64 protein-coding genes (1 of these 64 only partly in view) are annotated in these 53835 nt (G+C 59.2%); 15 read left to right on the forward strand and 49 right to left on the reverse strand.

Going from position 1 to position 53835, the window contains the following annotated elements; translation table 11 throughout:
* Positions 1-135 precede the first annotated feature (135 nt).
* From rplQ to rpsJ, 28 genes are all read right to left on the reverse strand, one after another.
* Entirely contained in the window at positions 136-519 is a 384-nt protein-coding gene (rplQ, locus tag G5149_RS19240; RefSeq protein ID WP_005307999.1) for a 50S ribosomal protein L17, read from the reverse strand.
* 43 nt (positions 520-562) lie between these two features.
* Positions 563-1552: a DNA-directed RNA polymerase subunit alpha gene (locus G5149_RS19245; protein ID WP_005307997.1), complete on the reverse strand. Its 990-nt coding sequence runs from the start codon at positions 1550-1552 to the stop codon at positions 563-565.
* Between the two features lie 25 nt (positions 1553-1577).
* Positions 1578-2198 carry a 30S ribosomal protein S4 gene (gene rpsD / locus G5149_RS19250; RefSeq protein ID WP_005342696.1) on the reverse strand — a complete coding sequence of 207 codons (621 nt, stop codon included), beginning with the start codon at positions 2196-2198 and terminating at the stop codon, positions 1578-1580.
* Between the two features lie 40 nt (positions 2199-2238).
* Positions 2239-2628 (reverse strand): 30S ribosomal protein S11, encoded by a 390-nt coding sequence (rpsK, locus tag G5149_RS19255; RefSeq protein WP_005307993.1) that lies wholly within the window; start codon positions 2626-2628, stop codon positions 2239-2241.
* Between the two features lie 14 nt (positions 2629-2642).
* Positions 2643-2999 (reverse strand): 30S ribosomal protein S13, encoded by a 357-nt coding sequence (rpsM, locus tag G5149_RS19260; RefSeq protein WP_005307991.1) that lies wholly within the window; start codon positions 2997-2999, stop codon positions 2643-2645.
* A 139-nt stretch (positions 3000-3138) separates the two neighbouring features.
* The gene (gene rpmJ / locus G5149_RS19265) at positions 3139-3252 is read right to left on the reverse strand and encodes a 50S ribosomal protein L36 (protein WP_005319705.1); all 114 of its coding nucleotides are present in this window, start codon (positions 3250-3252) and stop codon (positions 3139-3141) included.
* 27 nt (positions 3253-3279) lie between these two features.
* A complete protein-coding gene (gene secY / locus G5149_RS19270; protein ID WP_005307989.1) occupies positions 3280-4608 on the reverse strand; it encodes a preprotein translocase subunit SecY in 1329 nt (442 codons plus the stop codon).
* Positions 4609-4616: 8 nt separating this feature from the next.
* Positions 4617-5054, reverse strand: coding sequence for a 50S ribosomal protein L15 (gene rplO / locus G5149_RS19275; RefSeq protein ID WP_005342691.1), 438 nt, complete (start codon positions 5052-5054; stop codon positions 4617-4619).
* Between the two features lie 2 nt (positions 5055-5056).
* The gene (rpmD, locus tag G5149_RS19280; protein WP_005307985.1) at positions 5057-5236 is read right to left on the reverse strand and encodes a 50S ribosomal protein L30; all 180 of its coding nucleotides are present in this window, start codon (positions 5234-5236) and stop codon (positions 5057-5059) included.
* A gap of 6 nt (positions 5237-5242) precedes the next feature.
* Complete coding sequence (gene rpsE / locus G5149_RS19285) at positions 5243-5743, reverse strand: 30S ribosomal protein S5 (protein ID WP_005342686.1); 501 nt, start codon at positions 5741-5743, stop codon at positions 5243-5245.
* 14 nt (positions 5744-5757) lie between these two features.
* Entirely contained in the window at positions 5758-6111 is a 354-nt protein-coding gene (gene rplR, locus G5149_RS19290) for a 50S ribosomal protein L18 (RefSeq protein ID WP_005340606.1), read from the reverse strand.
* Positions 6112-6120: 9 nt separating this feature from the next.
* Positions 6121-6654: a 50S ribosomal protein L6 gene (rplF, locus tag G5149_RS19295; protein WP_005307981.1), complete on the reverse strand. Its 534-nt coding sequence runs from the start codon at positions 6652-6654 to the stop codon at positions 6121-6123.
* Between the two features lie 13 nt (positions 6655-6667).
* Complete coding sequence (gene rpsH, locus G5149_RS19300; RefSeq protein ID WP_005307980.1) at positions 6668-7060, reverse strand: 30S ribosomal protein S8; 393 nt, start codon at positions 7058-7060, stop codon at positions 6668-6670.
* A 21-nt stretch (positions 7061-7081) separates the two neighbouring features.
* A complete protein-coding gene (rpsN, locus tag G5149_RS19305) occupies positions 7082-7387 on the reverse strand; it encodes a 30S ribosomal protein S14 (RefSeq protein WP_005340609.1) in 306 nt (101 codons plus the stop codon).
* 10 nt (positions 7388-7397) lie between these two features.
* The gene (gene rplE, locus G5149_RS19310) at positions 7398-7937 is read right to left on the reverse strand and encodes a 50S ribosomal protein L5 (protein ID WP_005331162.1); all 540 of its coding nucleotides are present in this window, start codon (positions 7935-7937) and stop codon (positions 7398-7400) included.
* 13 nt (positions 7938-7950) lie between these two features.
* Complete coding sequence (rplX, locus tag G5149_RS19315; RefSeq protein WP_005307977.1) at positions 7951-8268, reverse strand: 50S ribosomal protein L24; 318 nt, start codon at positions 8266-8268, stop codon at positions 7951-7953.
* Between the two features lie 11 nt (positions 8269-8279).
* Positions 8280-8648: a 50S ribosomal protein L14 gene (gene rplN / locus G5149_RS19320; RefSeq protein WP_005307975.1), complete on the reverse strand. Its 369-nt coding sequence runs from the start codon at positions 8646-8648 to the stop codon at positions 8280-8282.
* Between the two features lie 147 nt (positions 8649-8795).
* A complete protein-coding gene (rpsQ, locus tag G5149_RS19325) occupies positions 8796-9044 on the reverse strand; it encodes a 30S ribosomal protein S17 (RefSeq protein ID WP_005307966.1) in 249 nt (82 codons plus the stop codon).
* On the reverse strand, positions 9044-9235 hold the full coding sequence (rpmC, locus tag G5149_RS19330) for a 50S ribosomal protein L29 (protein ID WP_005307965.1): 192 nt from the start codon (positions 9233-9235) through the stop codon (positions 9044-9046). The genes rpsQ and rpmC overlap by 1 nt, the downstream gene beginning before the upstream one ends.
* A complete protein-coding gene (rplP, locus tag G5149_RS19335; protein ID WP_005340612.1) occupies positions 9235-9648 on the reverse strand; it encodes a 50S ribosomal protein L16 in 414 nt (137 codons plus the stop codon). The genes rpmC and rplP overlap by 1 nt, the downstream gene beginning before the upstream one ends.
* Positions 9649-9661: 13 nt before the next feature.
* Entirely contained in the window at positions 9662-10375 is a 714-nt protein-coding gene (rpsC, locus tag G5149_RS19340; protein ID WP_005307962.1) for a 30S ribosomal protein S3, read from the reverse strand.
* Positions 10376-10378: 3 nt separating this feature from the next.
* A complete protein-coding gene (gene rplV, locus G5149_RS19345; protein WP_005319741.1) occupies positions 10379-10723 on the reverse strand; it encodes a 50S ribosomal protein L22 in 345 nt (114 codons plus the stop codon).
* A 10-nt stretch (positions 10724-10733) separates the two neighbouring features.
* Positions 10734-11012 carry a 30S ribosomal protein S19 gene (gene rpsS / locus G5149_RS19350; protein ID WP_005307960.1) on the reverse strand — a complete coding sequence of 93 codons (279 nt, stop codon included), beginning with the start codon at positions 11010-11012 and terminating at the stop codon, positions 10734-10736.
* A 22-nt stretch (positions 11013-11034) separates the two neighbouring features.
* Entirely contained in the window at positions 11035-11856 is an 822-nt protein-coding gene (gene rplB / locus G5149_RS19355) for a 50S ribosomal protein L2 (protein WP_005342685.1), read from the reverse strand.
* Positions 11857-11871: 15 nt separating this feature from the next.
* The gene (rplW, locus tag G5149_RS19360) at positions 11872-12174 is read right to left on the reverse strand and encodes a 50S ribosomal protein L23 (protein WP_005307955.1); all 303 of its coding nucleotides are present in this window, start codon (positions 12172-12174) and stop codon (positions 11872-11874) included.
* Positions 12171-12776 carry a 50S ribosomal protein L4 gene (rplD, locus tag G5149_RS19365; RefSeq protein WP_005340616.1) on the reverse strand — a complete coding sequence of 202 codons (606 nt, stop codon included), beginning with the start codon at positions 12774-12776 and terminating at the stop codon, positions 12171-12173. The genes rplW and rplD overlap by 4 nt, the downstream gene beginning before the upstream one ends.
* A 17-nt stretch (positions 12777-12793) precedes the next feature.
* Positions 12794-13426 carry a 50S ribosomal protein L3 gene (gene rplC / locus G5149_RS19370; RefSeq protein ID WP_005340620.1) on the reverse strand — a complete coding sequence of 211 codons (633 nt, stop codon included), beginning with the start codon at positions 13424-13426 and terminating at the stop codon, positions 12794-12796.
* 22 nt (positions 13427-13448) lie between these two features.
* On the reverse strand, positions 13449-13760 hold the full coding sequence (gene rpsJ, locus G5149_RS19375) for a 30S ribosomal protein S10 (protein ID WP_005307944.1): 312 nt from the start codon (positions 13758-13760) through the stop codon (positions 13449-13451).
* Between the two features lie 356 nt (positions 13761-14116).
* Between rpsJ and G5149_RS19380 the strand changes: the two genes are divergently transcribed.
* Complete coding sequence (locus G5149_RS19380; RefSeq protein ID WP_199415583.1) at positions 14117-15031, forward strand: DMT family transporter; 915 nt, start codon at positions 14117-14119, stop codon at positions 15029-15031.
* A gap of 37 nt (positions 15032-15068) precedes the next feature.
* On the opposite strand, the gene envZ is transcribed toward G5149_RS19380, so the two are convergent.
* A complete protein-coding gene (gene envZ, locus G5149_RS19385) occupies positions 15069-16379 on the reverse strand; it encodes a two-component system sensor histidine kinase EnvZ (protein ID WP_199415582.1) in 1311 nt (436 codons plus the stop codon).
* Positions 16376-17098, reverse strand: a complete 723-nt coding sequence (gene ompR / locus G5149_RS19390; protein WP_005340625.1) for a two-component system response regulator OmpR — start codon at positions 17096-17098, stop codon at positions 16376-16378. The genes envZ and ompR overlap by 4 nt, the downstream gene beginning before the upstream one ends.
* Before the next feature lie 247 nt (positions 17099-17345).
* Between ompR and greB the strand changes: the two genes are divergently transcribed.
* On the forward strand, positions 17346-17819 hold the full coding sequence (gene greB / locus G5149_RS19395; protein ID WP_421213401.1) for a transcription elongation factor GreB: 474 nt from the start codon (positions 17346-17348) through the stop codon (positions 17817-17819).
* A 203-nt stretch (positions 17820-18022) separates the two neighbouring features.
* Positions 18023-20332: a Tex family protein gene (locus G5149_RS19400; RefSeq protein ID WP_421213403.1), complete on the forward strand. Its 2310-nt coding sequence runs from the start codon at positions 18023-18025 to the stop codon at positions 20330-20332.
* 70 nt (positions 20333-20402) lie between these two features.
* On the opposite strand, the gene G5149_RS19405 is transcribed toward G5149_RS19400, so the two are convergent.
* The 4 genes from G5149_RS19405 to bioH all read right to left on the reverse strand — a co-directional run bounded on the left by G5149_RS19405 (position 20403) and on the right by bioH (position 22605).
* On the reverse strand, positions 20403-20681 hold the full coding sequence (locus tag G5149_RS19405) for a hypothetical protein (RefSeq protein ID WP_005340630.1): 279 nt from the start codon (positions 20679-20681) through the stop codon (positions 20403-20405).
* A gap of 85 nt (positions 20682-20766) precedes the next feature.
* Positions 20767-21534, reverse strand: a complete 768-nt coding sequence (locus tag G5149_RS19410; RefSeq protein WP_421213404.1) for a putative metalloprotease CJM1_0395 family protein — start codon at positions 21532-21534, stop codon at positions 20767-20769.
* A gap of 1 nt (position 21535) precedes the next feature.
* Complete coding sequence (locus G5149_RS19415) at positions 21536-21769, reverse strand: flagellar basal body rod C-terminal domain-containing protein (protein ID WP_005340632.1); 234 nt, start codon at positions 21767-21769, stop codon at positions 21536-21538.
* 71 nt (positions 21770-21840) lie between these two features.
* Entirely contained in the window at positions 21841-22605 is a 765-nt protein-coding gene (gene bioH / locus G5149_RS19420; RefSeq protein WP_421213406.1) for a pimeloyl-ACP methyl ester esterase BioH, read from the reverse strand.
* 38 nt (positions 22606-22643) lie between these two features.
* Between bioH and G5149_RS19425 the strand changes: the two genes are divergently transcribed.
* Positions 22644-23372, forward strand: a complete 729-nt coding sequence (locus G5149_RS19425) for a ComF family protein (protein WP_421213408.1) — start codon at positions 22644-22646, stop codon at positions 23370-23372.
* A gap of 80 nt (positions 23373-23452) precedes the next feature.
* Positions 23453-24031 (forward strand): Fe-S biogenesis protein NfuA, encoded by a 579-nt coding sequence (gene nfuA / locus G5149_RS19430; RefSeq protein ID WP_005340636.1) that lies wholly within the window; start codon positions 23453-23455, stop codon positions 24029-24031.
* A 69-nt stretch (positions 24032-24100) separates the two neighbouring features.
* On the opposite strand, the gene gpsA is transcribed toward nfuA, so the two are convergent.
* The 3 genes from gpsA to G5149_RS19445 are packed head-to-tail and all read right to left on the reverse strand — an operon-like array spanning position 24101 to position 26060.
* Positions 24101-25105, reverse strand: a complete 1005-nt coding sequence (gene gpsA / locus G5149_RS19435; RefSeq protein WP_005356865.1) for an NAD(P)H-dependent glycerol-3-phosphate dehydrogenase — start codon at positions 25103-25105, stop codon at positions 24101-24103.
* 2 nt (positions 25106-25107) lie between these two features.
* Positions 25108-25578 carry a protein-export chaperone SecB gene (gene secB / locus G5149_RS19440; RefSeq protein WP_042054222.1) on the reverse strand — a complete coding sequence of 157 codons (471 nt, stop codon included), beginning with the start codon at positions 25576-25578 and terminating at the stop codon, positions 25108-25110.
* Positions 25579-25628: 50 nt separating this feature from the next.
* Positions 25629-26060 (reverse strand): rhodanese-like domain-containing protein, encoded by a 432-nt coding sequence (locus G5149_RS19445; RefSeq protein WP_005340640.1) that lies wholly within the window; start codon positions 26058-26060, stop codon positions 25629-25631.
* Between the two features lie 246 nt (positions 26061-26306).
* On the opposite strand from G5149_RS19445, the gene gpmM reads away from it, so the two are divergent.
* The gene (gene gpmM / locus G5149_RS19450) at positions 26307-27836 is read left to right on the forward strand and encodes a 2,3-bisphosphoglycerate-independent phosphoglycerate mutase (protein ID WP_005356867.1); all 1530 of its coding nucleotides are present in this window, start codon (positions 26307-26309) and stop codon (positions 27834-27836) included.
* Positions 27837-27845: 9 nt separating this feature from the next.
* A complete protein-coding gene (envC, locus tag G5149_RS19455; protein WP_421213409.1) occupies positions 27846-29198 on the forward strand; it encodes a murein hydrolase activator EnvC in 1353 nt (450 codons plus the stop codon).
* 133 nt (positions 29199-29331) lie between these two features.
* Here envC and G5149_RS19460 read toward each other — a convergent pair whose 3' ends face one another.
* Positions 29332-29982: a Qnr family pentapeptide repeat protein gene (locus G5149_RS19460; RefSeq protein ID WP_421213411.1), complete on the reverse strand. Its 651-nt coding sequence runs from the start codon at positions 29980-29982 to the stop codon at positions 29332-29334.
* 89 nt (positions 29983-30071) lie between these two features.
* Between G5149_RS19460 and G5149_RS19465 the strand changes: the two genes are divergently transcribed.
* The gene (locus G5149_RS19465) at positions 30072-31079 is read left to right on the forward strand and encodes a substrate-binding domain-containing protein (RefSeq protein WP_106844209.1); all 1008 of its coding nucleotides are present in this window, start codon (positions 30072-30074) and stop codon (positions 31077-31079) included.
* Positions 31080-31163: 84 nt separating this feature from the next.
* Here the strand turns inward: G5149_RS19465 and G5149_RS19470 are convergent, their stop codons facing one another.
* Genes G5149_RS19470 through G5149_RS19480 form a run of 3 tightly spaced genes read right to left on the reverse strand, consistent with a single transcriptional unit; the run spans position 31164 to position 34117 of the window.
* Positions 31164-31805, reverse strand: coding sequence for a bifunctional 4-hydroxy-2-oxoglutarate aldolase/2-dehydro-3-deoxy-phosphogluconate aldolase (locus G5149_RS19470; RefSeq protein ID WP_005342660.1), 642 nt, complete (start codon positions 31803-31805; stop codon positions 31164-31166).
* A gap of 9 nt (positions 31806-31814) precedes the next feature.
* Positions 31815-33611, reverse strand: a complete 1797-nt coding sequence (gene edd / locus G5149_RS19475; RefSeq protein ID WP_265776195.1) for a phosphogluconate dehydratase — start codon at positions 33609-33611, stop codon at positions 31815-31817.
* On the reverse strand, positions 33608-34117 hold the full coding sequence (locus tag G5149_RS19480) for a gluconokinase (RefSeq protein WP_005340649.1): 510 nt from the start codon (positions 34115-34117) through the stop codon (positions 33608-33610). The genes edd and G5149_RS19480 overlap by 4 nt, the downstream gene beginning before the upstream one ends.
* Positions 34118-34362: 245 nt before the next feature.
* Here G5149_RS19480 and gntU point away from each other — a divergent pair, with 245 nt between their 5' ends.
* The 4 genes from gntU to G5149_RS19500 all read left to right on the forward strand — a co-directional run bounded on the left by gntU (position 34363) and on the right by G5149_RS19500 (position 41723).
* A complete protein-coding gene (gntU, locus tag G5149_RS19485; protein ID WP_005355418.1) occupies positions 34363-35703 on the forward strand; it encodes a gluconate transporter in 1341 nt (446 codons plus the stop codon).
* A 150-nt stretch (positions 35704-35853) separates the two neighbouring features.
* Complete coding sequence (pssA, locus tag G5149_RS19490) at positions 35854-37203, forward strand: CDP-diacylglycerol--serine O-phosphatidyltransferase (RefSeq protein ID WP_421213412.1); 1350 nt, start codon at positions 35854-35856, stop codon at positions 37201-37203.
* 189 nt (positions 37204-37392) lie between these two features.
* Positions 37393-39462, forward strand: coding sequence for an ATP-dependent DNA helicase RecG (gene recG, locus G5149_RS19495; RefSeq protein WP_421213414.1), 2070 nt, complete (start codon positions 37393-37395; stop codon positions 39460-39462).
* A gap of 143 nt (positions 39463-39605) precedes the next feature.
* A complete protein-coding gene (locus G5149_RS19500) occupies positions 39606-41723 on the forward strand; it encodes an AsmA family protein (protein WP_216979708.1) in 2118 nt (705 codons plus the stop codon).
* Between the two features lie 54 nt (positions 41724-41777).
* Here G5149_RS19500 and G5149_RS19505 read toward each other — a convergent pair whose 3' ends face one another.
* Complete coding sequence (locus G5149_RS19505; protein ID WP_139477767.1) at positions 41778-42686, reverse strand: bifunctional GNAT family N-acetyltransferase/hotdog fold thioesterase; 909 nt, start codon at positions 42684-42686, stop codon at positions 41778-41780.
* Positions 42687-42737: 51 nt separating this feature from the next.
* Here G5149_RS19505 and G5149_RS19510 point away from each other — a divergent pair, with 51 nt between their 5' ends.
* Positions 42738-43418 (forward strand): spermidine synthase, encoded by a 681-nt coding sequence (locus G5149_RS19510; RefSeq protein ID WP_204382781.1) that lies wholly within the window; start codon positions 42738-42740, stop codon positions 43416-43418.
* On the opposite strand, the gene dtd is transcribed toward G5149_RS19510, so the two are convergent.
* From dtd to G5149_RS19535, 5 genes are all read right to left on the reverse strand, one after another.
* Positions 43407-43844, reverse strand: coding sequence for a D-aminoacyl-tRNA deacylase (gene dtd, locus G5149_RS19515; protein ID WP_337073732.1), 438 nt, complete (start codon positions 43842-43844; stop codon positions 43407-43409). The genes G5149_RS19510 and dtd overlap by 12 nt on opposite strands.
* 85 nt (positions 43845-43929) lie before the next feature.
* Positions 43930-44802, reverse strand: a complete 873-nt coding sequence (locus tag G5149_RS19520) for a virulence factor BrkB family protein (protein WP_005340664.1) — start codon at positions 44800-44802, stop codon at positions 43930-43932.
* Positions 44803-44978: 176 nt separating this feature from the next.
* Positions 44979-46220 (reverse strand): malic enzyme-like NAD(P)-binding protein, encoded by a 1242-nt coding sequence (locus G5149_RS19525; protein WP_421213417.1) that lies wholly within the window; start codon positions 46218-46220, stop codon positions 44979-44981.
* Between the two features lie 254 nt (positions 46221-46474).
* The gene (locus G5149_RS19530; RefSeq protein ID WP_100652317.1) at positions 46475-47701 is read right to left on the reverse strand and encodes an aromatic amino acid transporter; all 1227 of its coding nucleotides are present in this window, start codon (positions 47699-47701) and stop codon (positions 46475-46477) included.
* Positions 47702-47869: 168 nt separating this feature from the next.
* Positions 47870-49303 (reverse strand): DUF2867 domain-containing protein, encoded by a 1434-nt coding sequence (locus G5149_RS19535; RefSeq protein WP_337073734.1) that lies wholly within the window; start codon positions 49301-49303, stop codon positions 47870-47872.
* Between the two features lie 198 nt (positions 49304-49501).
* On the opposite strand from G5149_RS19535, the gene G5149_RS19540 reads away from it, so the two are divergent.
* A complete protein-coding gene (locus G5149_RS19540; RefSeq protein WP_337073735.1) occupies positions 49502-50575 on the forward strand; it encodes a hypothetical protein in 1074 nt (357 codons plus the stop codon).
* A 66-nt stretch (positions 50576-50641) separates the two neighbouring features.
* Here the strand turns inward: G5149_RS19540 and priA are convergent, their stop codons facing one another.
* Positions 50642-52849: a primosomal protein N' gene (gene priA / locus G5149_RS19545; protein ID WP_337073736.1), complete on the reverse strand. Its 2208-nt coding sequence runs from the start codon at positions 52847-52849 to the stop codon at positions 50642-50644.
* 147 nt (positions 52850-52996) lie between these two features.
* On the opposite strand from priA, the gene rpmE reads away from it, so the two are divergent.
* Positions 52997-53212 carry a 50S ribosomal protein L31 gene (gene rpmE / locus G5149_RS19550; protein ID WP_005340673.1) on the forward strand — a complete coding sequence of 72 codons (216 nt, stop codon included), beginning with the start codon at positions 52997-52999 and terminating at the stop codon, positions 53210-53212.
* Positions 53213-53312: 100 nt separating this feature from the next.
* Here rpmE and G5149_RS19555 read toward each other — a convergent pair whose 3' ends face one another.
* Positions 53313-53835, reverse strand: the 3' portion of a protein-coding gene (locus G5149_RS19555) for a chromophore lyase CpcT/CpeT (RefSeq protein ID WP_421213420.1). Its footprint extends 128 nt past the window's final position; 523 of the gene's 651 nt are visible here — the last part of the coding sequence; its start codon lies beyond the right edge, outside the window — the gene reads right to left on this strand; its stop codon occupies positions 53313-53315.

Here is a 53835-nt window from a genome sequence, read left to right on the forward strand (position 1 = left end):
GCAGTTGAGGCAGTTGAGGCAGTTGAGGCAGTTGAGGCAGTTGAGGCAGTTGAGGCAGTTGAGGCAGTTGAGGCAGTTGAGGCAGTATCAAAATCTCTTAAAAGAAAAGCCGGGACAAGCCCGGCTTTTTCTTTATCACTCAGCAGCTGCTTCAGCAGCGGCCGGGCGGTCTACCAGCTCAATATAAGCCATAGGGGCGTTGTCGCCAGCACGGAAACCGCATTTCAGAATGCGAGTATAACCGCCGGCGCGCTCCAGGTAGCGCGGGCCCAGTTCATTGAACAGCTTAGCCACGATCGCGTTATCGCGAGTGCGGGCAAATGCCAGACGACGATTAGCAACGCTATCAGTCTTGGCAAGGGTGATCAGCGGTTCAACTACACGACGCAGCTCTTTTGCCTTAGGCAGAGTCGTCTTGATGATCTCATGACGAACCAGGGAGCTGGCCATGTTGCGGAACATAGCCTGACGATGGCTGCTGTTCCGGTTCAGTTGACGACCACTCAAACGATGGCGCATGACCTTATCCTTCTAACTAAATCTGTGAAACCCGTAATCTGGATTACTCGTCAGCGATGCTGGCGGGCGGCCAGTTCTCAAGGCGCATGCCAAGAGACAGACCACGGGAGGCCAACACGTCCTTGATCTCAGTCAGGGACTTCTTACCGAGGTTAGGAGTTTTAAGCAACTCAACTTCGGTACGCTGTACCAGATCACCAATATAGTGGATAGCTTCTGCCTTCAGACAGTTCGCAGAACGAACTGTCAGCTCCAAATCATCGACAGGACGCAGCAGAATCGGATCAAACTCGGGTTTCTCTTCTTTCTTCTCGGGCACGCTGACATCGCGCAGATCCACGAAGGCTTCCAGTTGCTCAGCCAAGATAGTGGCAGAACGACGGATGGCTTCTTCAGGATCCAGAGTACCATTGGTCTCCATGTCGATAACCAGCTTGTCCAAGTCGGTACGCTGTTCCACACGTGCTGCCTCAACATTGTAGGCAATACGAACGATGGGGCTGAACGCAGAGTCCAGCAGCAGGCGACCAATAGGACGCTCTTCATCATCGTTGTGAACACGAGCAGAAGCAGGCACATAACCACGACCGCGCTGAACTTTCAGGCGCATGCTGATTTCAGCATTGGCACCAGTCAGGTGGCAGATTACGTGCTCCGGGTTTACGATCTCGACTTCATCACCGTGAGTGATATCACCTGCGGTAACGGGGCCTGTTCCAGACTTGGTCAGGGACAGAGTTACCTCGTCCTTGCCTTCCAGCTTCACAGCGATACCTTTCAGGTTGAGCAGGATTTCAAGAATGTCTTCCTGTACACCTTCTTTGCTGCTGTACTCATGCAGTACACCGTCAATTTCGACTTCAGTAACTGCACAACCGGGCATAGAAGACAGCAAAATACGACGCAGGGCGTTACCCAGCGTGTGACCAAAGCCACGCTCAAGTGGCTCAAGAGTCACTTTCGCATGAGTCGGGCTAACTTGCTCGATGTCAACTAGCCGCGGTTTAAGAAAATCTGTTACAGAACCCAGCATTGTGTCCTCTCTTTAGAAGCTAGCTTTACTTGGAGTAAAGCTCGACGATCAGCTGTTCGTTAATGTCGGCAGACAGGTCGGAACGCTCCGGCAGGCGCTTGAAGGCACCTTCCATTTTAGCGGCATCAACCTCTACCCAAGTCGGCTTCTCGCGCTGACCAGCAACCTCAAGGGCAGCTTTGATACGCGCTTGCTTCTTAGCCTTCTCACGAACGCAGATCACGTCCTCAGGGGAAACCTGGAAAGAAGGAATGTTCACAACGCGGCCGTTTACCATGATGGCCTTATGGCTCACCAGCTGACGAGATTCAGCGCGGGTAGCACCGAAGCCCATGCGGTATACGACGTTGTCCAGACGACCTTCCAGCAGCTGCAACAGGTTTTCACCGGTGTTACCCTTTTGACGGGCAGCGTCGCGGTAGTAGTTGCGGAACTGTTTTTCCAATACGCCGTAAATACGACGAACTTTTTGTTTCTCGCGCAGTTGTACACCGTAGTCGGACAGGCGGGGCTTACGAGCGCCGTGCTGACCAGGAGCGGTGTCAATCTTGCACTTAGAATCAATCGCGCGAACACCAGACTTCAGGAAGAGGTCTGTGCCCTCACGACGGCTAAGCTTAAGCTTAGGACCGATATATCTTGCCATCTTCTTTCTCCAACAATCCTAGACCAAGTAGCTACCAGCGTTACACGCGGCGCTTCTTGGGAGGACGACAACCGTTGTGCGGGATCGGAGTCACATCAGTAATGTTAGTGATGCGGAAACCAGCCGCGTTCAGGGCGCGGATGGAAGACTCACGACCGGGACCCGGACCTTTGACCATGACTTCCAGGTTCTTGACGCCATATTCTTTGGCCATCTCACCAGCGCGTTCAGCAGCTACCTGAGCAGCGAACGGGGTGGACTTACGAGAACCACGGAAACCGGAACCACCAGAAGTAGCCCAAGACAGAGCGTTGCCCTGACGGTCAGTAATGGTCACGATTGTGTTGTTGAAAGATGCATGAACGTGCGCAATACCGTCGCTCACTTGCTTTTTAACGCGCTTGCGAGCACGAGTCGGAGTTTTAGCCATTTTCTACCTTCCCGTTACTTCTTGATAGCCTTGCGCGGACCCTTACGGGTACGAGCGTTGGTCTTGGTACGTTGACCACGAACAGGCAGGCTACGACGGTGACGCAAACCACGGTAGCAACCCAGATCCATCAAACGCTTGATGTTCATGGAAATCTGACGACGCAGGTCACCTTCAACGGTGAATTTACCTACTTGTTCACGCAGACTCTCGATCTGAGCTTCGTCCAGGTCTTTAATTTTCACATTCTCAGCGATACCGGCTGCGGCACAGATGGCCTTGGAGCGGGTACGACCGACGCCATAAATAGCAGTCAAAGCGATGACTGCATGCTTATGGTCAGGAATGTTAATGCCAGCGATACGGGCCACTATTCACTCCTACATATAGTAGATTACGACCACCACAAAGCCCGTGAGCGGATACGTGGCGGTCAACCAATACACAACAAAAGTTGGCTGGCTATAGTAGCCAGCACAACTATTTGTTGCAAGTACTAACCGTAAAAAATTAGCCTTGGCGCTGTTTATGCTTTGGCTCGCTGCAAATCACACGCACCACACCGTGACGCTTGATGATTTTGCAGTTACGGCAGATTGCCTTAACGGAAGCACGAACTTTCATTGCTTAACTCCGTAACTACGCCGACCTTTAGCGGCCGTAGCCCTTCAGGTTGGCCTTCCTCAGGACGTCACCATATTGATGAGACATCATATGGGTTTGTACCTGAGCCATGAAGTCCATGATAACCACCACAATAATCAGCAGCGAAGTGCCACCGAAGTAGAACTGTACGTTCCAAGCAGTCATCAGGAACTGGGGTACCAGACAGATAAAGGTTATATAGAGCGCACCTGCCAATGTCAGGCGAGTCATAACCTTATCGATATAACGTGCTGTCTGCTCGCCCGGGCGGATCCCCGGGATAAAGGCTCCACTCTTCTTCAGGTTATCTGCTGTCTCGCGGGGGTTGAACACCAGCGCGGTATAGAAGAAACAGAAAAAGATAATGGCTGCTGCATACAGCATCTCGTAAAGCGGCTGACCCGGCTGCAGGACCATAGAGACCTGTTGCAGGATATCAGCGACTTTACCCTCACCCTGACCAAACCAGGAGGTAATGGTCCCCGGGAAGAGGATGATACTGGATGCGAAAATCGCAGGAATCACACCAGCCATATTCACTTTCAACGGCAGGTGTGTGCTTTGCGCAGCAAATACCTGGCGGCCTTGTTGACGCTTGGCATAGTTAACGACGATACGACGCTGACCACGCTCCACGAACACCACAAAGTAAGTCACTGCGAAAACAATCAAGCCCAGCAACAACAACAGCAGGATGTGCAATTCCCCTTGACGTGCCTGTTCGGCCGTAGCGCCAATGGCATGCGGCAGACCAGCAACGATACCTGTGAAAATAATCAACGAGATACCATTACCAATCCCACGCTCGGTAATCTGCTCACCCAACCACATCAAGAACATGGTACCGGTGACCAGACTCACAACCGCTGTGAAATAGAAGCCCAAACCCGGATGAGTCACGAGTCCTTGCATCATATTCGGCAGACCGGTTGCAATACCAATGGCCTGGAAAGTTCCCAAAACCAGCGTGCCCCAACGGGTATATTGGCTAATCTTGCGACGGCCGGATTCACCCTCTTTCTTGAGTTCAGCAAGAGCAGGATGAACCACTGTCAGCAGCTGGATAATGATCGACGCCGAAATGTACGGCATGATCCCCAACGCAAGAATAGAAGCACGCGATAGTGCACCACCACTGAACATGTTGAACATCTCAATGATGGTGCCCTTCTGTTGCTGGAACAACTCGGCCAGTACGGCGGCGTCAATACCAGGAATCGGCACATAAGAGCCTGCACGGAAAACGATAATCGCCCCGAGAACGAAGAGCAGACGGCTCTTTAGTTCACTCAGACCACCCTGTGCTTTAACATCCAATCCTGGTTTCTTAGCCATTGTACTGATTATTCCTCGATTTTACCGCCAGCGGCCTCGATGGCTGCACGTGCACCTTTGGTGACGGACAGACCACGAACGGTCACAGCACGGTCAATGTTGCCAGACAGAACAACTTTAGCGAACACGATGTTCTTGGTCAGAACGCCGGCTTGCTTCAGAGTGCTCACGTCGACTACATCACCTTCTACCAGGGCGATTTCGTTCAGGCGCACTTCGGCAGATACCAAAGATTTGCGAGAGAAGAAACCGAACTTCGGCAGACGGATTTTCAAAGGCATCTGGCCGCCTTCGAAACCGTTGCGGACTTTACCGCCACCGGAACGAGAGGTTTGACCTTTAACACCACGACCACCGGTCTTGCCCAGACCAGAACCGATACCACGGCCCGGACGGTGCTTAACGCGCTTGGAACCAGCGGCCGGAGACAGAGTATTCAGACGCATGCTTAGCCCTCCACCTTAACCATGTAATAAACCTGGTTGATCATACCACGTACGCAAGGAGTATCTTCCAGCTCAACGGTGTGACCAATGCGACGCAGACCCAGACCACGCAGAGTCGCCTTGTGCTTTGGCAGACGGCCGATAGAGCTGCGAGTTTGAGTTACTTTTACAGTGTTAGCCATGTCGCATTACCCCAGAATTTCTTCAACGCGCAGACCACGCTTGGCAGCGATCTGTTCCGGTGACTGACCGTGAACCAGAGCGTCTACAGTTGCGCGAACAACGTTGATTGGGTTGGTGGAACCGTAGGTCTTAGCCAGCACGTTGTGGATACCAGCAACTTCCAGAACGGCACGCATGGCGCCGCCTGCGATGATACCAGTACCTTGAGAGGCCGGCTTCATGAACACGGTGGAACCGGAGTGAACACCTTTCACCGGGTGGTGCAGGGTGCCGTTGTTCAGTTCAACCTTGTTCAGGTTACGCTTGGCCTGTTCCATTGCTTTTTGAATAGCAGCCGGAACTTCACGGGCTTTACCGTAACCGTAACCTACACGGCCGTTACCATCACCCACCACGGTCAACGCGGTGAAGGACATGATACGACCACCTTTAACAGTTTTCGAAACACGGTTTACTGCAATGAGCTTTTCTTGCAGTTCGCCGGCTTGAGATTCGACTTTAGCCATCTTCGACTCCTAGCTTAGAACTGAAGACCAGCGTCACGTGCGGCAGCTGCCAGGGCAGCGATGCGACCGTGATACTTGAAACCGGAACGATCGAAAGATACGTTCTGAACGCCTTTGGCAATAGCACGCTCAGCGATAGCTTTACCTACAGCGGTAGCCGCATCTGCGTTACCGGTGTATTTCAGAGCTTCACTGATGGCTTTCTCTACTGTGGAAGCAGAGGCCAGAACTTCGGAACCGTTGGCTGCAATAACCTGCGCATAGATATGACGCGGGGTACGGTGAACAACCAGACGGGTAGCTCCCAGTTCCTGCATCTTTTTCCGAGCACGAGTAGCACGACGGAGACGAGCTGCTTTCTTGTCCATAGTGTTACCTTACTTCTTCTTAGCTTCTTTAGTACGCACTTGCTCGTTGGCATAGCGTACACCCTTGCCCTTGTAGGGCTCCGGAGCGCGGTAAGCACGGATATCGGCGGCGACTTGGCCAACCAGCTGCTTGTCGACACCACGCAGAACGATTTCTGTGGCAGTCGGGCACTCAGCGGTCACACCAGCCGGCAGCGCATGCTCTACCGGGTGAGAGAAGCCCAGAGCCAGCGCAACAGCATTGCCCTTGATGGAGGCTTTATAACCTACACCAACCAGCTGCAGCTTGCGCTCGAAGCCTTGGGTAACACCGATTACCATGTTGTTGACCAATGCACGGGCAGTACCGGCCTGAGCGTCAGCACCAGCGATGCCGTCGCGCGGGGCGAACTTCAGTACATTGTCTTCTTTGGTCACTTCTACACCGGCGTGAATAGAGCGAACCAGGGAACCTTTACCACCTTTGATAGACAGTTCCTGGCCGTTCAGAGTCACCTCTACGCCAGCAGGAATAGTGACGGGTGCCTTAGCAACACGAGACATTTCCTACCTCCTATTAAGCGACGTAGCAGATGATCTCACCGCCCATGCTTGCTTTACGGGCAGCACGGTCAGTCATCACACCTTTAGACGTGGACACGATAGCAACACCGAGACCGCCCATAACTTTCGGCAGATCAGTAGTGCGCTTGTAAATACGCAGGCCGGGACGGCTCACGCGTTGGATCAGTTCTACAACTGGCTTGCCCTGGAAATATTTCAGTTCAATTTCCAGTTCCGGCTTCACGTCACCAGCTACGGAGTAGCCAGCGATGTAACCTTCTTCTTTCAGCACTTTGGCGATAGCCACTTTCAGCTTGGAAGAAGGCATGGAAACCGCAACTTTGCTCGCCGCCTGACCGTTACGGATGCGGGTCAGCATATCCGCGATCGGATCTTGCATGCTCATAAGTCTAACTCCCGAGATTCGTTACCAAGAAGCCTTCTTCAGGCCCGGAATTTCGCCCTTCATGGCATGCTCACGCACCTTGATGCGAGACAGGCCAAACTTGCGCAGGAAACCGTGCGGACGACCAGTAATATTGCAACGGTTACGCTGGCGGGACGGACTGGAATCACGGGGCAGCTGTTGCAGTTGCAGTACAGCATCCCAACGCGCTTCTTCAGAAGCGTTCATGTCAACGATGATAGCTTTCAGCTCGGCACGCTTGGTCGCGTACTTGGCTACCAGCTTGGCACGCTTTGCTTCGCGCGCTTTCATGGATGTTTTAGCCATAACCCTAACCTTACTTGCGGAATGGGAAGTTAAAGGCAGCCAGCAGAGCACGGCCTTCTTCATCGGTATTCGCGGAAGTGGTGATGGTGATATCCAGACCACGGACGCGATCGACTTTGTCATAGTCGATTTCCGGGAAGATGATCTGCTCACGCACGCCCATGGAGTAGTTACCACGACCGTCGAACGCTTTAGCGTTCAGGCCACGGAAGTCACGGATACGCGGTACGGAGATGCAGATCAGCCGTTCCAGGAACTCCCACATACGCTCGCCACGCAGGGTTACTTTACAACCTATCGGGTAGCCTTCACGAATCTTGAAGCCCGCAACAGATTTGCGAGCTTTGGTGATCAGCGGCTTCTGACCGGAAATGGCAGCCATATCGGCAGCAGCATTTTCCAGCAACTTCTTGTCAGAGATCGCTTCACCAACACCCATGTTCAGGGTGATTTTCTCGATCCGAGGGACTTGCATGATAGTCTTGTAACCGAACTGCTTTGACAGTTCATTTACTACATCGGATTTGTAGTAATCATGCAGTTTCGCCATCGTTAAACTCCAATTACTTCACAAGTTCGCCGGTGGATTTGAAGAAACGAACTTTTTTGCCGTCTTCAATCCGGAAACCAACGCGGTCAGCTTTGCCAGTGGCAGAGTTGAACAGCGCTACGTTTGATACATCGATGGGGGCTTCTTTGGTGACGATACCGCCAGCCTGACCCAGTGCGGGTACCGGCTTCTGGTGTTTCTTCACCTGATTGATGCCTTCCACGATTACCTTACCTTTAGCAATCAGAACCTGAGTGACTTTGCCACGCTTGCCCTTGTCTTTGCCGGTAAGAACAATCACTTCGTCTTCGCGACGGATTTTAGCTGCCATCGTTCGACTCCTTACAGTACTTCGGGTGCCAGGGACACAATCTTCATGAACTTCTCATTACGCAGTTCACGGGTCACCGGGCCAAAAATACGAGTACCGATTGGCTGTTGGTTGTTGTTAAGCAACACAGCCGCATTGTTGTCGAAACGGATGACAGAGCCGTCCGGACGACGAACGCCTTTACGGGTGCGTACGACCACCGCGTTATACACATCACCTTTCTTCACTTTACCGCGAGGAATGGCTTCCTTGATGGAAACCTTGATGATGTCGCCGATGCCGGCGTAACGGCGGTGCGAGCCACCCAGAACCTTAATACACATTACACTGCGAGCGCCGGAGTTGTCGGCAACACCCAGCATACTTTGCATCTGGATCATCTTAGTGCTCCGCTTTGTTTACTTCTTATCCCTAATGGGATCTGGCTGCCTTCAAAAGGCGCGAAACTATAACACAGGATTTTCAGAAAAGGTAGCCTAAAAAACAAACGGCCCCTGAAAGGGGCCGCTTGGACTACAAAGTACCGATTAGGCCTTTTCTACAACGGCAACCAGGGTCCAGGACTTGGTCTTGGACAGCGGGCGGCATTCGCGGATTTCCACGAGGTCGCCAGCTTTGCATTCGTTGTTTTCGTCATGCACGTGCAGCTTGGTAGTGCGCTTGATGATCTTACCGTAGATCGGGTGCTTTACCTTGCGCTCGATAGCAACAGTGATGGACTTGTCCATCTTGTCGCTGATTACACGACCTTGCAGAGTACGGATCTTGTCAGTCATTACGCACCTGCCTTCTCAGTCAGTACAGTCTTGATACGTGCGACGTCACGACGCACTTGTTTCAGAGTGTGAGTCTGAGCCAGCTGGCCGGTGGACGCTTGCATGCGCATGTTGAATTGCTCACGCAGCAGGCCCAGCAGCTCCTGGTTCAGTTCTTCGACGCTCTTTTGACGCAGATCTTGGGCTTTCATCACATCACCGTCTTAATTACGAAAGTGGTCTGAACAGACAGCTTAGCTGCGGCCAGGGCAAACGCTTCACGCGCCAGAGCCTCAGGTACACCGTCCATCTCGTACAGAACCTTGCCAGGCTGGATCGGGCAAACCCAGTATTCCACGTTACCCTTACCTTTACCCATACGAACTTCGAGGGGTTTTTCGGTGATGGGCTTGTCCGGGAACACACGGATCCAGATCTTACCTTGACGCTTAACGTGACGGGTCATGGCACGACGGGCTGCTTCGATTTGACGAGCAGTCAGTTGACCACGGGATGTCGCCTTCAGGCCAAAGGTACCGAAGGATACTTCGTTACCAGAGGTGGCCAGACCGCGGTTACGACCCTTGTGGGTCTTGCGGAATTTAGTACGCTTAGGTTGCAACATTTACCGAATCTCCTTACTTAGCAGCGCGGCGCTTGTTGTCACGCTTGGGCTTTGCAGGAGCTTGCTCTTGAGCAGCGGCAGCGTTAACAGCAGCCAGACCGCCCAGAACTTCGCCCTTGAAGATCCAAACTTTAACGCCGATCACACCGTAAGTGGTGTGGGCTTCAGAAGTTGCGTAGTCGATGTCGGCACGCAGGGTGTGCAACGGCACACGACCTTCACGGTACCATTCGGTACGCGCGATTTCAGCGCCGCCCAGACGACCGGAAACTTCCACTTTGATGCCCTTGGCACCCAGGCGCATTGCGTTCTGTACGGCGCGCTTCATAGCACGACGGAACATTACACGACGCTCCAGCTGGGAAGTGATGCTGTCGGCAACAAGTTTGCCATCCAGCTCCGGCTTGCGGACTTCGGAAATGTTGATCTGAGCAGGCACGCCAGCAATAGTGGCTACAGCTTTGCGCAGCTTCTCAACGTCTTCGCCTTTCTTACCGATTACAACACCCGGACGAGCGGTGTGAATGGTCACACGGATGCTCTTGGCCGGACGCTCAATGGTGATCTTGGACAAGGACGCGTTTTTCAGTTCCTTGGTCAGGAACTGGCGTACTTGAAAATCGCTGTACAGGTTGTCAGCGAAGTCTTTGGTGTTCGCGAACCAGGTAGAATTCCAAGGCTTGGTAATACCCAGGCGAATGCCATTAGGATGTACTTTCTGACCCATTGCTTATCTCCCAGCCTTAGCGTCGGATACCACTACAGTGATGTGAGCGGTACGCTTGAGGATACGATCCGCACGACCTTTGGCACGCGGACGGATGCGCTTCATGGAGGGACCTTCGTCGACCATGATAGTAGCAACACGCAGCGCGTCGATATCGGCGCCTTCGTTGTGCTCAGCGTTTGCAATGGCAGATTCCAGCACTTTCTTCACCAGAACAGCAGCCTTTTTCGGGCTGAAGGTCAGGATGTTCAGAGCCTTGTCTACGGACAGACCACGTACTTGATCGGCTACCAGACGAGCTTTCTGGGCAGAAGTACGGGCATAACGGTGTTTAGCGATAGCTTCCATCATTTATCCCTTAGCGCTTCTTAGCCTTCTTATCAGCAGCATGGCCGCGATAAGTACGAGTCGGTGCGAATTCACCCAGTTTGTGACCGATCATTTCTTCGGTAACGAAAACCGGAACGTGCTGACGACCATTATGGACAGCGATGGTCAAACCGATCATGTTCGGGATGATCATTGAACGACGGGACCAGGTTTTAACCGGCTTTTTATCCCCGCTTTCCACCGCTTTCTCTACCTTCTTCAGCAAGTGCAGGTCAATAAATGGACCCTTCTTGAGAGAACGTGGCATGGTGATTCCTCTATGTTAACAATTACTTGTTACGACGACGTACGATGTACTTGTCGGTACGCTTGTTCTTACGGGTCTTGAAGCCTTTAGCCTTCTGGCCCCATGGGGACACAGGCTGCATGCCCTTGTTACGACCCTCACCACCACCGTGCGGGTGATCAACCGGGTTCATCGCCATACCGCGAACGGTCGGACGAATACCACGCCAGCGGTTTGCACCGGCTTTACCCAGTTGACGCAACATGTGCTCGGAGTTACCGACTTCACCGATGGTAGCGCGGCACTCGGCCAGAACTTTACGTACTTCGCCGGAACGCAGACGCAGAGTTACATAGTTACCTTCACGAGCCAGGATCTGGATGAAAGTACCAGCGGAACGAGCCAGCTGGGCACCTTTACCAGGCTTCATCTCTACAGCGTGAACGGTAGAACCAACCGGGATGTTGCGCATCGGCAGGGCGTTACCTACCTTGATGGCTGCATCAGCACCAGAAGCGATCGCATCACCAGCTTTCAGGCCTTTCGGAGCTAGGATGTAACGACGCTCACCGTCTGCATACACCACCAGAGCGATGTTAGCGGTACGGTTCGGATCGTATTCCAGACGCTCTACTTTAGCCGGAATACCGTCTTTGTCGCGCTTGAAGTCGACGATACGGTAGTGCTGCTTGTGACCACCACCGATATGACGGGTAGTGATGCGGCCGTTGTTGTTACGACCACCGGACTTGCTTTTGCTGTCCAGCAGAGCGGCGAAGGGCTTGCCCTTGTACAGCTCTTGATTGACGATCTTGACGACGTGGCGGCGGCCCGGAGAAGTAGGCTTGCACTTAACGATTGCCATTTTTGAGAACTCCTCTTACTCGGCTGCGCCCATGAAGTCGATGTCCTGACCAGCTTTCAGGGTCACATAGGCCTTTTTCCAATCGGAACGACGGCCTACGCGTGCACCTGCGCGCTTGGTCTTACCCTTCATGTTCAGGGTACGGACGGTCTCAACTTCGACCTCGAACAGTTTCGCAACTGCAGCTTTGACTTCCGCCTTGGTGGCATCAACAGCAACTTTGAACACGATAGTGTTCTGCTTTTCTGCGACCATGGTGCTCTTTTCAGAGATGTGCGGAGCCTTCAGAACTTTCAGCAGACGCTCTTCACGGATCATGCCAGCATCTCCTCGATTTGCTTAACTGCGTCAGCAGTCATCAGAACCTTGTCGAAAGCGATCAGGCTGACCGGGTCGATACCGGCAACGTCACGCACGTCAACTTTGTACAGGTTGCGAGCAGCCAGGAACAGGTTCTCATCGACTTCAGCAGTCACGATCAGAACGTCAGTCAGTTCCATTTCTTTCAGCTTGGCGATCAGTTCTTTGGTCTTCGGAGCTTCGATGCCGAACTTCTCAACAACGATCAGGCGCTCTTGACGTACCAGCTCGGACAGAATGCTACGGATAGCGCCGCGGTACATCTTCTTGTTTACTTTCTGGCTGTGATCTTGCGGCTTAGCAGCAAAAGTCACACCACCGGAACGCCAAATGGGCGAACGGATGGAGCCAGCACGGGCACGACCAGTACCCTTCTGACGCCACGGCTTTTTGCCGCCACCAGACACTTCAGAGCGAGTCAGCTGCGCACGAGTACCCTGACGGGCACCAGCGGCATAAGCAACGACAACCTGGTGAACCAGAGCTTCGTTGAATTCGCGCCCGAAGGTAGTCTCGGAAACTTCAAGAGCGCTCTTGGCGTCTTTCATTACCAATTCCATTACTATCTCCTCAGACGTTACGCTTTGACGGCAGGTTTAACGATCACGTTGCCGTTGGTTGCACCCGGTACTGCACCTTTGATGAGCAGCAGGTTGCGTTCAGCGTCAACACGAACCAGTTCCAGGTTCTGAGTCGTTACACGCTCAGCACCCATGTGACCAGCCATCTTTTTGCCCTTGAATACACGACCCGGAGTCTGGTTCTGACCGATAGAACCCGGAACGCGGTGAGACAAGGAGTTACCGTGGGTCATATCCTGGGTGCGGAAGTTGTGGCGCTTAACAGTACCAGCAAAGCCCTTACCTTTGGATGTGCCGGTAACGTCTACCAGCTTAACGTCAGCGAGAAGATCTACTTTCAGCTCGCTACCAACAGTGAAAGTTTCACCGTTGTTCAGGCGGAATTCCCACAGACCGCGACCGGCTTCTACACCAGCTTTGGCGAAGTGGCCAGCTTCCGGCTTGGTTACACGGCTGGCTTTCTTGGCGCCAGTGGTAACCTGAATAGCGTTGTAGCCGTCGGTTTCTACAGATTTGACCTGAGTTACACGGTTAGCTTCAACTTCGATAACAGTCACCGGGATAGAAACGCCATCTTCAGTGAAGATGCGAGTCATACCCACTTTGCGACCTACAAGACCGATTGTCATTGTTATCAACCTCTTTCCGTAATTAACCCAGGCTGATCTGGACGTCTACACCAGCTGCCAGATCCAGACGCATCAGGGCGTCTACGGTCTTGTCAGTCGGCTCAACGATGTCTACCAGACGCTTGTGAGTGCGGATCTCGTACTGATCACGCGCATCTTTGTTGACGTGCGGGGAGATCAGGACGGTGAAGCGCTCTTTGCGAGTCGGCAGCGGAATAGGACCGCGAACCTGCGCGCCAGTGCGCTTTGCAGTTTCAACGATTTCCGCAGTGGATTGATCAATCAGGCGATGATCAAAAGCCTTCAGGCGGATACGGATTCTTTGGTTCTGCATTGACAGAGCTCCAATAGATAAAAGAACATAAATCAACACCGCCCGACCGAGATTTCTCCCGCCAGAGGTGCGATTTTTCACGTTTCCTCCCATATCGGGAGGACTGTATGGCTGGTCTCTGCAAGCAGTAAACTCAGCAACAGACATGTCGTCTGGCTTACCTCACGGGTAAGCGGAGGGGATTATACGGATTTTTCAAATTTGCGCAAGGGAGAGCGAACAGATTATGCGCAGTTTTATGTAACAGATGGATCTCGCCTGCGGCAACGCACTCTGCTACCAACACCCAGGTAACGACAATGTTACAAGCAGACTGGTAGACTGTGCGCTTGCCTCCGTCAGTGGAACGACATCCCATGCTCAAAGATCAAAAGAAAGCCTATCAGTATGGCCTTTGCGCCGTTGCCCTCTGGTCGACGGTCGCCACAGCCTTCAAGATCTCCCTCGCCTATTTCGAACCCGTGCAACTGTTGCTTGTGGCCGCCTTCACCTCAACTCTCACGCTGACAGCCGTCGTCGCCAAACAGGGCAAACTGCCGCTGCTGGGGAGCTACATCAAGGCCCGCCCTTTCTACTACTTGACTCTGGGTGTGCTGAACCCCTTTCTCTATTACCTGTTGCTGTTCAAGGCCTATGACCTGCTGCCTGCCCAGCAGGCACAGACCCTCAACTACACCTGGGCCATTACCCTCAGTCTGCTGGCCGTCCCCTTCCTCGGCCAGAAGCTGCGTCGGCGTGATGGCGTCGCCATCGTGCTGGGGTATTTTGGCGCACTGGTGATCGCCACCAGAGGGGATGTATTCGGCCTCCAGTTCGACAGTTCCCTCGGCGTGACGCTGGCGCTGGTCTCGACCCTCATCTGGGCAAGCTACTGGATCCTCAACACCCGCAATCAGGGGGATCCCATTGTCAGCCTGTTGCTCGGCTTTATGATCAGCCTGCCTTTTATCGTCGTTGCAACCTGGTTGCTCTCCGATTTTGCCATGACCGCCTGGCAGGGATGGGCTGGAGCCATCTATGTGGGACTGTTCGAAATGGGCTTCGGTTTCGTGCTCTGGCTGATGGCGCTGCGCCATGCCACCAACACGGCCCCCATCAGCAACCTCATCTTTATCTCGCCGTTTGCCTCACTGGTGCTGCTCTACCTGTTGATCGGCGAAGCCATCCATCCGGCCACCCCCATCGGGTTGGCGCTCATCGTTGCCGCCCTGCTGATCCAGCAGCTCAAGTACGGCAAACGCTATCGTGCATCAGCCGAGACAAAGAGCTGACCATGCAGAAGGGCGTATCCACGGATACGCCCTTCTCTCAATCCATCCACTCCTGTGGCTGATGTTTTGGCAGCCGCATCTCGACCAGCAAGCCGCCGAGCTCCGAGCTCCCCAACCGGATAGTACCGTGGTGCTGGGCGACAATTTTGGCCACAATTGCCAACCCCAAGCCACTGCCACCGACAGTGCGGGCGATATTCCCCTGAGTAAATGGCTTCAGTACCCGGGAGTAGTCCTGCTCGGGGATGCCGGGGCCATCATCGGAGAGGCGCAGGCGCACCCAGTGCCCATCGTCCTTCAATTCGGCATGCAACCTGCTCGCCCCATAGCGTAGCGAGTTGCTTGAGAGGTTGTTCAGCACCCGTCGGATGCTGACCGGATTGCAGGCCACCCTCACTGCCTCTTGTGGCAGCGCCAGATCGACTTCCAACCCCTGCTCCGAGTAGATCAGCAAGGTATCATGCACCAACTGGGTCAGATCGACAGGTACCGGAGCCTGCCCCTCATCCGGACGGATGTAGTCGATGAACTGATCGATGATGGCATTGGACTCATCAATGTCTGAGTTGATGCTCTCCTTGAGATATTCGTCACCGGAGGACATCATCTCGGTAGCCAGCCGGATGCGGGTCAGCGGAGTGCGCAGGTCGTGGGAAACCCCCGCCATCATCAGGTTACGCTCCTCGATCAGGCTCTTGATGGAGTGGGACATGTGGTTGAAGGTGCGAGTCAGACGGCGTACCTCCCGTGACCCCTGCTCCCCCAGTGCCTCCGGGAAATGCCCTCTGGCCACTGCAACCGCGCCAGCCTCGAGATCCTCGAGCGGGCGCACCAGCTGGCGGGCAAAGCGCCAGGCCGCAAACAGGGTGATCACCAACAGTACACTTAGATAGATGATGAGGGGTTCAATATCGTCATCTTCAATCTCGGTCAGCGGGATCCGTACCCAGATTTTGCTGGCCTGCGGTGGCTGGATCCAGATGATGTAGTGATCCTGGATCTCGACCCGCACCTTGGCCGGACCGCCCAGTTCACGGCTGATGTTCTCCTCCAGATAGGGGTACGGCTTGGCATCGTTGAAGCCATGCTGCACCGCCTCGCTCTGGGTGTAGATGTCGGTACCGGTCGTCACATAGACCAGTGCCTCGGCATCTTCACTCAACGCCAGTTGCTCGGTATTGACCGGAAAGATCAGCTTGACCTGATTGGCCAGCAAGTGACTGATCTGCTTGACGGTCGGCGCCAGTAGATAGTTGTAGAAGGTGACGTAGGAGACCGCTTGATAGACCACCAGGACGGCGGCCAGAAACCAGAGCATGCGGGAAAACATGCTGCCGACTTTTTTCATGCACCGTCACCATCTGGCACAAAGACATACCCCAGACCCCAGACGGTCTGCAGATAGCGAGGTTGGGCCGGGTCCTGCTCCAGCAGGCGGCGCAGGCGAGAGACCTGTACGTCGATACTGCGCTCGGTGGCGGTATATTCGCGGCCACGTGCCAGATTCATCAACTTGTCGCGGGAAAGCGGCTCGCGCGGATGGCTGACCAGCACCTTGAGCACCGCAAATTCACCGCTGGTGAGCGCCATCGGCTCACCATCCCGGCTAAGCTCACGGGTAGCCAGATTGAGTTGGAAGGCTCCGAAGTTGACCACCTTCTCTGCAGCAGAGGGAGCCCCTGGCAACTCGACAGTATGGCGGCGCAGCACAGCTCGGATCCGCGCCAGCAGTTCACGGGGATTAAATGGCTTGGGCAGATAGTCATCGGCCCCCATCTCTAGCCCGACAATGCGATCCACTTCATCACCCTTGGCTGTCAACATCAGCACCGGGATCTGGTTGCCCGCTTCCCGCAGACGGCGGCAGATGGAGAGCCCATCCTCCCCCGGCAACATCAGGTCGAGCACCATCAGGCTGAAGTTTTCACGAGTCAGCAGGCGATCGGCCTGTTCACCATTGGCCACGCCGCGCACCACGAAGCCCTGCTCGGTGAGATAGCGTTCCAACAGGGAACGTAATTTCAGGTCATCGTCCACGACCAGGACCTTGTATTGCTGCTGACTCATTGCTTTGCCTCTTATTCTTTCGCTGCCCCCAATACTAGGGGGGGATATAGCGGGAGCAAAGCACAAATATGTTACCGGTTATTACCCGTCCCGAGAGCGTGACGGCCATCAAGTCACTGCGCTGGCCAGCGACTCCCTGAATGGCGCCAGCCGAGCCATCACGATTTCCCTCGACAGCAAGAGGACAAAAGCTAATATTCCCGAGCAGTTAGCGATGAATACCCCTCTTTGACAGGTCCGCATCACCATGAAGACAAAGCTGATCACCCGCGAAGGCTACAACAAGCTGAAAGAAGAGCTCGATTTCCTCTGGCGCCAGGAGCGCCCCGAGGTCACCAGGAAGGTGGCATGGGCCGCCAGTCTGGGGGATCGCAGCGAAAATGCCGACTACCAGTACAACAAGAAGCGGTTGCGGGAGATCGACCGGCGGGTACGCTACCTGCGCAAATGCCTCGAAGAGCTGGGGATCGTCGACTATGCCCCCGCGCAGGAGGGCAAGGTCTTCTTCGGCGCCTGGGTCGAGGTGGAAAACGAAGAGGGCGAGACCAAACGCTTTCGCATCGTCGGCTATGACGAGATCTTCGAGCGCAAGGATTACATCTCCATCGACTCCCCCATGGCCCGCGCCCTGCTCAAGAAAGAGGTTGGGGATGAAGCCATCGTCTGTACGCCAGTTGGTGACGCCTGCTGGTATATCAACGAGATCAGCTATTCCAAATAATGGGACTGCTGGCGGGCTGCTTGCCACAGCCACATCCTGAGCAGCAAGTGCCAAGGCAAGATAAGTGCCTCCCCCCAGCAGCACCATCAATCTGCATGACGGTGGCCTCGGCGCAGGGTGGCATCCCGCAACACGACCCCATATAGTGCTCACACTTGGCGCCTGATGGCGCGGACTCGACCACAGAGGCCCTCAACAACATCATGATGCAAACCATAGAGAGACAGATTGCCGGTGAGCTCAATGCTCGCCCGGAGCAGGTGCAGGCCGCAGTACGCCTGCTGGATGAAGGCTCGACCGTGCCCTTTATCGCCCGTTACCGTAAAGAGGTGACCGGCGGTCTGGACGACAGCCAGCTACGTACTCTGGAGAGCCGCCTCGGCTATCTGCGTGAACTGGAAGATCGCCGTCAGGTGATCATTCGCTCCATCGAAGAGCAGGGCAAACTGACCCCCGAGCTGGCCCGCGAATTGAATGGCGCCGACAGCAAGACCCGACTGGAAGATCTCTACCTCCCCTACAAGCCCAAGCGCCGCACCAAGGGGCAGATGGCGATCGAAGCCGGGTTGGAGCCGCTGGCCAACCTGCTGCTCAACGACCCGATGCAGGATCCCGAGCAAGCGGCTGCCGCCTTCCTCAATCCCGAACAGGGCATTGCCGACAACAAGGCAGCCCTCGACGGCGCCCGCTATATCCTGATGGAGCGCTTCGCCGAGCAGGCCGACCTGCTGGAGAAGCTGCGCGACTACCTGTGGCAAAATGCCACCCTGCGCGCCCGCGTGGTGGCAGGCAAGGAGCAGGAAGGGGCCAAGTTCAAGGACTATTTCGAACACGACGAACCCCTGCACAAGGCCCCCTCCCACCGGGTACTGGCCATGCTGCGCGGCCGCAATGAGGGGATCCTCAATCTGGCGCTGGTAACCGGTGACGACGAGAGTGCCAGCCCCTGCGAAGGGATCATTGCCCACCACCTCAAGCTCAATCTGCAGAACCGCCCGGCCGACAAATGGCTGCAAGGGGTGGTGAGCTGGACCTGGAAGATCAAGTTGTCGCTTCAGATGGAGACCGAGCTGATCGGCCGTATCCGCGAGTCGGCAGAGGAGGAGGCGATCAAGGTGTTCGCCATGAACCTCAAGGATCTGCTGATGGCGGCCCCGGCCGGCATGCGCTGCACCATGGGGCTGGATCCGGGCATCCGCACCGGGGTCAAGGTGGCCGTGGTGGATGCCACCGGCAAACTGGTCGATCACGCCACCATCTATCCGTTCGAACCAAAACGCCAGATTGATCAGAGCCTCAAGACCCTGAGCGAGCTGTGCCAAAAACACAAGGTCGAGCTCATCAGCATCGGCAATGGTACCGCTTCGCGGGAGACCGACCGCCTGGTAAGCGATCTGTTCGAGCGCTACCCCGCCGCCAAGGCGCAGAAGATAGTAGTGAGCGAAGCGGGGGCATCTGTCTACTCCGCCTCCGAGCTTGCCTCCCAGGAATTCCCGGACCTCGATGTCTCGATCCGTGGAGCTGTCTCCATCGCCCGCCGCCTGCAAGACCCGCTGGCCGAGCTGGTCAAGATCGACCCCAAGAGTATCGGGGTGGGCCAGTATCAGCACGACGTCGGCCAGAGCCAGCTGGCCCGCCGGCTGGATGCGGTGGTCGAGGATTGCGTGAACGCGGTCGGTGTGGACGTGAATACCGCCTCGGTCGCCCTGCTCAACCGGGTTTCCGGCCTCTCCCAGACGTTGGCCCAGAACATCGTCGCCTACCGGGATGAGCACGGCGCATTCAAGAGCCGTCAGCAATTGCTGAAAGTGAGCCGACTCGGCCCCAAAGCCTTCGAACAGTGCGCCGGCTTCCTGCGCATTCGCGGCGGCAGCAATCCCCTCGACAGCTCAGCGGTACACCCGGAGTCCTATCCGGTGGTGGAGCGGATCCTCGCCAAGCTGGAGCAGACCGTGGAGAGCCTGCTCGGCAACAGCAGCCTGCTGCGCAGCCTGAAACCGGCCGACTATACCGATGAGCAATTCGGCGTACCTACCGTCACCGACATCATCGGCGAGCTGGACAAGCCGGGCCGCGACCCGCGCCCCGAGTTCAAAACCGCGACCTTCAAGGAAGGTGTGGAGCAGATCAGCGACCTGGTGCCAGAGATGGTACTGGAAGGGGTGGTCACCAACGTCACCAACTTCGGCGCCTTCGTCGATATCGGTGTTCATCAGGACGGTCTGGTGCACATCTCCTCCCTGACCGACCGTTTCGTCAAGGATCCCCGTGAGGTGGTCAAGGCGGGCGACATTGTGCGGGTCAAGGTGCTGGAAGTGGACGCCCCGCGCAAGCGGATTAGCCTGACCATGCGCCTCGACGAAAAGGCAGGGCAGCCCGCCCGCAAGCCGGCTGAAGCGCGCAACAGCAGTGCTGGCAACACCAAGCCAAGAAATGAGCCGCGCCAAAGCCCCCATATGGGTGGTGCCATGGGCAACGCCTTCGCGGCGGCGCTCTCCAAAGCGAAAAAGTAACGACACCTTCCAGAACACCTCTGAATGCAAAAAGCCCCGCAAGGGGCTTTTTTACACGCGAAGCTCAGGATCACTGCGCCAGGGCAGCAAGAATGCTCTCGGGCTCTCCATGCTGGGCCAGCACCTCCCGCAGTCGGTTGAATGCCTTGCAGGCCTCTTGCGGATACTTGCCGTAAGAGACGACGCCGGTGTGGCTCCAGCCAGCCGCCAGCATCACTTTCTTCTTGAAACTGGTTCCTTCAGTTCCTCCTCCTCCGAGCTGCATCAGAAATTGCTCCATCTGCAGGTGGGGGGGCGGTACACGGGAGAAGGTGGTGAAATCTTCCGCTTTGACTTCATCGAAATGCATGACAGCTCCTGTGAAATTGGAATGGGCCTGATCTTCAGGTTAGTTGCAAAACAGGCAAAGCAGCTGAAAGTTTAGCGAGGGTGATTCAGATATGCAGACTGAGGGACTGGGTAGAAGCCGGGCTGACAGCCTGTTGATAGTGGCCCGCGATGACGCTGTTGCGCTTGTCCATATAGGCGCTCAGAACACCGCCCGATTTCGCGCTCTGCTCGACCATCAGCTCTTTGCGTGCCTTGGCCTCACTCGCGGCGGCGCTGCGCGCGACGGCCAAATCCTGCGCAGAAGGCTCGGCAGGCGCCAGCGCTGCAGCGCGGATCTGCTGCATCTTGGCGATGGTAGCGGCAGGGTCACCGGGTACGACACCGGTATCGATCTGGACTTCGCCACCCGTCGCATAACGCTTGCCATCCGGCCCTTGCGTAAACTGATAGGTGGGCGAGCTGGCGTACTCTCCACCCGCAGACTGATGCGCCTGCTCGTGAGTGCGCACCTCCTTGTCACGCTCGACAAGATCCTGAACCTGCTGCTCTTGCCGCTGTTGCTGCTCCTGCTGTTTGGGATCTTGCTGCTTGCGCTGACCATCCTCACCGGTTGCCTCGACAAAGCGATTATCTGGCAGTGTCGTCGGCGCCGGTTGCCCGGTTTCACGGCTGTTCTGGGAGGTCTGATTGCTGGAGGCCTGACCGGCTTTGGATTTCTCTTTCTGGGAGCCGACTTCAGATTCGGCAACGGAAGCTTGGCCCGCTCGGGCCTGCGGGATCAGTTCTGCCCGGCGATTATCCGTCCTCGCCGCTTCCACTTGGGGTTGCAGCTGTGTCGGGATAAGGGGAGGCAGACTGACATTGATGTTCATCTCACACCCGGATGTCGATCAGGGTTCCCATCATATCGCTGGCAGTCTGCACTACCTTGGCGGAAGCGCCAGCCTGCTGCTCGGCCACCTTGAGATTGACAAGCTCATCGGTCACTTGCACCTGATCCCCGCTGGGGGTGTTGAGGCGGGCGATCTGATTGGATGCCTTGTCGGCAATCTGCTCGGCTCGCTGAAATCCCTGTACCCCGCTGTTGAAAGCAGAATCAATACGCATGGTGTTACTCCTCTGGTCACAGCTTAATTATCCGCCAGACCAGAGGATTAATGAAGCTTACCGGCTGTTTTTTAGCCAACAAAATCTCGAACGATTTCAATGAATTCGTCAGGATGGGAGATAAAAGGTGCGTGTGAGGCCTTATTGAGGGTCACACTGCGGCTGACAGGGTAGAGATCGTCCAGCAGGGGAATGGCCGCCTTGGGCACCAATGAATCCAGTCGGCCATAGATCCGCAACCAGGGCAGATCCAGCTCCCGCAGCGGTTCGCGCAGGTCAATCTCGGCCAACAGCGTCAGCCCGGCCTCGAGTGCGGCAAACTGGGGCGCCGGGCGCTCGGCCAGCCAATGGCGCAACTGACGGATATCATCCCGGGCATGTTCGCTGCCCATGGCCTGGATCGCCAGAAAGCGCTCTATGGTCTGGCGAAAATCCCCCGCCAGCATCTGGTTGAAGCCGGTCAGTACCTTGGGGGCGATCCCCGGCCACTCATCACGGGCCATGAAGCAGGGGGAGCTGGCCACGGTGATCAGGGAGTGCAACCGATCGGGATACGTCAGCGCCAACTGGCTTGCCACCAGACCGCCGAGCGACCAGCCAAGCAGATGGCACTTCTGTGGCAAGATGGCGGCCACCTGCTCGGCAAGCCAGGTCAGGCTGTAATCCACCTGGTCTGCCAGCGGGCTGTTGCCAAAACCGGGCAAATCCACCAGATGAACCCTGTAGTGGAGCGCCAATTGCTGGGCAATGCCATGCCAGACCGCGCCGTTCATCCCCCAACCGTGCAACAGCACCAGATCGGGCCCCTGGCCAAACTGCTCTACCGATATGCTCATCTAGACTCAAGATCCCTGTTCATGCTCTTGGGGTCAGCATGTTAAAGCGACTGCTCGCTAAAGCAAGCCCGCTGCTCGGCAGCCATGCCGACTGGCAGGGGAGCTGCATCCTCTGTCATCAGCCTTGTGACAACGAGCCCCTGCTCTGCAGCTGGTGCCGGCAGGCGCTGCACCAGTCACAGCCGAGATGCCGCCTCTGCGCCGCACCGCTGGCTGACTATATAGAAAAGAGCATACCGGTCTGTGGTCGCTGCCAGCGCAGACCTCCCCCCTGGGAGCGGTTGCAGGTGATCGGCGACTACCAAATCCCCTACCCCATGCTGATCCCCCGGCTTAAATATTCCGGCCAGATCCTGCTGGCGCCGCTACTGGCACGCCTCTTGGCCGATCATCTCGATAGCCGCGAGCCGCCGGAGGCGATCATTCCGGTTCCCCTGCACTGGTGGCGGCTGTGGCGGCGCGGGTTCAATCAGGCGGAGGAGATCGCGCAAGCCCTTGGCGAGTTCACCGACATTCCCTGCGACAACACCCTGTTGCAGCGCATCAAGGCGACCCCGCAACAAACAACCCTGAGCGCCGGGCAGCGGCGGCGCAATCTGCGCGGGGCATTCCGGATCCGCCCCCACCACTATCGCCATGTCGCCCTGCTCGATGACGTCGTGACCACAGGCGCCACCGCTGGTCAGCTCAGCCGTTTGCTCCATGAGAGCGGCATCACAAAGGTGGAAGTGTGGGCGATCTGTCGTACCCTGCGGCACAGCAAGTAGCCATCGGCATGCTACCCAAGCATTAATAACCGCGTTATCATGAATACCCTAGTCGTACACTCAGGTTTATGAGGATAGTGATGATCAGCATTTCCGACGCCGCCCAGGCCCATTTCCGTAAACTGCTGGAAAAACAGCCTGATGGCACCAATATCCGGGTGTTTGTGGTCAATCCGGGAACCCAGAATGCCGAGTGTGGCGTATCTTATTGCCCACCCGATGCCGTGGACCCGGAAGATCAACACCTGCCCTTCAGCGGCTTCGACTGCATGGTCGATCCCCTGAGCGCCCCCTTCCTGGTGGATGCCACCATCGACTTCGTGACCGATCAGATGGGCTCCCAGCTCACCCTGAAAGCACCGAACGCCAAGATGCGTAAAGTGGCCGACGACGCGCCGCTAATCGAGCGCATCGAGTACGTGTTGATGTCCGAAGTGAACCCCATGCTGGCCGGTCACGGTGGCAAGGTAACCTTGGTCGAGCTGACTGAAGACAAACTGGCCATCCTGCAGTTTGGCGGTGGTTGCAACGGTTGCTCCATGGTCGATTACACCCTGAAAGAGGGGATCGAGAAGCAGCTGCTGGAGAAGTTCCCGGGTGAGCTCAACGGTGTGAAAGACGCCACCGAGCACCAGCGCGGCGACCACTCTTACTACTGATTTGCAGCCCTTGCAGCAAAGAAAAGGCCCCGCCATCTGGCGGGGCCTTTTGCATGGGTAATCGGCAGATTACTCGTCCTTCTTGTCTCGCGACAGCAGGGCGATGGCCGCCTCTTTCGGGTTCTTACCCTCGTAGAGCACCTTGAAGATCTGCTCGCAGATGGGCATCTCGACGCCGCAGCGGGCCGCCAGCAGATGCACCTCTTTGGTGTTGCGATACCCCTCCACCACCTGACCGATCTCGGTCATGGCGGTGTTCACATCCTTGCCAGCCCCGAGGGCCAGCCCGAAGCGACGGTTGCGCGACTGGTTGTCGGTACAGGTGAGCACCAGATCCCCGAGCCCCGCCATCCCCATAAAGGTTTTGGCATCGGCACCCAGCGCCGCACCCAGACGCTGCATCTCTACCAGACCCCGGGTGATGAGCGCGGTTCTGGCATTGGCGCCAAACCCGAGCCCGTCGGAGAGACCGGCACCGATGGCGATGACGTTCTTCACCGCCCCACCCAGCTGCAGACCGACGAAGTCCGGATTGGTATAGACCCGGAAGGAGCGGCCACAGTGCAGCAGATGGGAGAGATCGTCGGCGAACTCGTCGTGAGTCGAGGCGACCGAGATGGCGGTCGGCAGACCGGCAGCCAGCTCCTTGGCGAAGGTGGGGCCGGAGATCACCGCCAGCGGTATCTCGTCACCCAGCACTTCACGGGCCACATCCTGCAGCAGACGGCCACTGTCCGGCTCCAGACCCTTGGTGGCCCAGGCGATACGGGTATCGGGGCGCAGGAAGGGTTTGATCCGGGTCAGCACATCGCCAAATACATGGCTCGGCACGACCAGCAGCAGCACGGGGGCAGCCTGTACCGCACGTTGCAGATCCGCAGTTAGCTGCAGATCAGCAGGAAAAGGGACATCAGGCAGAAAAGCCTTGTTGCAGCGGTCTTGTTCCAGCTCGGCGACATGAGCGGGGTCGTGACCCCACAGCAGGGTCGGATGACCGTTGCGCGCCAGAGAAATGGCAAGGGCGGAGCCATAAGACCCCGCCCCCAAGACCGAGATAGCGATCTGGTCAGCCATTATCAGGCTTCCGCAGTCGCCTGCTGGGCCTGTGCTTGCGCCATGTGCTGGGCAAACAGGGCATCGAAGTTGACCGGTGCCAGGTTCAGCTGCGGGAAGGACCCCTTGCTCACCATGTTGGCCACGGCTTCGCGGGCATACGGGAACAGGATGTTCGGGCAGAAGGCAGCCAGGCAGTGAGCCAGTTGCGGCTCCGGCAGGTTACCGATGGTGAAGATACCAGCTTGCTGTACTTCGCACAGGAAGGCGGTTTCGGTTTCCAGTTTGCAAGTCACGGTCAGGGTCAGGACAACCTCGTACACGCTCTCAGCCAGGATGTTGGTCTTGGTATCCATATCCAGCTTGACGTCCGGCTGCCACTCTTTCTGGAAGATGTGTGGGGTGTTCGGCGCTTCGAAAGAGACATCCTTGGTGTAAACACGCTGGATGTGGAATTCCGGTTGTACTTCCTGGTTGTTGATCTCGTCAGCCATTTCGTTTGATTCCTTGTTATATGGATAAGTGGGCTCAGGCCCTGCTTAAATCAGCGTTTCTTGGTTACCGGCAGATTTTCTGCACGCCATTGGGCCATGCCACCGCCGAGCACATAAACCTGCTTGAAGCCAGCTTTGCTCAACTGACGGCCCGCGCCGCCCGCAGTCATTCCCGACTCGCACACCACTATGATGGGGGCATCTTTATGCTTTTCAACCGGGCCCAGATTATTGCTCTGGATCTGGGTCAGCGGCAGGTGCTGGGCACCGGCCAGATGGCCCTTGGCATACTCTTCCTGACTGCGAATATCCACCACGGTGGCATTCTCGCGGTTGATCAGCAGGGTCGCGGTGTGATTGTTGACGGTTTTTACCGGAGACAAACGGGCACGCACAGTGGTGTAAACCAGGGTGCCAGCCAGACCCAACCAGGCTGCGGTCAGCAGCGGGTTACGGGCCGCAAAATCCAAATACTCTTGCATCTTCTACTATCCAGGGACCAAGACAAGGGCCCGAGTATACATGGGGGTATTGATAAGATCAGCCATCTTGGCGGCAAAGCGCGAGCAGGCTCCCATCATCATTGGGCAGCGAGCATGGCAGGAAGGGCGTGGCTTGCGGGGCCGCGGGAGCGCCCCTTGGCTATCAGGTGACTATTTCGGCAGATGTAGTAATATTACGCTAGTTTCATTTCCCGCATTTTTTCCAATCCGAGAGGACATAGTCTTATGTCAACAGCTAAGAAACCTTTGGTTCTGGTCATCATGGACGGTTGGGGCTACAGCACCAAGCAAGAGCACAACGCCGTCGCTGCCGCCAAGACTCCCAACCTCGATCGTCTGGCCCGTGACTACACCAGCACCCTGATCTCCGGCTCCGGTCTGGACGTTGGTCTGCCTGATGGCCAGATGGGCAACTCCGAAGTGGGTCACGTCAACATCGGTGCCGGTCGCATCGTCTATCAGGAGCTGACCCGCATCTCCAAAGACATCCAGGATGGCGAATTCTTCCAGAACGTCGAGCTGGCCAAGGCTGTTGACGCTGCCGTCACCAACGGCAAAGCCGTTCACATCATGGGCCTGATGTCCCCGGGTGGCGTACACAGCCACGAAGAGCACATCATGGGCATGATCGAAATGGCTGCCAAGCGTGGCGCCGAGAAGATCTACCTGCACGCCTTCCTGGATGGCCGCGACGTTCCGCCGCGCTCCGCCCAGTCCTCCATCGAGCTGTTCGATGCCCTGTTCGCCAAGCTGGGCAAGGGTCGTTTCGCTTCCATGATCGGCCGTTACTTCGCCATGGACCGTGACAACCGCTGGGATCGCGTGCAGCAAGCCTATGACCTGATGACCCAGGGCAAGGGCGAGTTCACCGCCGAGAGCGCCACCGAAGCGCTGGCTGCCGCTTATGCCCGCGATGAGAACGACGAGTTCGTCAAAGCCACCCGCATCGGCGAAGCTGCCCCGATGGAAGATGGCGATGCGCTGATTTTCATGAACTTCCGTGCCGACCGTGCCCGTGAAATCACCCGCGCCTTCGTTGACACCGACTTCACCGGCTTCGCCCGTGCAGTCGAGCCGAAACTGAACTTCGTGATGCTGACCGAATACGCGGCCGACATCAAAACTGCCTGTGCCTACCCGCCGACCGCTCTGGTCAACACCCTGGGTGAGTGGCTGGCCAAGCAGGGCAAGACCCAGCTGCGCATCTCCGAAACCGAGAAGTATGCTCACGTCACCTTCTTCTTCAACGGTGGCGAAGAGTCTTGCTTCACTGGCGAAGATCGCGAGATCGTGGCCAGCCCGAAAGTGGCGACCTATGACCTGCAGCCGGAAATGAGCTCCGAAGAGCTGACCGACAAGCTGGTTGCGGCCATCAAGAGCGGCAAGTACGACGTCATCATCTGTAACTACCCGAATGGCGACATGGTTGGTCACACCGGTGTGTTCGATGCCGCAGTCAAAGCCTGTGAAGCCGTTGACCACTGCATCGGTCGCGTCACCGACGCCCTGGCCGAAGTGGGTGGCGAGTGCCTGATCACTGCCGACCACGGCAACGCCGAGAAGATGCTGGACGAAGAGACTGGTCAGGCCCACACCGCCCACACCAATCTGCCGGTTCCGCTCATCTATTTCGGTCGCAAAGCCGAGGTAGTTGAAGGTGGCAAACTGTCCGATCTGGCCCCCACCATGCTGACCCTGATGGGTCTGCCGGTGCCGCCGGAAATGACTGGCAAGCCCCTGATGATTCTGAAATAATCCTTCCCCATGCGGGGATGCGAAGTTATTTCACAGAAAACCAGTCGCGTCGGCCTGTTGGCCGGCGCGCTGTTTTTTTGCCTGTCGTTTGGCGCCAGCAAACCGGCTTTGGCCGCCAATCAGCAGCTGGGGACCATGCAGTCCCAGATCAAGGAACAACAGCAGACCATCAAGCTCAGCAAGCAGGAGCTTGCCAAGCTCAATACCCAGCTCAAGGCTGATGAGCAGGCCATCTCGGCCGCCGCCGCCAAACTCAACCAGACCAGGCAGCAGTTGAAGCAGAACCAACAGACGCTGGCGACCCTGCAAAAAGACAAGCTGGCGCTGGAAGTTCAAGCCAAACATCAAAAGCAGTTGCTGGCCAAACAGGCGGAGAGCGCCTTTCAGGCGGGCAACCACGACTACCTCAAACTGCTGCTCAATCAGCAGGATCCGGCCAAACTGAGCCGCTCCCTCGACTACTACGACTACCTCAACAAGGCCCGCATCGAGGCCATCGACGCCCTGCGCGCCACCCGCGACAAGCTGGCGAAAAACCAGCTGGCCACCAAAGAGACCGAAACCAGACTGCAGACCCTGCTTGCCGAACAGCAGGAGCATCACCAGACCCTGCTGGCCAGCCAGCAGAGCCGGGCCAAGGTGCGCAACCAGTTGCAGCAGTCGGTGCAGGATGACGAGCAGAAGCTCACCAAGCTGGTCAAGGCGGAGAAGGCGCTGAAAGCCCGGCTGGAAGAGCTGCGTCGCAAGCGGGAAGAGCAGGAGCGCCGTGAACGGGCCGAGCGGGAACGGCTGGCCAAGCTGAAAGCGGAGCAGGAGCGTCAGCGCAAGCTGGCTGAACAGCGCCGCGCCGAGCAACAACGACTCGCCGCCCAGCAGAACAAAACCGTCAAACCGGCAGAACCGGCCGACGAGGTAGCCAGCAGCAAACCGGAACGCGGCTCGGGCATCAGCAGTGCCGGTCACTACAGTGGTCTCAAGACCAATGGCAGCCTGCGCTGGCCGGTACAGGGGCCGATCCTCATCTCCTACGGTTCACCGCGCACCGCCCAGCTCAAGTGGAAAGGCACCCTGATCGGCGCCAGCGAAGGGACCCAGGTCAAGGCGGTCGCGCCGGGACAAGTGGTCTACGCCGACTGGCTCGACGGCTTCGGTATGCTGCTGGTGATCGACCACGGCAAAGGCTATATGAGCCTCTACGGTCACAATCAGTCGCTGCTGCGCCAAGTTGGCCAGAACGTGGAACAGGGTGAGCCGGTGGCGCTGGTCGGTGACAGTGGCGGTCAGGACAGACCTGGCCTCTACTTCGAAATTCGCTATCAGGGCGAGGCCATCAACCCAACCAAATGGCTGGCCAAGGGTTGAGTCAACCCGGCCGACAAACGCATCACACGCTCACTAGCAAAAGCCTGCATCACGCAGGCTTTTGTCGTTTCAGGAGTACAGCAACCCGCTGTCGCTCCCATTTGATGAAAAATTACCTAATTTTTCGCTCGGCTCAGGGGAAGACAACCAGACCCATCTGCTCCAGCAAGGTCTGCTGCTGATCCTCGTTGATCTGCACCCCTTGCAGATCGACCCGGCGCAGATCCAGCCCCGGCAGGTCGCACTGGCGCAGATCGCAGCCCTGCAGCTTGAAGCTGGTCCAGTCAATCTGGCCAAACTCGGAGCCGCTGAGATCGGAACCCGCCAGCGAGGCACCAAACAGGTTGGCCCCCAGCCAACGGTTGCCGGTCAGCTCGCACTTCTCCAGCAGACAGCCCTCGAAGCTGGCGTAGCTGAAGTTGTTGCCGGTCAGATGGGCCTCGCAGAAGTAGCTTTTGGCGGTGATCTGGTTGGCGAAGCTGGCGTGGCCGAAGTTGATACCGACCGCCTGACAGTCGCGCATCTCCAACCCCAGACACTGGCTACGGCTGCAATCGGCCATGGTGAGATCGCAGCGCAGGAAGCTGGCCTCGCGCAGATCGCAACCCTGCAACAGGCAGCCCCGTTCACTCTCCCGCTCGTAGAAGCTGCAGTCGATGAAGCGGCTATCGCTCAAATCCAGCCAGGAGAAGTTGCAGCCGATAAAGCGGCACTCCGAGAACTGCTCCCCCTCCACATCCTGTTGCTCGAACCGGACATCCACGAACTGCTTGCCTCTGATCATCGGAAAACTCCTGCAAAAACGGCTTCATATGCTGACTTTATCCGCCAAAAACGGTAATGTTACATGTAACATTTACGCTGGACACCCCTATGAGCCCCACCCGCAAGCGCCGCCCCACCCTGCAAGATATCGCCGACCAGACCGGCGTAACCAAGATGACTGTCAGCCGCTATCTGCGCGACCCGCAGACCGTAGCGGAGGGGACCCGCGAGCGGATCGCAGCTGTAGTGGAAGAGCTGGGTTATATCCCCAATCGGGCGCCGGATATTCTCTCCAACGCGACCAGCAAGGCGATCGGCATCCTGATCCCCTCACTTTCCAACCAGGTATTCTCGGCGGTGATCCATGGCATCGAGTCGGTAACCCGACCGGCCGGTTACCAGACCTTGCTGGCCCACTACGGCTACAGCCCGGAGCGAGAGGAGGAGCAGGTCGCGTCCCTGCTCTCCTATCACGTGGATGGGCTGATCCTCTCCGACAGCCAGCACACAGAGCGCACCCGCAAGATGATCGCCACCGCCGGCATTCCGGTGGTGGAGACCATGGATCTGCCGCAAACCCCCATCGACATGGTGGTCGGCATGGACCATAGAGCCGCGGCCCGGGCCATGGTAACAGAGATGCTGCACCGGGGCCGACGCAAGGTGGTCTATCTGGGAGCGCGGCTCGACGTGCGTACCCAGCTGCGGATGGAGGGTTACTATCAGGCGATGACCGACTTCGGCCTCACCGGCCAGCATCTGCTGACCGAACAATCCTCCAGCTTCACTCTGGGAGGCGAGCTGCTGGATCAGGCGCTGGTACGCTATCCCGACCTCGACGGCCTGTTCTGCACCAACGATGACCTGGCGGTGGGTGCCCTGCTGCAGTGTCAAGCCAAGTGGATCCCGGTGCCCCAGCAGATCGCCATCGCCGGTTGCAACGCTCTCGACATCGGCCACGCCATGACCCCCAAACTGGCCAGTATCGCCACCCCGCGGGAAGCGATCGGTCGGGAGGCGGCCACCATGCTGCTGGCGCGTCTCAGCGGCCAATCCCAACCCGACACCCGCAAGGATATCGGCTTCTCCCTCTATGTCGGGGAGAGTCTGGGGTAATCCCTTCCCTCACCCACTTAAGTCACGCTGATAGCAAACAGGCCACCCGAGGGTGGCCTGTTTGGTTTTCTGCACAACTGAGGCTTAACGTTTAACCAGCTCAACCGCTTCGCGGGAGAGGCGGGTTACCTCCTCCCAGTTGCCGCTCTTGACCGCATCGGCCGGCAGCATCCAGGAGCCGCCGACAGTGGCAACGCACTTGAGCGCCAGATAGTCGGCCACGTTTTTCGGGCCGATACCGCCGGTCGGGCAGAACTTCACCTGGGGCAGCGGGGCGGCAATGGCGGAGAGCGCCTTGGTGCCGCCGTTCGCTTCGGCCGGGAAGAACTTCAAATGGTCATAGCCTGCTTCCAGCGCCTGCATCACTTCAGACGGAGTAGCCACACCCGGGATCAGCGGTGCAGTGCTCTTGGCTGCGTGAGCCAGCAGGGCCGGAGTCATCCCCGGGGAGATGACGAAACGGGCACCGGCAGCGACGGCGGCGTCAAACTGCTCGCAGTTGAGCACGGTACCGGCACCAACCATGGCATCCGGCATCGCCTTGGCGATGAGGGCGATGGCATCGAGCGCCACCGGGGTGCGCAAGGTGATTTCGAAGACAGAGATGCCGCCGTCGAGCAGCGCCTTGGCCATCGGCAGGGCCTGATCCAGCTCGTTGATAACCATCACGGGTACCAGCGGGGAGGCGGCAAACACCTCGGCCGGGGTCACTTTCCAGTTCTGCATAGCTCTTCCTTAGTCAAAGATGGTAGCGCCACACTCGGCGCTCGATACCGCGCGACGCATCACGCTGAACAGTTCACGGCCCCACCCCTCTTGTTCCAGAGTGAGGTCAATCTCGGCCTGGGTACGGCCACTCAAATCGGTCAGGCAGTCGAGGCTGCCGTTTACCGCATCAACCCGCAGCAGGTCGCCGTCGGCCAGCAGGCCGATGGCCCCGCCGTGCAGCGCTTCCGGGGTGACGTGGATGGCGGCCGGGATCTTGCCGGAGGCACCGGAGAGACGGCCATCGGTGACCAGCGCCACCTTGTAACCCGCCTTCTGCAGGTTGCCGAGCACCGGCATCAGCTTGTGCAGCTCCGGCATACCGTTGGCGGCCGGGCCATTGTGGCGCACCACGATAACGGCATCCTGATTGAGATCGCCCGCCTTGTAGGCCGCTTCCACCGCATGCTGGGAGGAGAAGACCCGCGCTGGTGCTTCAATCACCCGATACTCGGGAGCCACGGCGGAGACCTTGACCACGGCGCGGCCCAGATTGCCCGCCAGCAGCTTGGTGCCGCCGGTGGCCTGGAACACGCTACCGGAAGGCGACAACACGCTCGCGTCGCCGCTCTCGCCCACCGGCTGCCATACCAGCTGGCCATCGACCAGTGCCGGACGGCTGAGGTAATCCTGCATCTCGCCAAAGACCGGAGTGGCATCCATGTGGATCAGCCCCTCTTGCGCCAGACGGCGCATCAGGCCGGGCACGCCGCCCGCCTGTTCGAAGGCGTTGACGTCGGCCGGGCCGTTCGGGTACATGCGAACCAGCAGCGGCACCACGTCGGAGAGATCGCTGATGTCATCCCAGGTCAGTACCAGACCGGCCGCGCGGGCCAGTGCCACCATATGGATGCTGTGGTTGGTGCTGCCGCCGGAGGCGAGCAGGGCCACCAGACCGTTGACCAGCGAGCGCTCATCCAGCACCTCGCTCAACGGGCGATAGGCCGGGGAACCCGGGATCATGGCGCTGATACGACGGGCCGCTTCGGCGGTCAGGGCGCGGCGCAGCTCGCTATGCGGGTGCACAAAGGCGGAGCCCGGCAGCATCAGGCCCATGGCCTCGAACACCAGCTGGTTGGTGTTGGCGGTGCCGTAGAAGGTGCAGGTGCCTGCTGCGTGGTAGGCGCCGCACTCCATCTCCAGCAGGGCATCGCGACCCACTTCACCGGCGGCGTACTTCTGACGCACCTTCACCTTCTCGTCGTTGCTGATGCCGCTCGCCATGGGGCCGGCAGGAACAAATGCCGTCGGCAGGTGAGCGTGGGAGAGGGCCCCCATGATCTGACCCGGAGCGATCTTGTCACAAATGCCGAGCAGCAGGGTGGCGTCGAAGGTGTTGTGAGAGAGCGACAGCGCGGTCGCCTGGGCGATTAGGTCGCGGGAGAAGAGGGACATGTCCATTCCCGGCTGACCCTGGGTCACGCCATCGCACATGGCGGGCACGCCGCCGGCGACCTGGGCGCTGTGGCCCAGCTCGGCCAGTACCGCCTTGATCTGATCCGGATAGCCCTGATAGGGCTGGTGTGCGCTCAACATATCGTTGTAGGCGGTGACGATGCCGACGTTGGCGCGGGTCATATCGAGAATGCGACCCTTCTCGTCACTGCTGCAGGCGGCCACGGCGTGGGCCAGGTTGCCGCAGGCCAGCGCGGCGCGGGTCTTGCCCTGCTCTGCCTGACGCTGGATGCGGGCCAGAAATGCCTGACGACGGGCGATACTGCGCTCGCGGATGCGGGCGGTGACGTCGGAAATTACCTGATGAATCATTGGGCTTGCTCCAATGCTGTGACGGCGCGGTCAACCACCTGTTCGAAGGTGCCGTCGATATCAATGTGGAATACACCGGCTTCGCCATCCGGGCGCTCCAGAGTATCGAACTGACTTTGTACCATGCTTTCACGCATGAAGTGGCCCTTGCGGGCACGCATCCGCTCGAGGATCAGCGGCTGGCTGCCATCGAGGAAAATGAAGCTGACCGACTCGTTGCCTTCGCGGATCTGGTCGCGGTACTTCTTTTTGAGGGCGGAACAGACAATGATGCCGGTCTCGTTCTTCTGCTCGAGACTGTAGGCGGCGTCGCGGATCCGCTCCAGCCAGGGGGCACGATCCTCATCGTTGAGGGGGTTGCCGCCAGCCATCTTCTGGATGTTGGCCTTGGGGTGCAGGTCATCACCATCGATGAACTTGGCGCCCAGCGCTTCGGCCACTTTCAGACCCACGCTGGATTTGCCGCTACCACACACACCCATCACGATAATGCACTTACCCGCCATAATTTGACCTCTGTCCCACTTTTCAAAAAACCAGCTGTTGATGGGTTCTAATCTAACACGTTACCGGTAACATGTTACCGGTAACGATTGAAAATGTGAAGTCTGCCACAGACTGAGCAAACCCATAGTCACCTGGGCATATGATGTTGAGCCCTTGCCATAAATCTAAATAAATCATAAAGATATGGTTTGCCGACGGATCGGCAAGGTGTCACGACTGAACTTGGAAAAAGGAACGCATAACAATGTCTGACCTCTCCCTGATCATGACAGCCGCCGGCTCGATTGTGCTGCTGCTCTTCCTGGTGATGAAGGCCCGGCTCCACGCCGTGGTAGCCCTGATCCTGGTCTCCATGGTGGCGGGTCTCGCCGCTGGCATGAACCCGGCCGACATCGCCAACACCATCCAGAAAGGGATGGGTGGCACCCTCGGTTTCGTCGCGGTAGTGGTGGCGCTGGGCGCCATGTTCGGCAAGGTGATGGAAGTGACCGGTGCCCTCGACCGGGTGGCTCACACTCTGCTCGGCAAGTTCGGCGTCAAGCGCGCCAACTGGGCCATGGCCCTGACCGGCTTTGTCTGCGCCCTGCCGCTGTTCTTTGACGTGGCCGTGGTGCTGCTGATCGGTGTCGCCTTCGCCATCGTCCGTCGCGGCGGCGGCAGTGTGGTGAAGATCGGTATCGCCCTGCTGGCCGGTATCGCCACTTGCCAAGCCTTCCTTATCCCGGCGCCGGGCCCGATCCTGGTGGCATCCCAGCTGGGTGCCGACTTCGGCTACATGATCCTGTTCGGCCTGATCGCCGCCGTGCCGGCGCTGATCCTGGCTGGCCCGCTGTTCGGTGACTTCATCAGCAAGATCGTCGATGTACCGCTGCCTGCCGATGCCCAGAACAGCGTCCACGATGACAGCAAATCCCTGCCCTCCTTCGGGCTGGCCATGGGCCTCATCGGTCTGCCGCTGCTGCTGATCGGCCTCAAGACCATCGTCGGTCGTTTCGTCGAGGCGGGCTCCACCCTGCACAACTGGCTGGAGTTCATCGGTCACCCCTTCACCGCCATCATGGTCGCCTGTCTGGCCGCCTTCTATCTGCTGGGTATTCGCCGCGGCATGTCCCGTGACGAGGTGATGAGCGTCTGCAACAGCGCCATCCAGCCGGCAGGCGTCATCATTCTGGTGACCGGTGCCGGTGGCGTGTTCAAGCAGGTGCTGGTTGATTCCGGCGTGGGTGCCGCCCTTGGCAACATGCTGGCCGACTCCGGTCTGCCCATCGTCGCGCTGGCCTTCATTCTGGCCGCTGCGGTACGGGTGATTCAGGGCTCTGCCACCGTCGCCATGCTGACCGCCTGCGGTCTGGTGCTGCCGATGCTGGAGCCGCTCGGCCTGAACGGTGCCCAGCTGGCGGCCGTCACCATCGCCATCGGCGGCGGTGCCATCGTGCTCTCCCACGTCAACGACTCCGGTTTCTGGCTGGCGAACCGCTACCTCGGCCTGACCGAGAAGCAGACCCTGCAGACCTGGACCGTGATGGAAACCATCATCGGCACCACCGGCGGCGTGATGGCGATGATCATCTACAGCTTCCTCTGACAAGGGCGAAATGCTGACAAAAAGGCCTCACTCGTGAGGCCTTTTTCATCTTTCTGATGATTCTTTCTTTGGCTGAGAGGGCGAGATTGCTAGAATCGCCTATTCATCGCTCCGAGTGGAACGCTTAACCCCGTGATTTCAGGTTTATCTATGCATTCATCGGCCCATTATCGACAACTGCTGGCGCGCCTGCCCCAGATCGCCGTCGCAGCGGATCAGTTTGAAGTGCTCTATAGCGCCCAGGATTTCAAACGCCGCATTCTTGCGCTTATCGCCAGTGCCACCCGGCGCATCAATCTGGTCGCGCTCTATCTGCAGGATGACGAAGCGGGCCGGGAGATCCTCTCCGCCCTCTACGCAGCCAAGCAGCGCAATCCGGCCCTCGACATCAAGCTGTTCGTCGACTTCCACCGTGCCCAGCGCGGCCTGATCGGCAAAGGCAAGCAGGGCGGCAACCACCTGATGTACCAGGCCATGGCTGCCGAACACGAGCACCAGATCGAAATCTACGGCGTGCCAGTCAAGGGGCGCGAGCTGCTCGGCGTGCTCCACCTCAAGGGCTTCATCTTCGATGATGTGGTGCTCTACTCCGGCGCCAGCCTCAACGACATCTACCTGCACCAGCAGGATCGCTACCGCTTCGATCGCTATCACCAGATCACCAGCCCGGAGCTGGCCCGCAGCATGGTCAACTATGTGGATGACCTGTTCGTGAAGAGCGACGCGGTGCAGCGACTGGATCACAGCGATATCCCCAGCGCCAAACAGCTGAAGGGGCCGATCCGCCGCTTCAAGCAGAACCTGCGCCAGAGCCAGTACCGCTTCAGCACCATGCCGGTCAACACCCAGGAGGTGGCCGTCACCCCCATGGTGGGTCTGGGCAAGCGCAACAATCAGCTCAACCTGATGATCCGCAATCTGGTGCGCGCCACCGAGCGGGAGATCTTTATCTGTACCCCTTACTTCAACCCGCCCAAGGAGTTGAGCAAGGATATCGAGGATCTGCTGCAGCGCGGTTGCAAAGTCACCATCGTAGTGGGCGACAAGACCGCCAACGACTTCTTCATTCCGCCGGAAGAGAAGTTCTCCACCATCGGTGGCCTGCCCTATCTCTACGAGACCAACCTGCGCAAGTTTGCCGAGCGCAACCAGCGTCACATCGACGACGGTCGCCTCAACCTGATGCTCTGGTGTTGCGAGCGCAACTCCTACCATCTCAAGGGGATCTTCGTGGATGACGAGTGGGCCCTGCTCACCGGCAACAACCTCAACCCCCGCGCCTGGGCGCTGGATCTGGAGAACGGCCTGCTGGTGCACGATCGTCGCCACCTGCTGCGTCCCCAGTTCAACGCGGAGCGGGAGAACATCCTGACCAACACCAAGCGGATCAGTCACTTCGATCAGGTGGAACAGATCCAGGACTACCCGGAACAGGTGCGCAAGCTGCTGGGACGGATCCACCGGGTCAAGGCGCATCTGCTGCTCAAGCGGATCATCTGACCCCGGGGCGCGCAGCGCCCACCCAGCCCAACGGCAATCAGACCAAGGCCTTCCGTTTTCGGCAGGCCTTTGTTATATCCGCCATCTCCCCCGCGTTGGCGACCCAACCAGCAGCAACTCGGCTTGCATCGGCCCCTCAACAACCCCTATCATCTGGACATATTTACAGTGTTTTCGGGCATCTAATTGATGAAATTGGATAAAATTCCTCTCGACAGCCTCAAGGGTGTCGGCAGCAAGATGCAGGAGAAGCTCGAGCGGCTGGGACTGACCACGGTACAGGATCTGCTGTTCCACCTTCCCCTGCGCTACGAGGACCGCACCCAGGTGTGGCCCATCGGCGATCTGCCGCCCGGCCTGCACGGCGCAGTCGAGGGCGAAATCCAGGACACTCAGCTGGTGATGGGGCGCCGCCGCATGATGGTCTGTCGCATCAGCGATGGCACCGGCACCCTCACCCTGCGCTTCTTCAACTTCACCGCCGCTCAGAAAAACAGTCTGGCGGCGGGCCGCCTGATCCGCTGTTTTGGCGAGGTGCGCCCCGGCAAATACGGGCTGGAGATGGCCCACCCCGAGTACAAGCTGCTCGGCGAGGAGCAGGCCGGTCAGACCGAAGAGGCGCTCACCCCCGTCTACCCGACTACCGAAGGGCTACGCCAGCTCACCCTGCGCAACCTCACCGATCAGGCGCTGGCCCAGCTCGACCTCTATGGCGTGGAGGAGCTGCTGCCCGCCGGCCTCTATCCCCACCAGATTGAACTGGCCGCCGCCCTGAAACTGCTGCATCGCCCGCCCCCATCGGTAGCGCTGCCGCTGCTGGAAAGCGGCCAACATCCGGCCCAGCAGCGACTGGTACTGGAGGAGCTGCTGGCTCACAATCTCTCGGTACTCAAGGTACGTGCTCAGGCACAAACCCAGCTGGCCCGCGCCCTCAAACCGGCGCCTGCGCTGGTCGAACAGCTGCTCGGCGCCCTGCCGTTCAAGCCCACCGGCGCCCAGAGCAGGGTGGTAGCCGAGATAAGCAAGGATCTGCAACAGAGCCACCCCATGATGCGGCTGGTGCAGGGGGATGTGGGCTCCGGCAAGACCCTGGTCGCAGCGCTGGCCGCCCTGCAGGCCATCGGCAACGGCTGTCAGGTGGGCCTGATGGCGCCGACCGAACTGCTGGCGGAACAACACGCCATCAACTTCGCCAAGTGGCTGGAGCCGCTCGGCATCGGAGTCGGCTGGCTGGCGGGCAAGCAGAAAGGCAAGGCACGGGAGGAGGCGCTGGCCGCCATCGCCGATGGCAGCGTCAAGATGGTGGTGGGCACCCACGCCATCTTTCAGGAGCAGGTGGTGTTCCAGCGTCTGGCGCTGGTCATCATCGATGAACAGCACAGATTCGGGGTGCATCAGCGCCTCGCCCTGCGCGAGAAAGGGGAACGTGAGGGGGTGCATCCCCATCAACTCATCATGACCGCCACCCCCATCCCCCGCACCCTGGCGATGACAGCTTATGCCGACCTCGACACCTCGGTGATCGACGAACTGCCGCCGGGCCGCACCCCCATCACCACAGTCGCGCTGCCCGACAGCCGTCGCGGCGACGTGATCGAGCGGGTCAAACTCGCCTGCACCGAGGGCAAGCAGGCCTACTGGGTCTGCACCTTGATCGAGGAGTCGGAGGTGCTGGAGTGTCAGGCCGCCGAGGATACCGCCGCCGAGCTGCAAAACCTGCTGCCCGGCCTGCATATCGGGCTGGTACACGGCCGGATGCGGCCGGTGGAGAAACAGCGGGTGATGGAGGAGTTCAAGGCAGGCATACTGCAACTGCTGGTCGCCACCACCGTCATCGAGGTGGGGGTGGATGTGCCCAACGCCAGCCTGATGATCATCGAGAACCCGGAACGGCTCGGGCTGGCGCAGTTGCACCAGCTGCGCGGTCGGGTTGGCCGGGGAGCGGTGGCCTCACACTGCGTGCTGCTCTATCATGCCCCCTTGTCCAAGACGGCCCAGAGCCGGCTCGGGGTGCTGCGGGAAACCAACGACGGCTTCCTCATCGCCCAGCGCGATCTGGAACTGCGCGGCCCGGGGGAACTGCTCGGCACCCGCCAGACCGGTCTGGCCGACCTCAAGATCGCTGATCTGGTGCGGGATCAGCCGCTTATTCCACAGGTGCAAAAAATGGCGCGCTTCCTGATGGATAGGCATCCGAGTCATGTCGAACCCTTGATACGGCGCTGGCTCGGCTTACGGGATCACTATTCCAATGCCTGATCGAGGTAGATGCAGAAAATGGACACATGTCCTCATGGATAGGCATCCAAGCCATGTCGAACCCTTGATTCGCCGTTGGCTCGGTCTGCGAGACCACTACTCAAACGCCTGACAACACATCCCAAAACAGGAGGAAAGCACCCATGAATTCCTGGCTACGCGGCCTGCTCTACACCTTCGCCTTCCTGCTGCTGTTTGTCTGGGTTGCCCTCGGCCTGTTCGACGCCGAGCGCGCCAAAGGCCCCATCGCCAGCTGGATCAGCCAGCAGACCGGCGTGCCGGTCACCATAGGGCGACTGGTGTTCAACCCGCTGCACCCCTACACCCTGCTGGCGGAGCAGGTGCGTTACGGCGATGCGGTCTCCCTAGACAAGATCTATCTGGAGGTCGAGAGCATCGACTGGCTGAGCCGCGACGTGCGCATCGCCCATCTCGATCTCATTCGCCCCGCCATCAAGCTGCCGCTGCCCAACCAGCTACCTAGCCTGCCGGTGCACTCCCTCACCATCAGCGACAGCACCATAGACAGGCTCAGTCTGGAGAGCCCCGAGCTGACCCTGCGTGGACTCAATGCCACCCTGAGTGACTGGGAGCTGATCGACCCGAAACGGCAACCACAGGCCAACCTGAGCCTCAATATCGGCCAGCTGGAGACTCCGCAGTTCACCTTCGCCCGTCTCAACCTGCAAGGACGGCTGGAAGGAGAAGTGCTGCGCACCGACAAGCTGGTGACCAACCTGTTTGACGGTCTGCTGGAGACCGGCATGGTGCTGGACTGGCCCGCTCGCACCCTGCAACTGCATGACCTCAAGGCGCGCGGCATGCGGGTCGAGCTGGGGGATCTGACACAGCAAGGCTTCCCGCAGCGCTTCCCGTTGCAAAGCGTATCGCTGGATCGTGGTCAGCTGGACGGCGTCAGCCTCAACGACATCAATCAGGAACTCTCCTTCAACAACTTCAGCGGCCAGCTCACCGCCTTCAACTGGCAGGCGGGCAGCCAGCCCACCGGCTATCTGAGCGGCACCCTGGGCGACATGGGCCGTGGCCTGTTCCAGCTGGAGGAGATCAAGGGCAAGCTCGCCTTCTCGCCCCAGCAGATCGACGGCGAACTGCAGGGCAAGGCCTATGAAGGGGAGTTCAATGTCGAGCTCTCCCTCGATAGCCAGCAGCAGAAGCTGACCCTGAAAGACGTGGCGCTGAGCGGCATGGATATCAGCCTGCCGCAAGGGTGGTGGCAGGATTGGCAGAGCTGGCGCCCGCAGCAGGTCGATATCCGCAAGCTGGCGTTCGACAAGCTCAAGGTGCTCTCCTTCGACGATACCCTGCCCCTGTCGCTGACCGGCTGGCAGCTCTATCTGAGCGATCTCGCCCTGCGCGATAACCAACCCGGCCCGCTGCTCGGCCGTGCTCGTATCGAGAGCAAGTGGTTCGAGCTGGTGTGGGATGGCCTCAGCGCCCGCAACGGCGAACTGTATGGGGAGCTGACCCCCAGCTCCTGGCAACTGGGCAAGCTCACCAGCTCGCTGCCGGATGAGGGCTCCCTCAGCCTGAGTGGCCAGTGGGGCCGCGAACCGGGCCAGAGCAGCCGCCTCCAACTGCAGGCGACCAAGCTGGATCTACAGCAATGGGGCAAGCTATTCCACTCCCCGGTCTCCTTTGCCGGCAAGGCGGACGTGAGCGCCGACCTGCAAGCCGAACACGGCAAAACGGCGGGCGAGTGGCGCCAGACCCTGCAGGGCAGCTTTGCCCTCGATGCCGACGAGCCGTTCTGGGACAAGGTAAAGATAGATCCGCTGCTGGATGAGTGGTTCAAGGGAGCGACCCCGCCCACCCTGACGCCGGAACAGCTGTGGCAGGCGATGCAGGAGGGTGACACCCCCTTCTACCGCATCAAGCTGCAGGGCAAGATCGACAAGGGGCAACTACAAGTCGAGCAGGCTGGCGCCTCCACCATCACCCATCTGCTGGCGCTGCAAGGTGGGATCGATCTGGTCAACGAGCAGTGGCAGCTGGATCTGGGGATCCTCAACGGCAACCGCTGCGCCGAGCTGCTCGGCCAGTGGCGCGGGCCGTTGACGGAACCCACGCTGGCCTGGAGCTTCCCGCAGAAGCAGGACTCTTGCGGCTGGGAAGTGGGAGTACGCTATCCGCCGCAAGGCAACAGCGCCCCGCTCTGGCGACCGGCTCCCGCAACGAAAGCCCAAAACCAGGCCCAAGTGCAGACCCAAGCCGGGCAGACAAGCGACAGCCAACAAGGGTAAAAACAGACAAGGCCTCATGATGAGGCCTTGTTGTTTGATGGGGAAACGACGCGGTTACTGGCCCGGACGGCGGGGCGGCTGCACCACATAGTGACCGCAGAACTCCGCCGCCAGCTTGCTGCCGCTGAACAGCTGGATCTTGAGGCTGAAGGTGGCAGGCTCCCCCCGTTTGAGAGGCTGCAGCACAGCGGGCATCCCCTCGCGGGCTACTCGCGCCTCCGGCTCCTCATCGACCGGGCCATGATATTTGATGGAGCTCTCGGCCAGCACCGGCTCGCCCACCAGCCCCTCCTCTTTAAGCTGCAACCAGATCAGCCCCCAGCCTGCCAGCACGCACTGGCTGTAGACACTGCCGGCGAACATGCTGCCATGCACGTTGAAGTTGGCCGCCAGATTGGCCTTGAGGTGGAAGGTCTGGCCGTCGTAGTGGCTGATGTGCATCCCCATCTTCTCACTGATGGGTACCCCGCGCGACCAGCGGGTGGTGAGATCCTGACACCACTCCGGGCGGTACTGGATAGTCTGCAACGGGCTCAGGGATTTGATCATCTGGCGATGGGGAATCCGGCCGAAGGAGACGGGGCCGCCCCCCACTTCGAGAAAGCCACACTTGCGATAGAACTCCACCGCCTCCTGGCGGGCGTTCATCACCAGCCGTTTCACCTTCTCGCTGCGGGCCAGCTGCTCGAGATCCTCCACCATTTTGGCGCCCAGCCCCTGGCCGCGATATTCGGGACGCAGCGCCATAAAGCGGATCTGCGCCTCGTCACCGCCGATAAAGAGGCGGCCCACAGCGATGGGAGTACCATCGGGAGCCAACATCAGACGGTGAATGGCGACCGTATCGTATTCGTCCCGCTCGGAACCGACGGGCAGATTGAAGGGCTTACGCAGAAGCTCCCAGCGCAACTGGTAGTAGGCATCCAGCTCGGCGACTGTCTGAGGGGTGACTACCCGGTACATAGTTTCATCCTTGAGTTACACTGGTCGGAAACCATCTTGCCGTGCAAATTCATGGACTTCAATCTGCAAGCGTACCAAGCCGATCACTTGTTGCACCTCAGCGTCAAACCCCAGCGCCGCCTCACGGTACAGGAAAATGACCAGCACCGCTGGCTGGAGATAGACGGCGTGGTGCAATCCGCCATGTCGCTCGCCGACCCCGCCGCCCTCTGTCTGCCTCATCAGCGGGTCATCGCCTGCCTGCTGCCGGAACAGGCCGGGCAGATCCTCGAACTGGGGCTGGGTGGCGGCGATCTCACCCGTCATCTGAGCCTGCGCTGGCCCTCGGCCCGCCACGAGTGCGTTGACATCGACGAAGAGGTACTGACCGTTTATCAGCAGTTTTTCCAGCATCAGGCACACGATGGGCAAGCCGTTCCGACACTCCATCAGGCCGATGCTCTCGCCTTTCTGGAGCAGAGCGAGCAGCAGTACGACCTCATCCTGCTCGATCTCTTCAGTCAGGATGGCAACCCGCTGCTGCTGTTTCAGGAGCGGCTCTACCGGGCGCTGGCACCCCGGCTGAACGGCACTCTGGTCATCAACCTGTTGCCGCGCACCGAACTGGAGCTAACCCACGCCCTGACGCTGATCGAGCAGTTGATTGGCCCGGCTACCCCCTATCCGGTCGCAGGGCTCATCAACGTGATCGTCCACGTCATACCGCGGGATCAGGCATCCTCAGACCTGTAGCCAGAAGGTGACCGGGCCGTCGTTGACCAGCGCCACCTTCATGTCGGCGGCAAAACGCCCGGTTGCAGTCGGGATGCCGCTGGCGGCGGCCCTGGCCACGAAGTAGTCATAGAGGCGTTCGGCCTCGCTCGGGTGGGCACCGCAGGAGAAGCTCGGGCGCATCCCACTCTTGGTATCGGCCGCCAGGGTGAACTGGGAGACCACCAGCAGGCTGCCGCCGATCTGGCCGACATTGAGGTTCATCTTGCCGTTCTCGTCACTGAAGACCCGATAGCCGCTCACCTTGTGCAGCAGTTTGTCGGCCTTGGCCTCATCATCCCCCTGCTCCACCCCGAGCAGTACCAGCAGCCCCTGACCGATGGCGCCGGTCACCTCCCCCTCGACAGTCACGCTGGCCTCGCTGACCCGCTGAATCAATGCAATCACATCCCTCTCCTTTGAAAACAGAACGACCGCCCCTCGCAGGGGCGGTCGTCGATGCTACCAATAAACCGGTGGCCAAGGCGATGGCTTAGCCCAGCTCCTCACTCGCCGGTTTCTCGTATTCGCCGAGGCAGGCCGTGGTTTCAGCCCCCAGCAGCACCACCAGCCAGCTGAGATAGACCCAGACAAACAGGATCGGGATGGTGGCCAGCGCGCCGTAGATGGCCTGATAGGAGGGGAAGTTGGTGATGTAGATGGCAAAGCCGCGCTTGGCCAGCTCGAACAGGGTCGCAGCTACCAGCGCACCGATAAAGGCGTGGATCAGCCGCACCTTGCAGTTCGGCACCACGGTATAGACCAGCAGGAAGGTGAGCACCGAGAAGAGGAACGGCAAACCGCGCAACAGCAGATAACCGATACCGAACAGGCTCTCGGCGCCAAACAGCCGCAGCGAGAAGATATAGGAGGAGATGGCGATACTGGCCCCGATAAGCACAGGCCCCAGGGTCAGGATCATCCAGTACATGGCAAAGGCCTGCGCCAGCGGGCGGCCCTGGGTCGAACGCCAGATGTAGTTGAGGTTCTTGTCGATGGCGGAGATCAGCATCAGCGCCACCACCACCAGCGCCCCGATCCCCACAGCCGTGGTGTTGGTGGCATTGGCGACGAAGCCGTCGATGTACTCCTTGAGCATATCGCCCGCAGTCGGCACAAAGTTGTGGTAGACGAACTGCTCCATCGCCTGCTTGAGGCTCTGGAACACCGGGAAGGCGGACATCATGCCAAAGACCACGGCGATCATCGGCACCAGCGAAAGCAGGGTGACATAGGCCAGATAACCGGCGGTGACCGTCAATCTGTCCTGTTGGAAACGGCCCCAGACAAACTGGGCAAAGTGGCGACCATCATGGCGCAAGAAGGAGAGGGCGTGGGCCAAACGGCCGCTGACAGGCTGCTGCATCTTGATTCTCGTTAGCGTCATAGTGGCAATATTGTGTCAGAGGAGAGCGCTGTTTGACCACCTTTGAACCCGATTTGCCTCCATCTGCCCCAACCTGTCACCCGGCTGGCGTCTCTGGCTGTCGTCAGAAACAGAAATAAAAACGGCCCCGCTATGGGGCCGTTTGCAACACCGGATTACAGCATGTAGTCCGCGGGCAGCTCGATGCGGGCAACGCCGGAGGCCACCGCCGCCAGCGCCACGGCGCGGGCTACGCGCGGCAGCAGACGGGCATCCATCGGCTTGGGAATGACGTAATCCTTGCCGAAGGCCAGCTCGCTCACCCCGGCGGCGTTCAGCACTTCGGCCGGCACCGGCTCCTTGGCCAGCGCGCGGATCGCCTCGACCGCAGCAATCTTCATGGCATCGTTGATGCGGCTGGCGCGGGCATCGAGGGCACCGCGGAAGATGAAGGGGAAGCAGAGCACGTTGTTGATCTGGTTCGGGTAGTCGGAGCGACCGGTCCCCATGATGAGGTCGCTGCGCACCCCGTGGGCCAGCGCAGGCTTGATCTCCGGATCCGGGTTGGAGCAGGCGAAGATCACCGGATTGGGCGCCATCAGGGCGACCGCTTCGGCGGGCAGCACATCGGGGCCGGAAACACCGACAAACACATCCGCCCCTTCGATGACATCCATCAGGGTGCGCAGCGGGGTCTCGTTGGCGAAGCGCTGCTTGTACTTGTTGAGATCGCTGCGGCCGGTGTGGATAACACCCTGACGATCCAGCATGAAGATGTTGTGCACCCTGGCGCCACACTTGATCAGCAGGTCCATGCAGGCGGTAGCGGCTGCCCCCGCCCCCATGCAGACGATGCGGCTGTCGCTGATGAGCTTGCCCTGGATCTCCAGCGCATTGAGCAGACCGGCGGCGGTGACGATGGCGGTACCGTGCTGGTCATCGTGGAACACCGGAATGTCGCAGCGCGCGATCAGCTCTTCTTCAATCTCGAAACACTCCGGCGCCTTGATATCTTCCAGATTGATGCCACCGAAGGTATCGGCGATGGCCGCCACCGTGTCGATAAACTGCTGGCTGGTCTCGTGCTTCACCTCGATGTCGATGGCGTCGATGCCGGCAAAGCGCTTGAACAGCAGGGCCTTGCCCTCCATCACCGGCTTGGAAGCCAGCGGCCCCAGATTGCCCAGACCCAGAATGGCGGTGCCGTTGGAGATGACGGCCACCAGATTGCCCTTGCCGGTATAGCGATAGGCATCGGCCGGGTTGGCGGCGATCTCGCGCACCGGCTCGGCAACACCCGGGCTGTAGGCCAGCGCCAGATCGCGGGCGGTTTCGGCAGGCTTGGTCAGGGCGATGGCAATTTTGCCCGGTACGGGCTGGGCGTGGTAATCGAGTGCTTCTTGACGCAGATCGGACATGGGGGACCCCGATGTGGTTGGTGCAAATGAGGTGCCGACAGGGGGCACGCAGAAGGGCGGGGATCATAAAAGAAAGCGGTGGGCATGCCCAGCAGATCATGCTGCCGCCAGCCAGATCAGATCAGTTCTTTCAGCACCTTACCCCACCCACACCTACCACTTTAGTTATAGATCCTGCCATGTGGGGTAAAAATGGCGCAAAAAGGGCGGCAAGTTGGCCTTGCCGCCCTTTCTGTCAGTGCTGTAGACCTGACTCAGTTGCCCAGATAGACCGGCAACAGATTTGCCATCGACAGGAAGTGGAACAGCGCGGTCGCCAATCCGAACAGGATCAGCAACCAGGCCATCAACTTGCCGCCGGGGGTAACGAAGTGGGGTGTCACTTCGCCCCGCTCGGCCCGTGCCCGGGTGCGCAACACCAGCAGTGCCGGGATGATGCAGGTCCAGATGGTGGCGGCGGCACCGGCATAGCCGATGGCCAGCAGGAAGCCAAACGGGAAGAGCAGGGAGAGCAGCAGCGGCGGCAGGAAGGTGACCGCCCAGGTCTTGCAGCGACCGGCGCGGCTGTTATCGAACTTGAACAGATCAGCCAGATAGTCGAACACCCCGAGCCCCACTCCGATAAAGGAGGAGAGGATGGCCGCCATGGAGAAGCCGTTGATGGCGCTGGCCACCTTCTCCGATTCGATCACCCCTGAAAGCGCAGAGAGCAGCACGCTCACGTCTCCTCCCTTGGCAATCACGGGAGCAAAATCCTGACGGGGCAGGTTGCCGAAGATCCCCAGCAGCCAGAGCACGTAGAGCGCCAGCGCGATCAGGGTTCCCCCCAGAATGGCCCATCTGGCCTGCTGCTCGTTCTGGTAATAGGCACGCAGGGAGGCGACCGAGTGGTGATAGCCGAACGAGGTGAGCGCCACCGGCAACATCGCCATGGCATAGGGGGCGTAGCGACTCTCGCTGCCCGCCAGATCGAGCAGGGTCGGCAGCTTGATACTGCCGAGCAGACCGGCCACACCGAGAGCGAAGCTGAGGATCATGAAGGCGATCAGCACCACCGAAATACGGTCAACGGCGCGGGTCGAGTGCCACACCACCGCAGAGAAGAGCGCCACAAACAGCACGGATGCAAGCTTGCTGTCGATCCCCAGAATGCCCTGCAGGATGGCACCGGAGGAGGTGATATAGGCGTAGAGCAGAATGCCGCCAACAAAGTAGACCGAGAGGTTGTTGAGGAGATTGAGCTTCTCCCCCAGCAGCTCGCGAGTCACGGTATTGAAGGAGACCCGCATATCGTGGTGCTGGAAGGATTCCAGCAACATCCAGCCGGAGAGGGTCATCATCACCATGGTGACAGTCAGCGCCAGCACCGACCAGAGGGTCCAGGCCCCCGCCCCCGAACTTGGCAGACCGAGCATGCCGGCTCCCACGCAGACGCTGGCAATGATGCAGGCGCCCCCCAAAATTGACGGTTTTTTCTTCATAATCCCTTCTTTTTCTGACTGATTATCTATCCGCGGTAAACAAGACCGCGGCATGATGCCAGCCTTTGCCATGAGACGCCTACCACTATCTGCCATAACCGGGCATGGCCGCCGCATAAAAAGTGCCCCAAACGGGGCACTTTTTATGCGGGAATGATGTGAAGAGGGTTAATCCATCACCGGGATACCTGCCCTCGCTTCGGCCTGGCGGGCGATGGCTTCTGTCATCCCCTGAAAAATGAAGAGGTGGAACGGCAGCATGGCGAGCCAGTAGGCCAACCCCCAGGCGCCCTGCGGGTGCCAGTGAGCGGTGACCCGGATGCGGGTCAGACCCGACTCCTCCGGCAGTATGTTGAACTCCAGCCGCCCGACGCCCGGAGCCTTCATGTTGAACAAGAGATCGAGCCTGCGCCCCTCATCCACCCCAAGGATCTGCCAGGAGTCAAGCATGTCCCCCTTCACAAAGCGATCGGGATTGCTGCGGCCACGGGTACGGGCCGGACCGCCGATCAGGTGATCCATCCATTCGCGCACCACCCACAACTCGTTCATGTAGAAATAGCGCTGCTCACCCCCCAGCTGCTGCAACACCTGCCACACCACCTCGGGAGAGGCAAGGCAGATGGCCTCGCCGCTGGCGGTACGGTCATAGAAACCATATTCGGGATGGCGCCAGCGCAGGCCGAGCGGCGTCTCCTGCCCCTGCTGTTCGGCACCCAGCTTCTGCTCCAGCGCCAGACTCTCCGCCAGCGCCTCGTCGAAGCTGAGCAGGGTCTGGGGCAGCAGGGCCCGCAGCGGGCCATCATCGGCCGGAATATCGTGCTTGAGACCCCCCACCAGCGCCTTGGCCACCGGCTGAGGCACCGAGGTGACGAACTGCAGCCACCAGGCGGAGAGGCGCGGACTCAGAAACGGGATGGGAATGATGGGGCAGCGCTTGCCGATATGAGCGGCGAACTTCTGCAACTGCTGTTGATAACTGAGCAGTTCTGGGCCGACCGCATTGAAGATGCGGCCATCCACCTCGTCGGCTTCCACCAGCCCGCCCAGATAGTGCAGCAGGTTGGAGAGGGCTATGGGGGGCGTGCGCGAGCGCACCCATTTGGGCGTCACCATCATCGGCAGGTTGAACACCAGATCCCGCATCACCTCGAACGCCGCCGAACCGGGCCCGATGATGATGCCGGCGCGCAGCTCTACCGTCGGTACGCCGGAGTCACGAAATAGCTCGCCACAGTAGCGTCGGGAGTTGAGATGGCGGCTGTTGCACTGCTCGGGCTGGATTGCCCCGAGATAGATGATGCGGCGCACCCCGGCGGCACGGGCGGCGGCAGCGAAGTTCTTTACCCCCTGCTGCTCCAGCCGGTGAAAATCGGCCCCCGCCCCCATGGCATGCACCAGATAGAAGACGGTATCGATGCCCGCCAGCGCAGGCAGCAGGGTGATGGGCTTTAGGCTGTCGGCGAGGCGAAACTCGACCCCCTCCGGCAAGCGGCAGGGACGTCGCGCCCCGGCAATCACCTTGTAGCCGAGGGTCTGCAGGTGGGGTACCAGATAGGAACCGATATAGCCTGCCGCTCCCATCACCAGACAATTTCTCATGTAATTCTCCCTATCCTCACCGATGCCGCTTGTCAGCCAGAGTGCGCTGCGCTACCTGAAAATGTTCAGCTACAACGCTACCATCCAGTCTCTTGCCATCCTGCCACGCCACCACCTTGCAACCTAGTACTAACCACCTCCCTGATTAGTCCGATTTGGTGTTAAGCCCTGCTCATTCGCTGGTCGATAACTGACCAGATGTATAGCGCCGAGGGCGAACGTATGCGCATCGATCACTACGACCTCCAGGGGGAGGTGCAATACCGGCAACAACAGGCCCAGAGCCGCAAGGTGCGCAACCTCGGGCCCGTGCCACCCGCCGTCAATTCACCGGAGGGCAACAACACGGCTGCGGCCGGCGAACGCAGCAGCACTCTGACGCTGCAAACCGCAAGGCAATCAGCCGCCAACCAGCAAGCGGCAACAACTCCCGCCCCGCCCGCAGCGGACGTCGGCAAAGAGCAGAATGGCATTCCCGACGATGGACTGGATAACCGCCAGCGGCTGATCAAGCTGATGATTGAAGCGATGCTGGGCCACGAAATCGAGCTGCCCAAGCCGATCAAACCCTCCGAAGAGGGAGGCGATGGAGTGACCCAAGGAGATGCCGCTGCTCAAGCCGCCGAGCCGGATCAACTGGTGGAAGTAACCGACAGCCTGCTGCAACAGGAGCAGCTCAACGTGGTGGCGTCAGCCAGCGTAGCGACTCGGGATGGTCAGACGATTCAGCTCGATCTCGGCTTTGTGCTCGACTGGCGCCAGCTGGAGGTGAGCCAGCGGCGCACCACCCTCAATGCCCTCAAAGATCCGCTGGTACTCAGTCTGGATGGCAAGATTGCCGATCTGACCGAGGCTCGGGTCAACTTCGATATCGATCAGGATGGCAAAGAGGATAGCCTGCCGGGCTTGAGTGAAGGCAGCGGCTTTGTGGCGCTGGATCGCAATGGCAACGGCACCATAGACGATGGGGGCGAGCTGTTTGGTGCTCGCTCCGGCAATGGCTTCGGCGAGTTGGCCACCCTGGATGAGGATGGCAACGGGGTGCTGGATGAGGGGGATAGCCAGTTTTCAGCCCTGCAGTTCTGGCATCCGGAGCACGCACCTATAGCTCTGGTCGAACTGGGGATCGGCGCCATCCTGCTGCGCCCCCTCGACACCCCCTTCAACCATCTGGGGGAGAGCGGCAATCAGGGGGTGCTGCGCCAATCCGGCCTCTATCTCACCGAACAGGGTAAAGGAGGCTGGGTGCAGCAGATCGATCTGCGGGTCTGAGCCTTGAAATGAAATCACCCATCGGTCGCTGACGATAACTGCCAGCGACCGGCGCCGGTGCCACCATCAACTCAGCTCGGTGGGGTCGATATCCAGACTCCAGCGCACCTTTTTGGTCTCGGTCCAGCCTTCCAGCTCCTTAACCGCCCAATCCAGCAGTTGGGCCAGCGGTGCCCGGTTCGGCCCCTGCACCAGCAACTGCATGCGGAACTTGCCCGCCTTGCGCTCCATAAAGCCGCTGATGGGCCCCAGCACCTGAACGTGGGGATAGCGGGCGCTGCGCAGGGTATCGGCGAGGCGGGCGAGGAACAGCTGCACCTCGTCACGGCCATTGGCCTCGGCGCGGAACAGCCCCTGATAGCTGAAGGGTGGCAGCCCCAGCAGGCGGCGCTCTTTCAACGCCGTATCGGCGAAGTGGCCGTAGCCATTCTGGGTCAGATCCTGCAGCAGGGCGTGCTCCGGATGGTGGCTCTGCAGCACTACCAACCCGGGTTTGCTGGCGCGACCGGCGCGGCCCGCCACCTGGGTGTAGAGCTGGGCCAGTTTCTCGGCGGCGCGAAAATCGGCGCTGAACAGGGCGCCATCCACATCCAGCAGCCCCACCAAGGTCACATCCGGGAAGTGGTGGCCCTTGGCCAGCATCTGGGTGCCGATCAGGATCTTGTACTTGCCCGCCTTGATGTCGCCGAGATGGGTCTCCAGCTCCCCCTTGCGGCGGGTGTTGTCCCGATCGATGCGCACTACCGGATATTGCGGGAAAACCGTGGTAAGCAGCTGTTCCAGCTGTTCGGTGCCCACTCCCGATCCGATCAGCTCGTTGCTGCCACACTCGGGGCAGTGGTGGGGCAAGGGGCGCACGCTGTCACAGTGGTGACAGTGCAGCCGTCGTCCGGCCTGATGCCAGGTGTACCAGGCATCGCAACGCTCGCAAGCGGCGCTCCAGCCGCACTGGTGGCAGATCAGAGCTGGGGCATAGCCACGGCGGTTGAGAAACAGCATCACCTGATTGCCCGCCGCCAGATGCTCCGCCATCAGCTGCTCCAGCTGGGGGGAGAGCCCGGCCTGCAGCCGCACGCTCTTGATATCCAGGATCACCTGACGGGCGGTCTGGGCGTTTCCGGCACGGCGAGTCAGGGTGAGATGGTGATACTTACCGGTGCGGGCGTTGTGCAATGTCTCCAGGGACGGGGTAGCAGAGCCAAGCAGGATCGGAATACCGGCACGATGGGCCCGCATCACCGCCAGATCCCGCGCGTGGTAGCGAAAACCGTCCTGCTGCTTGAAGGAGCCGTCGTGCTCCTCGTCGATGATGATGATGCCGAGATTGTGAAACGGGGTGAACACCGCGGAGCGAGTGCCGATCAGGATGGCGGCGGCGCCGTCGCGACAGGCGAGCCAGGCATCGAGCCGCTCCCTGTCGTTCATGGCGGAGTTCATCGCCACCACTGGCACGTTGAAGCGGCGCCGGAATCGATTGATGGTTTGCGGGGTGAGGCCGATCTCCGGCACCATCACCAGCGCCTGCTTGCCCGCCTTGAGCAGGGGCTCGAGGATGCTTAAATACACCTCGGTCTTGCCGGAACCTGTGATGCCATCGAGCAGGAAGGCACCGAACTTGTCGCTCTGGCTGGTAACGGCAGAGACGGCCAGCGCCTGTTCGCCGTTGAGGCGCAGCCCCTCCCCCGGCTCAAAGCGGGCGGCCCAGTCGCCGTCATGGCTCGGCTCCAGCGAGCGTTTCTCCAGTAGCCCCTTCTTCTCCAGCGCGGTGAGTGCGGCGCTCTGGATCTCCTCCTGCTTGAGGGCGGAGGGGGTCTGCGGCCCCTTGCGCAGCAAGGCGAGCGCTTGCTGCTGCTTGGCCGCCCGCTTGAGCTCGTTAAGGTCGATGGCCATGCCAGCCTCGGTAGCAAACCAGAACTCCAGCTCACGATAGGCGGCAGGCTCCCCCTTGCGCACCAACACCGGCAGGGCGTGGGGCAGCACTTCCCCCAGCGGATGCTGGTAGTAGCTGGCGCTCCAGTTCATCAGCGCCAAAATATCCGGCCCCAGCACCGGAGCCGTGTCCAATACCCGTTTGATGGGCTTGAGCTTGTTGCGGGGCACCTGGCTGTCGGCCGGATGCTCCACCACCAGCCCGACCAGGGTCTGGGGACCGAAAGGGATCTCGACCCGGCAACCGGGGGCAGGTAACGGCAGGGGAGAGAGATAGTCGAAGTGACGGCGTAACGGTACCGGGACAGCGACACGAACCAGATCCAGCGTTTGGGAAGAATTCACCAGGGGTTGCCTATTTTTTCTGCGAAGCCACTTGCCTGATCTCAGGCATTTCCTATATTATTCGCAGCCTTTGAAACTGTGTTCAACAATCGTGTGGTGTCCGACAAGAGATCGGATGGCGACACGGCCTATTAATTGAGGTTGTCCATGAAAGCTGGTATCCATCCTGACTACGTAGCCATCACCGCCAAGTGCTCTTGCGGTAACGTCATCAACACTTTCTCTACCATCGGTAAAGATCTGAACCTGGACGTGTGCTCCGAGTGCCACCCGTTCTACACCGGCAAGCAGAAAGAAGTTTCTAGCGGCGGCCGCGTAGACAAGTTCAACAAGCGTTTCGGTGCGATGACCACCAAGAAGTAATTTTACTTCTGAAGAATTCTGAAAAAGGCGCCCAATGGGCGCCTTTTTTACGATCCCTGTTTTTCATCCTTCATGTTCCCGCAGCCAGACGCACTCTCCCCTACTGGCCAAACCCTTTGGAACGACGCAAATAGACATACCCCTCACCAGGGCTGCCCCAGCGCGGGCTCCCTGCGTTGTCATAGGCGCGATCCAGCAATCTGACGCTATCGGGGCCAATCCAGATATGCTGCACCAGCGTCGTGGCACCGCCAAAATCGGTGGAGCAGTGGCCCACCCGGGTGTGACCGGCATATTCGCCGGAGGGGGTACGGGTCAACCAGATCTCGCAACCGTGGCGCAAGGAGAGTTGCTGCGGGGTCAGACTGTCGAGCAGGGCGGGATCATGCCAAGCACCGGCAAAATCGGTGGCTCGGGGCATGGTCAGCTCTGCCATCAGGATCCGCCCGTCAGGGGCGGATGAGAAGCGATAAATACGCTGGCGAAAGGGACGGATGGAGCGCATGCTCAGATACTGCTCGGCATAGACCCAGCGATAGCCCTGATAGCCGGGCCAGATCTCCATCAGGCGCAGCTCGGCACTGGTAAAGCGGCTGTCGTAACTGGCCTGCTCCCGGCTCGTA

The sequence above is a fragment of the Aeromonas sp. 600479 genome, from assembly GCF_049175515.1.
GTDB lineage: Bacteria > Pseudomonadota > Gammaproteobacteria > Enterobacterales > Aeromonadaceae > Aeromonas > Aeromonas veronii_A.

What these genes read in the sequence shown, in the direction of transcription:
- rplQ (WP_005307999.1), bottom strand. Translation starts at nt 519, where the DNA reads ATGCGCCATCGTTTGAGTGGTCGTCAACTGAACCGGAACAGCAGCCAT.
- G5149_RS19245 (WP_005307997.1), bottom strand. Translation starts at nt 1,552, where the DNA reads ATGCTGGGTTCTGTAACAGATTTTCTTAAACCGCGGCTAGTTGACATC.
- rpsD (WP_005342696.1), bottom strand. Translation starts at nt 2,198, where the DNA reads ATGGCAAGATATATCGGTCCTAAGCTTAAGCTTAGCCGTCGTGAGGGC.
- rpsK (WP_005307993.1), bottom strand. Translation starts at nt 2,628, where the DNA reads ATGGCTAAAACTCCGACTCGTGCTCGCAAGCGCGTTAAAAAGCAAGTG.
- rpmJ (WP_005319705.1), bottom strand. Translation starts at nt 3,252, where the DNA reads ATGAAAGTTCGTGCTTCCGTTAAGGCAATCTGCCGTAACTGCAAAATC.
- secY (WP_005307989.1), bottom strand. Translation starts at nt 4,608, where the DNA reads ATGGCTAAGAAACCAGGATTGGATGTTAAAGCACAGGGTGGTCTGAGT.
- rplO (WP_005342691.1), bottom strand. Translation starts at nt 5,054, where the DNA reads ATGCGTCTGAATACTCTGTCTCCGGCCGCTGGTTCCAAGCGCGTTAAG.
- rpmD (WP_005307985.1), bottom strand. Translation starts at nt 5,236, where the DNA reads ATGGCTAACACTGTAAAAGTAACTCAAACTCGCAGCTCTATCGGCCGT.
- rpsE (WP_005342686.1), bottom strand. Translation starts at nt 5,743, where the DNA reads ATGGCTAAAGTCGAATCTCAAGCCGGCGAACTGCAAGAAAAGCTCATT.
- rplR (WP_005340606.1), bottom strand. Translation starts at nt 6,111, where the DNA reads ATGGACAAGAAAGCAGCTCGTCTCCGTCGTGCTACTCGTGCTCGGAAA.
- rplF (WP_005307981.1), bottom strand. Translation starts at nt 6,654, where the DNA reads ATGTCTCGTGTTGCTAAGGCACCCGTCACTATTCCTGCTGGCGTAGAG.
- rpsH (WP_005307980.1), bottom strand. Translation starts at nt 7,060, where the DNA reads ATGAGCATGCAAGATCCGATCGCGGATATGCTGACCCGCATCCGTAAC.
- rpsN (WP_005340609.1), bottom strand. Translation starts at nt 7,387, where the DNA reads ATGGCTAAAACATCCATGAAAGCGCGCGAAGCAAAGCGTGCCAAGCTG.
- rplE (WP_005331162.1), bottom strand. Translation starts at nt 7,937, where the DNA reads ATGGCGAAACTGCATGATTACTACAAATCCGATGTAGTAAATGAACTG.
- rplX (WP_005307977.1), bottom strand. Translation starts at nt 8,268, where the DNA reads ATGGCAGCTAAAATCCGTCGCGAAGACGAAGTGATTGTTCTTACCGGC.
- rplN (WP_005307975.1), bottom strand. Translation starts at nt 8,648, where the DNA reads ATGATCCAGATGCAAAGTATGCTGGGTGTTGCCGACAACTCCGGCGCT.
- rpsQ (WP_005307966.1), bottom strand. Translation starts at nt 9,044, where the DNA reads ATGACTGACAAGATCCGTACTCTGCAAGGTCGTGTAATCAGCGACAAG.
- rpmC (WP_005307965.1), bottom strand. Translation starts at nt 9,235, where the DNA reads ATGAAAGCCCAAGATCTGCGTCAAAAGAGCGTCGAAGAACTGAACCAG.
- rplP (WP_005340612.1), bottom strand. Translation starts at nt 9,648, where the DNA reads ATGTTGCAACCTAAGCGTACTAAATTCCGCAAGACCCACAAGGGTCGT.
- rpsC (WP_005307962.1), bottom strand. Translation starts at nt 10,375, where the DNA reads ATGGGTCAGAAAGTACATCCTAATGGCATTCGCCTGGGTATTACCAAG.
- rplV (WP_005319741.1), bottom strand. Translation starts at nt 10,723, where the DNA reads ATGGAAGCTATCGCTAAACACCGTTATGCCCGTACTTCTGCCCAGAAA.
- rpsS (WP_005307960.1), bottom strand. Translation starts at nt 11,012, where the DNA reads ATGCCACGTTCTCTCAAGAAGGGTCCATTTATTGACCTGCACTTGCTG.
- rplB (WP_005342685.1), bottom strand. Translation starts at nt 11,856, where the DNA reads ATGGCAATCGTTAAGTGCAAGCCTACTTCTCCGGGCCGCCGCCACGTC.
- rplW (WP_005307955.1), bottom strand. Translation starts at nt 12,174, where the DNA reads ATGATCCGTGAAGAGCGTCTGCTGAAAGTTCTGAAGGCTCCGCACATC.
- rplD (WP_005340616.1), bottom strand. Translation starts at nt 12,776, where the DNA reads ATGGAATTGGTAATGAAAGACGCCAAGAGCGCTCTTGAAGTTTCCGAG.
- rplC (WP_005340620.1), bottom strand. Translation starts at nt 13,426, where the DNA reads ATGACAATCGGTCTTGTAGGTCGCAAAGTGGGTATGACTCGCATCTTC.
- rpsJ (WP_005307944.1), bottom strand. Translation starts at nt 13,760, where the DNA reads ATGCAGAACCAAAGAATCCGTATCCGCCTGAAGGCTTTTGATCATCGC.
- G5149_RS19380 (WP_199415583.1), top strand. Translation starts at nt 14,117, where the DNA reads ATGCTCAAAGATCAAAAGAAAGCCTATCAGTATGGCCTTTGCGCCGTT.
- envZ (WP_199415582.1), bottom strand. Translation starts at nt 16,379, where the DNA reads ATGAAAAAAGTCGGCAGCATGTTTTCCCGCATGCTCTGGTTTCTGGCC.
- ompR (WP_005340625.1), bottom strand. Translation starts at nt 17,098, where the DNA reads ATGAGTCAGCAGCAATACAAGGTCCTGGTCGTGGACGATGACCTGAAA.
- greB (WP_421213401.1), top strand. Translation starts at nt 17,346, where the DNA reads ATGAAGACAAAGCTGATCACCCGCGAAGGCTACAACAAGCTGAAAGAA.
- G5149_RS19400 (WP_421213403.1), top strand. Translation starts at nt 18,023, where the DNA reads ATGATGCAAACCATAGAGAGACAGATTGCCGGTGAGCTCAATGCTCGC.
- G5149_RS19405 (WP_005340630.1), bottom strand. Translation starts at nt 20,681, where the DNA reads ATGCATTTCGATGAAGTCAAAGCGGAAGATTTCACCACCTTCTCCCGT.
- G5149_RS19410 (WP_421213404.1), bottom strand. Translation starts at nt 21,534, where the DNA reads ATGAACATCAATGTCAGTCTGCCTCCCCTTATCCCGACACAGCTGCAA.
- G5149_RS19415 (WP_005340632.1), bottom strand. Translation starts at nt 21,769, where the DNA reads ATGCGTATTGATTCTGCTTTCAACAGCGGGGTACAGGGATTTCAGCGA.
- bioH (WP_421213406.1), bottom strand. Translation starts at nt 22,605, where the DNA reads ATGAGCATATCGGTAGAGCAGTTTGGCCAGGGGCCCGATCTGGTGCTG.
- G5149_RS19425 (WP_421213408.1), top strand. Translation starts at nt 22,644, where the DNA reads ATGTTAAAGCGACTGCTCGCTAAAGCAAGCCCGCTGCTCGGCAGCCAT.
- nfuA (WP_005340636.1), top strand. Translation starts at nt 23,453, where the DNA reads ATGATCAGCATTTCCGACGCCGCCCAGGCCCATTTCCGTAAACTGCTG.
- gpsA (WP_005356865.1), bottom strand. Translation starts at nt 25,105, where the DNA reads ATGGCTGACCAGATCGCTATCTCGGTCTTGGGGGCGGGGTCTTATGGC.
- secB (WP_042054222.1), bottom strand. Translation starts at nt 25,578, where the DNA reads ATGGCTGACGAGATCAACAACCAGGAAGTACAACCGGAATTCCACATC.
- G5149_RS19445 (WP_005340640.1), bottom strand. Translation starts at nt 26,060, where the DNA reads ATGCAAGAGTATTTGGATTTTGCGGCCCGTAACCCGCTGCTGACCGCA.
- gpmM (WP_005356867.1), top strand. Translation starts at nt 26,307, where the DNA reads ATGTCAACAGCTAAGAAACCTTTGGTTCTGGTCATCATGGACGGTTGG.
- envC (WP_421213409.1), top strand. Translation starts at nt 27,846, where the DNA reads ATGCGGGGATGCGAAGTTATTTCACAGAAAACCAGTCGCGTCGGCCTG.
- G5149_RS19460 (WP_421213411.1), bottom strand. Translation starts at nt 29,982, where the DNA reads ATGATCAGAGGCAAGCAGTTCGTGGATGTCCGGTTCGAGCAACAGGAT.
- G5149_RS19465 (WP_106844209.1), top strand. Translation starts at nt 30,072, where the DNA reads ATGAGCCCCACCCGCAAGCGCCGCCCCACCCTGCAAGATATCGCCGAC.
- G5149_RS19470 (WP_005342660.1), bottom strand. Translation starts at nt 31,805, where the DNA reads ATGCAGAACTGGAAAGTGACCCCGGCCGAGGTGTTTGCCGCCTCCCCG.
- edd (WP_265776195.1), bottom strand. Translation starts at nt 33,611, where the DNA reads ATGATTCATCAGGTAATTTCCGACGTCACCGCCCGCATCCGCGAGCGC.
- G5149_RS19480 (WP_005340649.1), bottom strand. Translation starts at nt 34,117, where the DNA reads ATGGCGGGTAAGTGCATTATCGTGATGGGTGTGTGTGGTAGCGGCAAA.
- gntU (WP_005355418.1), top strand. Translation starts at nt 34,363, where the DNA reads ATGTCTGACCTCTCCCTGATCATGACAGCCGCCGGCTCGATTGTGCTG.
- pssA (WP_421213412.1), top strand. Translation starts at nt 35,854, where the DNA reads ATGCATTCATCGGCCCATTATCGACAACTGCTGGCGCGCCTGCCCCAG.
- recG (WP_421213414.1), top strand. Translation starts at nt 37,393, where the DNA reads ATGAAATTGGATAAAATTCCTCTCGACAGCCTCAAGGGTGTCGGCAGC.
- G5149_RS19500 (WP_216979708.1), top strand. Translation starts at nt 39,606, where the DNA reads ATGAATTCCTGGCTACGCGGCCTGCTCTACACCTTCGCCTTCCTGCTG.
- G5149_RS19505 (WP_139477767.1), bottom strand. Translation starts at nt 42,686, where the DNA reads ATGTACCGGGTAGTCACCCCTCAGACAGTCGCCGAGCTGGATGCCTAC.
- G5149_RS19510 (WP_204382781.1), top strand. Translation starts at nt 42,738, where the DNA reads ATGGACTTCAATCTGCAAGCGTACCAAGCCGATCACTTGTTGCACCTC.
- G5149_RS19520 (WP_005340664.1), bottom strand. Translation starts at nt 44,802, where the DNA reads ATGCAGCAGCCTGTCAGCGGCCGTTTGGCCCACGCCCTCTCCTTCTTG.
- G5149_RS19525 (WP_421213417.1), bottom strand. Translation starts at nt 46,220, where the DNA reads ATGTCCGATCTGCGTCAAGAAGCACTCGATTACCACGCCCAGCCCGTA.
- G5149_RS19530 (WP_100652317.1), bottom strand. Translation starts at nt 47,701, where the DNA reads ATGAAGAAAAAACCGTCAATTTTGGGGGGCGCCTGCATCATTGCCAGC.
- G5149_RS19535 (WP_337073734.1), bottom strand. Translation starts at nt 49,303, where the DNA reads ATGAGAAATTGTCTGGTGATGGGAGCGGCAGGCTATATCGGTTCCTAT.
- G5149_RS19540 (WP_337073735.1), top strand. Translation starts at nt 49,502, where the DNA reads ATGTATAGCGCCGAGGGCGAACGTATGCGCATCGATCACTACGACCTC.
- rpmE (WP_005340673.1), top strand. Translation starts at nt 52,997, where the DNA reads ATGAAAGCTGGTATCCATCCTGACTACGTAGCCATCACCGCCAAGTGC.